Below are 55,980 nucleotides of genomic sequence, written 5' to 3' on the forward strand. Positions count from 1 at the left end.
CCCCGGCGCTGTGGTTCCTGCTCTTCATTATCGTGCAACGCCTGTCCGAACTGGTCATCGCCAAGCGCAATACCGCGCGCCTGCTCGCGCAAGGCGCTGTTGAACATGGCGCGGGGCATTACCCGGTCATGGTGGCCATGCACAGCGCTTGGATCATTGCGCTGGTTGTATTCGGCTGGAACAACCCGGTGTCTTGGCCGTGGCTGGCAGTTTTTGCGCTGTTGCAGGTGTTCCGGGTCTGGATACTTGCCACCTTGGGACCGCGCTGGACCACGCGGATCATCGTGTTGCCGGAACCCTTGGTCGCACGCGGCCCGTTCCGCTTCATGCGCCACCCGAATTACACGCTGGTGGTGGCAGAGATCATCGTCGCGCCCATGGTGCTGGGGCTTGTCTGGGTCGCAGTCGTCTGGACGGTATTGAACGCGGCCATGCTCTATGTCCGCATCCGGGCTGAAAACCGCGCGCTCGCCCCGCTACGCTGAGCCACCAAAACCCAAGGAGGACCACAATGCGCATTCTGTTCACCGGCGGGTCCGGCAAGGCTGGCCGCCACGCAATCGCCCATCTGCTGGCCCAAGGCCACCGTGTGCTGAACGTGGACCTGACCCCCCTGGACATGCCCGGCGTGGACAACCGTATGGCCGATATTGCCGATGCGGGCCAGATGTTCGACGTCATGCACAGCTACGCGGGCTTTGACGAGCTTGACCCCGGCACGGGCGTTCCCCGTTTCGATGCTGTCGTGCATTTCGCCGCCGTGCCGCGCATCTTGCTGAAAAGCGACAACGAATGCTTCCGTGTGAACACGCAGGGCACCTATAACGTGCTGGATGCCGCGCTAAAATTCGGCGTGCGCAAGGTGATTTTCGCGTCCTCGGAAACCACCTATGGCATCTGCTTTGCCGATGGCACGCGCAAACCCGATTACCTGCCGGTGGACGAGGATCACCCCACCATCCCGGAGGACAGCTACGCCATGTCCAAGGTCGTGAACGAGGTCACGGCGCGATCCTTTCAGGCCCGCACGGGTGCCGACATCTACGGGCTGCGCATCAACAACGTGGTCGAACCACATGAATACGCCCGCGACTTTCCGGGCTATGTCGCCAACCCCGACACCCGGCGGCGCAACATCTTCGCCTATATCGACGCGCGCGACTTGGGGCACATGGTCGACTGCTGTCTGCGCGCGGACGGGCTGGGTTATCAGGTGTTCAACGTCGCCAATGACACGCATTCGGTGGGGCCAAGCACCGATGAGCTGATTGCGCGATACTATCCCGATGTTCCCCTGCGCCACGCGCTTGGACCGGATCAAAGCTTCTATTCCAACGCCAAGGCAAAGAAAATGCTGGGGTTTTCACCCCAGCACAATGATTGGCGCAGCCTGTTGAATGGCTAGGGTTCAGCCATCCTTGCGGATCGTCGCGTTCTCGGGGTCATAGGGGCTGTCACAGGTGACGGTCGCATCCCACAGCTCACCCAGCATCCGCACCTTCAGCTTGGTCCCTTCCACCGCCAGATCGGGGCGCACATAGCCCATGCCAATGGATTTGCCGAAAGCCACCGAATACCCGCCAGAGGTCAGACGGCCCACCTTCGTTTCGCCCAGATACAGCGCCTCGCGGCCCCACGGGTCTGCGTCGGCGGGGCCGTCAATCAGCAGTGTGCAGCATTTCGACCGCACCCCCTTGGCTTCCATCGCGGCCTTGCCGTTGAACTCCTTGGACATGTCGATGAAACGCGGCAGATCGGCTTCCAGCGGGGTTGCATCGCGGCCCAGTTCATTGCCGAAGGCGCGATAGGATTTTTCCTGCCGCAGCCAGTTCTGCGCCCGCGCACCGACCAGCTTCAGGCCAACATCCTCGCCCGCGCTCATCAACTGGTCGAACAGGTAATTCTGCATCTCGATAGGGTGGTGCAGCTCCCAGCCAAGCTCGCCCGTATAGGCCACGCGCACGGCGCGCACCGGGCACATGCCCAGCTCGATATTGCGCATCGACAGCCACGGGAAGCGCTTGTTCGACAAGACCGTGGCAGGGTAGGCATCCTTCACCAGCTTGCCCAACAGGTCGCGCGATTTGGGGCCGGCAATCGCGAACACACCCCATTGCGTGGTCACGTCATGGATGTCGATCCAGCCGAAATCGGCCATCTTGTCTTGTGCCGCTTTCAGAAGGAAATCACTGTCATAGGCGGTCCAAGCCCCGGCAGAGATCAGGTAATATTCATCCTCTGCCAGCCGCACGATGGTGTATTCGGTGCGCGTGGTGCCCGCGTCCGTCAGCGCATAGGTCAGGTTGATGCGCCCGACCTTGGGCAGCTTGTTGCAGGTGAACCAATCCAGAAATTGCGTGGCCCCCGGCCCGCGCACAAGGTGCTTGGTGAAGGCCGTGGCGTCGATCATGCCCACGCCTTCGCGGATGGCTTTTGCTTCCTCGACCGCGTATTGCCACCAGCCGCCCCGGCGGAAGCTGCGCGATGCGTGATCGTCGAAGCCTTCGGGCGCGTAGTAATTCGGGCGCTCCCAACCGTTCACGCAGCCAAACTGCGCACCGCGGGCTTTCACACGGTCGTAGCAGGGGGCCGTGCGCAAGGGGCGGCAGGCTTCCCGCTCTTCATCCGGGTGGTGCAGGATGAAAACGTGCTCATAGGCTTCTTCGTTCTTGCGCGCGCCGTACTCAGTGGTCATCCAACCGCCGAAACGCTTGGGGTCGAGCGAGGCCATGTCGATCTCGGCCTCGCCCTCGACCATCATCTGCGCCAGGTAGTGCCCGGTGCCGCCCGCAGCCGTAATGCCAAAGCTGAACCCTTCGGCCAGCCACATGTTGCGTAAGCCCGGCGCGGGGCCAACCAGCGGGTTGCCATCGGGCGTGTAGCAGATCGGACCGTTGAAATCGTCCTTCAGGCCCACGGTTTCCGAGGACGGAATCCGGTGGATCATGGACATGTATTCTTCCTCGATCCGTTCCAGATCGAGCGGGAACAGATCGGCGCGGAAGCTGTCGGGCACGCCATATTCGAAACAGGCAGGCGCGCCGCGTTCATACGGCCCTAGAATCCAGCCGCCGCGTTCTTCGCGGACATACCATTTCGCATCGGCATCGCGCAGAACCGGGTGTTCGGGGTTCGATTTGCGATACTCGACCAACGCGGCGTCGGGTTCGGTGACGATGAACTGGTGCTCGACCGGGATCGCGGGGATCTTGATGCCCAGCATCCGCGCGGTGCGCTGCGCGTGGTTGCCGGTGCAGGTGACAACATGTTCCGCCATGATCTCGAACTGCTCGTCCGAGGCGACCAGATTGCCGCCCTTTTCCACCATCTTGGTGCAGGTCACGACCCATTCGCTGCCGGTCCAGCGGTAGCCATCCACCTGCACCTTGCGCACGATCTCGACACCGCGCTGGCGGGCACCCTTGGCCATGGCCTGCGTCACATCGGCGGGGTTAATGTAGCCATCGGTCGGATGATAGAGCGCGCCGACCAGATCCTCGGTGCGCACCAGGGGCCAGCGGTCCTTGATCTGCGCGGGCGTCATCCATTCGAACGGGATGCCGACGGTTTCGGCGGTGGTGGCGTATAGCTTGTATTCGTCCATCCGCGCTTCGGTCTGCGCCATGCGCAGGTTGCCGACCACGGCGAACCCGGCGTTCAGGCCGGTTTCGGCCTCCAGCGTCTTGTAGAACTTCACGCTATAGTCGTGAATATGGCTGGTCGCATAGCTCATGTTGAACAGCGGCAGCAGGCCAGCAGCGTGCCATGTGCTGCCAGAGGTCAGCTCGTCGCGCTCCAGAAGCGTGGTCTGCCAACCCGCTTTCGCAAGGTGATAGGCGACGGACGCCCCGACGGCCCCACCGCCGACGACAAGGGCTTTGACATGGGTTTGCATGGGCGCGCACTCCGGCAAAGGTAAACTTGCGCCCCTCTTCGCAAATCGGCGCGCGCGCGGGCCATGCCGGCGCGACGCAACGCGGCAGAAAAACGACGCGCCTGTTACGGGCGCGTCGTTTCCGGGTTATTGGCGCCCGAAATCGCCGCCGTCGATGACACCGTCGCCATTGCGGTCGATCATAGGGAACAGGCGCTCGCTGGCAGTGGCGAATTCGGCCGCCGTGACCTGCCCGTCGCCATCGGCGTCGTTAAAGGCCAGCCCCATCGCTTCGTGAATGATCTTGCCGGGGCCGTTTGCGCCATAGGCACCGCCATGACCATGGCCTTTGCCCTGTTCGGCCTCGACCGCCTCTCGGTCGGCGATGGTCTGGGCCATGTTGTCCAGCTCTGCCGCCTCCAGCACGGCGCTGCCGTCCAAGTCGAACATCTCGAATAGGCCCGCGCGACGCTCGATGATGTCGGCGGCGGTCACATTGCCCGTGCCCGACATGTCCCATTCCTGGATGAACCCGGCACCGGGGGTGCCATTGCCTTGGGCCAGAACGGGCAGCGGAAGCAGCAGGGCAGCCGCAAGAAGCGAAATTTTCATAACTTGGTTTCCTTGTTTCAAGACATTCACATAAACGCATCTGTCTTTCTATTCCGTCTTGACAGATTGTCGCAGCTTGGCAGCGGGCGTGGCGCACCGTAAAAGACCTTGGCGAACACCTCGGGGGGACCGAATGGAAATCTGCCGCACCAAGGCCGCGATCCGTGCATGGCGCAAAGGGGCGGGGCATGTCACCCTTGTGCCCACCATGGGCTTTTTGCACGACGGCCACATGTCGCTGGTGCGTCGCGCGCAGGCCGAAGGGGGCCGCGTCGCCGTGTCGATTTTCGTGAACCCCACGCAGTTCGGCCCGACCGAAGACCTGTCCACCTACCCGCGTGACGAGGCCCGCGACCTGGACATGCTGCGCGACGCGGGCGTCGATGCCGTGTTCATCCCCGAGGTGGCAGAGGTCTATGACCCCACCGCCCAGACCATTGTCGAGACGACCGAACTGGCCAAGGTCTTGATCGGCAAGCTGCGCCCCGGCCATTTTCGCGGCGTGGCGACCGTGGTGACGAAACTGTTCAACATCATCCGCCCCGATGCCGCCGTTTTCGGCGAGAAGGACTACCAGCAACTGGCCGTGATCCGCACCATGGTGCGCGATCTGGACATGGATGTGCGCATCATCGGCGGCCCGATCATGCGAGAGGCGGACGGGCTGGCCATGTCCTCGCGCAATGTGCGGCTGACGCCAGAGGATCGCACGGCGGCCCCCATCCTGGCCCGCGCGCTGGAAGAGGCCGCCGCCATGGCCCCCACCGGCACCACCGCGTCGCGCCTGCGCAGCCATGTGCGCGCTACGCTGGAACGCGAACCCCGTGCGCAAGTGCAATCGGTCGATATTCGCGATGCCGAAACCCTCGAAACCCTGTCCGGGCCGCTGACCCGGCCCGCCGTTATCCTGTTGGCGGTCAAGTTCGGTCAGGTCTTTCTGATCGACAACCGCGTCGTTTACCCCAAGGAGCAAGCATGAGCGCCCAAGCCCCCGTCCGCCGCATTACCGCGCCGCAAATCCGTGCCCGCAAAGGGGGCGAGCCGATCGTGTCGCTGACCAGCTACCACGCGCACACCGCTGCGATCGTAGACAAATACGCCGATTTCATCCTTGTGGGCGACAGTCTGGGCATGGTCATGCACGGCATGGACAGCACCGTGGGCGTGCCGCTGGATTTGATGATCATGCACGGCAAGGCGGTGGTGCGCGGAACGCAGCGCGCGCTGATCGTGGTCGATATGCCCTTCGGCACCTACGAGGAAAGCCCGCAGGAAGCGTTCCGCAATGCCGCCAAGATCATGAAAGAAACCGCTTGCGGGGCCGTCAAGCTGGAAGGCGGTGCGCGCATGGCAGAGACGATCCGCTTCCTGTCCGAGCGCGGAATCCCCGTCATGGCGCATATCGGGCTGACGCCGCAATCGGTGAACACGATGGGCGGCTTCAAGGTGCAGGGCCGCGACGAGGCCGCCTGGGCCACGCATATCGACGACGCGGTTGCCGTGGCAGAGGCCGGCGCCTTCGCGCTGGTGGTCGAAGGTGTCGTCGAAGAACTGGCCGACCGCATCACCGCCGCCATCGACATCCCGACCATCGGCATCGGTGCATCCAAGAATTGCGACGGGCAGATCCTGGTGCTGGAAGACATGCTTGGCCTGAACCCGCGCGTGCCGAAATTCGTGAAAATCTACGGCGACCTTGGCCCCGCCATCGAGCGCGCCGTGTCGGCCTATGCCGAAGAGGTCAAGGACCGCAGCTTCCCGACCTCTGACAACGTCTATCGCTAAGGCGGGCTTGCGCGGCGCTTACCGCCGCGCGGCATCTGCCGGGTAGGTGCCAAGGATGTTCAGGTAGGACGTGAAATAGCGCAGCTCATCAAGCGCCAGTTTCACGTTGTCATCCTCTGGGTGGCCCTCGATCTCGGCGAAGAACTGGGTCGCGGTGAACGACCCGTTCACCATGTAGCTTTCCAGCTTGACCATGTTCACGCCATTCGTGGCAAACCCGCCCATCGCTTTATAAAGCGCGGCGGGAATGTTGCGCACGCGGAACAGGAAGCTGGTCATCATGCCGTGATCGCCCCGACGGGTCATGTCGGGTTTGGCCGCCATTATCAGGAACCGCGTGGTGTTGTCCGGCCGGTCCTCTATCTGCGGGGCCAGCACCTCTAGCCCGTAGATTTTGGCCGCCATCTCGCTGGCCAGCGCGGCATGGGTCGGGTCGCCCCGCTCGGCCACCTCGCGGGCGGCACGGGCGTTGTCGGAACTGACCACGCCCCGAATGCCGTGATCGCGCAGGAAGGTGGAACATTGCGGCAGGATCACCGGATGGCCATGCGCCTCTTGCACCTGCTCCAGTTTGGCACCGGGCAGGCCCAGCAGGTTCACATGCACACGCACGAATGCCTCGGCCACGATATGCAGCCCGCTTTCGGGCAGCAGCGAATGCACATCGGCCACGCGCCCATAGATCGAGTTTTCGACCGCGACCATCGCCAGCTCTGCCTGCCCGTCGCGCACCGCCGCCATCGTGTCGTGAAAGGTGGCGCAGGGCAGCGGTTCGTAGTCAGGCCGCGTATCGGCGCAAGCCTGATGCCCGTAAGCGCCCAACTCTCCCTGAAAAGCGATTCTGGCAGTCATGTTTCCGCTCGCACCCTTCAAATTCGGCCGAATTGACGATTTGTGACGGTAAGTATCGCTTGAAACCCGGCATGGGAAGCATGTAGATACCCCAAAATCGCTGAGGTTAGGGACTGCGCTATGTTCGACACGATGGTGATAACGAAAACGGTGGCTTCGCTCTGCGGCGCTCTGCTCATCTTTTTGCTGGGCCTGTGGGCGGCAGATGGGCTGTATGGCGCGCATCACGGCGATGAACCGCAAGCCTATGTCATCGACACGGGCGAGGAAGACACCAGCGCCGAACCCGCCGCCGAAGTGACCTTCGAGGAAGCGTTCCAGATGGCCGATGCCGATGCTGGCTCGCGCGTCTGGGGCCAGTGCCGCGCCTGCCACGCGCTGGAAGCCGGTCGCAACGGTGTCGGCCCCTACCTGCACGGCGTCGTGAACCGTCCCATCGGCGCGAACGAGGGCTTCAACTATTCCGGCGCGCTGAACCAGGTCGGCGATGTCTGGACGCCCGAGAACCTGAACACCTTCATCTCTGGCCCGGCCAATGCAGCGCCCGGCACCTCGATGAACTTTCGCGGGATTGCCGATGTGCAGGACCGTGCGAACCTGATCGCCTATATCCAAAGCCAAAGCTGATTGACCGCTTTGCGCGACGCACTCGCAGGCCGTCCGATCCGCTCGGACGGCCTGTTTGCTTTTTGGCACAAACGATCAAAATCACTTGTGAAGCGCGGTGAATCAGCGCGCGCTTGTCGACAGGCGCGCGGAAACACTAAATACTAGGGATCAGCTCCGCGTCAGACGGGGTGCAGCAGGAGGAGTTGCCAGATGTTCCAACGCTTTACACGCGCCGCGATGCTGTCGGGCCTGACCCTTGCACTGCTGGTCCCGCCACTCGCCGCACAAGACGACACGGTCATCCGTGCGCATGGCTACTCTTTCTATGGCGATCTGAGCTATCCGCCCGATTTCACCCATTTCAATTACGTGAACCCCGACGCGCCCAAGGGCGGCGCGATTTCGCTTTCGGCACAGGGCACGTTCGACAGCATGAACCCGTTCACGCGGCTGGGGCGTGCGGGCGCGCTGTCATCGTCGATGTATGAAAGCCTGCTGGAAACGGCGGAACCGATGGGCGGCGGCATGGTGCCGGCCGATGCCTATGGCGAATATTACGGCCTGCTGGCGCACACGGTCGAATACCCGCCCACCAAGGAATGGGTCATCTTCCACCTGCGCCCCGAAGCGCGGTTCTCTGACGGCACACCGCTGACCGCGCATGACGTGGTGTTCAGCCACAACCTGTTCATCGAACAGGGCTTGCCGTCCTACAGCCAGGCCGTCAGCCAGCGCGTGCTGAGCGCCGAGGCGCTGGACGATCACACCGTGCGCTTCACCTTCGCCGACGGCATTTCGCGCCGCTCGCTGATCGACCAAGTCGGCAGCACGCCGGTGTTTTCCAAGGCGTGGTATGAGGAAACCGGCGCGCGGCTGGATGAATCGCGCATGGAAATCTCGCCCGGCTCTGGCCCCTATGTGCTGGACGAGTTCGAGGTGAACCGCTCGATCACCTATCGCCGCGACCCGAATTATTGGGGCGCCGACCTGCCCAACAATGTAGGCCGCCACAATTTCGATGAGATCCGCATCGAGTATTTCGCCGATGGGGCCGCCGCCTTCGAGGGCTTCAAAAGCGGCATCTACACGTTCCGCGCCGAAAACAACTCGCGCCAATGGGCGACAGGTTATGATTTCCCGGCCATCGAGCGCGGTTTTGTCGTGCGGAACGAATTGCCCTCTGGCCTGCCGCCCACACCCACCGGGTTTGTCTTCAACCTTGGCCGCGAAAAGTTCCAAGACCCCCGCGTGCGCGAGGCGATTTCGCTTGCCTTCAATTTCGAATGGACAAACGAAACCCTGCAATACGGCCTGTTCAAGCCGCGCGCGTCCTATACCCAAGGCACCCGCCTGCAAGCCGATGGCCCGCCCGAAGGGCTGGAACTGGCGCTGCTGGAAAGCCTTGGCGATCTGGTCCCGCCCGCCATGCTGACAGAGCCCGCGCGCGTGCCGCATCTGTCCAGCGCCGAGCGCTTGGCGGACCGGGGCAATATCCGCCGCGCCCGCGCCTTGCTGGAGGAAGCGGGCTGGACCGTGGATGACGCGGGCGCGCTGCGCAACGCGGCAGGCGAGCAGATGGTGATCGAAATCCCCGTCTCTTCCGCCGGATCGGCCACGATGGATTCCATCGTCGAAACCTATACCCAGAACCTTGGCCTGCTCGGCATAGACGCGCAGTTCCAGCGGATCGACGCGGCCCAGCACACTGACCGCCGCCGCAACCGCGATTATGACATGATCTTCGACCAGTATGGCGCGTTCATGGATACCGGCACCGGGCTGAACCAGCGATACGGATCGGAAACCGCCGAATTCAGCCTGTTCAACCCGGCGGGCCTTGCCAGCCCCTTGGTCGATGCGATCATCGAGGCCTCTTTGAACGCCGACAGCCCGGAAACCCGCGACGCGGCCCTGATGGCCTTGGACCGTGCGCTTCGGCAGGAACTGATTATGGTGCCCGCATGGTATAACGATACCGTCTGGGTCGCCTATTGGGACGTGTTCAAACATCCCGAAACCATCCCGCCCTTTTCCACCGGAGAGCTGGATTTCTGGTGGTATGACGCCGAGCGCGCGGCCGAACTGCGCGCCGCGGGCGCGCTGAGGTAATCCATGGGCGCCTATATCGCGCGACGCCTGCTTCTCATCATCCCCACGCTGCTGGGGGTGATGATGATCAACTTCTTCCTGGTGCAATTCGTGCCCGGCGGCCCGATCGAGCAGGTGATCGCCCGCATGGAAGGGCAAGGCAACGTCTTTGGCGCGTTCGACGGCGCAGGCGCGGATGTGAACGCGGGCGCGGTCGAAAACGAACGCTACCTTGGCGCGCGCGGCCTGCCCCCCGAATTCATAGAGGAACTGGAGCGCGAATTCGGCTTCGACAAACCGCCGCTGGAGCGGTTCCTGCACATGATGGGGAATTACATCCGCTTCGATTTCGGCGAAAGCTACTTCCGCTCGATTTCCGTGGTCGATCTGGTGCTGGAAAAGCTGCCGGTGTCGATCACGCTGGGGCTGTGGTCCACGCTGATCGCCTATGCCGTGTCCATTCCCTTGGGCATTCGCAAGGCGGTGCGCGACGGCACGCGGTTCGACACCTTCACATCCGGCCTGATTATCGTGGCCTATGCCATTCCCGGTTTCCTGTTCGCCATCCTTTTGCTGGTGCTGTTCGCAGGTGGGTCATATTACCAGATCTTCCCCGCGCGCGGCCTGACATCGCCACAAGAGGTGTGGGACACGCTTTCCCCCATCGGCAAGGTTCTGGACTACCTGTGGCACATCACGCTGCCGGTCATCGCTTCGACCATCTCGGCCTTTGCCACGCTCACGCTGCTGACGAAGAACAGCTTTCTGGATGAAATCCGCAAGCAATACGTCATGACCGCCCGCGCCAAAGGGCTGATGGAAAACCGCGTGCTGTATGGCCATGTGTTCCGCAATGCCATGCTGATCGTGATCGCGGGCTTTCCGGCGGTGTTCGTGGGCGTGTTCTTTGGCGGGTCGCTGATTATCGAGACGATCTTTTCGCTCGACGGTCTGGGCCGCTTGGGGTTCGAGGCGGTGGTCGCGCGTGACTATCCCGTCATGTTCGGCACGCTCTTCGTGTTCAGCCTGCTGGGCCTGTTGGTCGGGCTGCTGTCGGACCTGATGTATGTTTGGATCGACCCGCGCATCGACTTTGAATCGCGAGAGACCTGAGCCATGGATCAGCGCAACTTCTTGCCGCAAGCCGAGGCACAAAGCCGCTTCACGCTGTCGCCGTTGAACCAGCGCCGCTGGGGGAATTTCAAGGCGAACCGCCGTGCCTTCTGGTCGCTGGTGGTGCTGGGCACGCTGTATGTCTTCTCGCTCTTCGCGGAATTCATCGCCAATGACCGCCCCATCATCATCAACTACCAAGGCGAATATTACTTCCCCATCGGCAATTTCTACGCCGAAACCACCTTCGGCGGCGATTTCCGGACAGAGGCGCAATATACCGACCCCGTGGTGCAATGCCTGATCCGCGCGGGCGGGGCGGAACTTTGCTTCGACGACCCGGAGGAAGCGACCGCACAAGCCGCGACCGGGCTGGTCGAGGGCGAAGAGATCACCCAAGGCTGGATGATCTGGCCGCCCATCCCCTATAGCTACGACACGGTCAACGACATCGGCCGCGCCGCCCCCTCGCCGCCCGATGGCAACCACCTGCTGGGAACGGACGACACCGCGCGCGATGTTCTGGCGCGCATCATTTACGGGTTCCGGCTGTCGATAAGCTTTGCCATCGTGGTCACGGCCCTGACCTCTGTCATCGGCATCGCGGCGGGCGCGGTTCAGGGCTATTTCGGCGGGGTTCTGGACCTCTTGTTCCAGCGCGTGATCGAGCTTTGGAACTCTGTCCCATCCATCTACATCATCATCATCATCTCCAGCATGGTGGCGATGAATTTCTGGCTGCTCGTGTTCCTGATGACGCTCTTCGGCTGGACCGGGCTTGTGGGCGTGGTTCGCGCCGAATTCCTGCGCGCGCGCAATTACGAATACGTCCGCGCCGCCAAAGCCTTGGGCGTGTCGAACGCGCGGATCATGTTCCGCCATGTGCTGCCCAACGCGATGGTTGCCACCCTGACCTTCCTGCCCTTCATCATCACCGGCGTGATCGGATCGCTTGCCGCGCTGGATTTCCTTGGCTTCGGCCTGCCGTCCTCCGCCCCATCGCTTGGGGAGTTGACGCTTCAGGCCAAGAACAACCTGCAAGCGCCGTGGCTGGGCTTTTCGGCCTTTTTCACCTTCGCGATCATGCTGTCGCTTCTGGTCTTCATCTTTGAAGGGGTGCGCGACGCGTTCGACCCCAGAAAGACGTTCAAATGAGCTTGCTGAACGTCAAAGACCTGAACGTCACCTTCATGCAGGATGGCCAGCCCGCGCGTGCCGTGCGCGGCGTGTCGTTCCATGTAGAGCAGGGCGAAACGGTTGCGCTGGTGGGTGAATCCGGGTCGGGAAAATCGGTGAGCGCATTGTCTTGCGTGGGGCTGTTGCCGGATGCGGCGCAGGTAGGCGGATCCGTCACCTTCAAGGGCGAGGAACTGATCGGCGCAAGCGATGCCAAGCTGCGGCAGGTGCGCGGCAATGACATCAGCTTCATCTTCCAAGAGCCGATGACGTCGCTGAACCCGCTGCACACGATTGAAAAGCAGATCGCCGAAAGCCTGTCGCTGCATCAGGGCTTGTCGGGGTCTGCCGCGCGCGCCCGCGTGCTGGACCTGCTGAACAAGGTGGGTATCCGCGATGCGGAATCCCGGCTGTCGGCCTATCCGCACCAGCTATCGGGCGGGCAACGCCAGCGCGTGATGATCGCCATGGCGCTGGCCAATGGCCCAGAATTGCTGGTCGCGGATGAACCGACCACGGCGCTGGATGTGACCATTCAGGCGCAAATCCTCGAACTGCTGGTCGATCTGAAACGTGCCGAGGGGATGAGCCTGTTGTTCATCACCCATGACCTGAACATCGTGCGCCGATTTGCCGACCGTGTCTGTGTCATGCAGCAGGGCCAGATCGTCGAACAGGGCAAGACATCCGAGATTTTCGCCAATCCCCAGCACCCCTATACGCGCAAACTGCTGGCCGCCGAACAGCATGGCGCGCCCGCCCCTGTGCCCGATGGCGCGGCAGAGGTGTTGCGCACCGATGGTTTGCGCATCTGGTTCCCCATTCATCGCGGGTTCCTGCGCCGCACCGTGGGGCATGTGAAGGCCGTCAATGGGGCCAGCCTGACGCTGCGCGCGGGCGAAACACTGGGCATCGTGGGCGAATCCGGGTCGGGCAAGACCACGCTTGCACTGGCCATCCTGCGGTTGATTTCCAGCGAGGGGCCGATCTGGTTCAACGGCACCGACATTCAGGGCCGCAAATCTGCCGAGCTGCGCAGCTTGCGGCGCGACGTGCAGATCGTGTTCCAAGACCCGTTCGGCAGCCTTAGCCCCCGCATGACAGTGGAACAGATCATCGCCGAAGGCTTGGGCGTGCATGGTATCCCCACCGGGCGGTCCGAGCGCGAGCTCGTGGCAGAGATCATGACAGAGGTTGGACTGGACCCCGCCACGATGGAACGCTACCCGCATGAGTTTTCCGGCGGGCAGCGCCAGCGCATCGCGATCGCGCGCGCCATGATCCTGCGGCCCAAGCTGCTGGTGCTGGACGAGCCGACCTCGGCGCTGGACATGACCGTGCAGGTGCAGATCGTGGAACTGCTGCGCGACTTGCAGCGCCGTCACGGGCTGGCCTATCTGTTCATCAGCCACGATTTGCGCGTGGTGCGGGCGCTGTCGCACAAGATCGTGGTCATGAAACAGGGCGATGTGGTGGAAAGCGGCACGGTCGACCAGGTGTTCGATGCCCCGCAAAACCCCTACACCCGTGCCCTTCTGGCCGCCGCGTTCGACATGACCGCCATCGGCGCGGACTAAGGGGGGTAATGGCTTGAAAATTCTGTTCGTGCACCAGAATTTTCCGGCCCAGTTCAAGCATCTGGCCCCTGCCTTGGCCGCGCGCGGGCACGAGGTTGTGGCGCTGACCGCGGAAAGCAACCAGCAACAAAGCCCCGTCCAGATCTATCGCTACCCCATGCCCGACCCGGCCCCCGCGCCGGGACAGGCGCGGCTGGCCACGACCTATATGGCGATGACCGACCGCGCCCACCGCGTGGGTCGCGCCGCCTTTCAATTGCGCGACAAACTATGCTTTGTGCCCGATGTGATCTTTGGCCATACCGGCTGGGGCGAAACCCTGTTCCTGAAAGAGGTGTTCCCCGACGCCCGCTTGCTGGCCTATGCCGAATTTTTCTATGGCACGCGCGGGCTGGATGTGGGGTTTGATCCCGAATTCAGCGCGCAGGACCAGTTCTCGGGCTTTCCGGTAATTGCGCGGCAGGCACATCTGGCGCTGGCCATGGTGCAGGCCGATGCCGGGCTTGCCCCCACCGAATGGCAGGCCGATACCTTTCCGCCAGAGCTGCGCGACAAGATCACAATCACCCATGACGGCGTCGATACCGATGCACTCAGACCTGACCCGCAGGCGCAGATCACGCTGCCGAACGGGCGGCACTTGCGCGCGGGCGACGAGGTGCTGACCTATGTCACCCGCAATATCGAACCCTATCGCGGCTCGCATATCTTCATCCGCAGCCTGCCGCAGGTTCTGGCGGCTCGGCCCGGCGCGCAGGTGGTCATCATCGGCGGCGACGGGGTCAGCTATGGCGCGGCCCCGGCCCAAGGCACATGGAAGGAGCATTTCCTGTCGGAGATCGCGGGCACACCGGGGCTGGAACGGGTGCATTTCGTGGGGCGCGTGCCTTACCGCGATTACGTCACGCTCATGCAGGTCTCACGCGCCCATGCCTACCTGACCATCCCCTTCGTGCTGTCATGGTCGCTGCTGGAATCGATGGCCATGGGCGCGCATGTCGTAGCCTCGCGCACCGCGCCGGTGGAGGAGGTGGTGGTCGATGGCGTGAACGGCCAACTGGTCGATTTCTTCGATATAGACGCATGGTCCGAGGCCTTGACCACCGCCCTCGCCCATCCCGAACGCTTTGCCGCGCGGCGCGTGGCCGCGCGCAAAACGATTGTCGAAAATTACGACCTGAAGCGCATCTGCCTGCCCCGGCTGATCCGCTTTGTCGAAGGCGACTAGCGCCGCGCTTTCGGCGCGCGGCTGAACACCATTTTCTGGTTGGCCAGCTTGTCGGTCGCCCCCATCCACGCATAGGCCAGAAGCGACGGTTCGTGATCGGCCACGGTAATGCGGTGCAACTGCCCCGGCTGGTTGAAGATCAGCGAACCGGGCGCATAGACCCCTTGGTCGTTTTCCGACACCGCGCCCGACAGGCACAGGTAGCTTTCGGTTATCCCGTCATGCGCATGGGCGGGGTAGGTGCAGCTTGGCGCAAACAGCACCAGCCCTAGGATCACTTCGTTGGTCACAACCGGGCCGGTGGGGCCGACCAGTTCGGCATAAGCATATTTCTGCTCCAGCCCGCGCGGCACTTTTTCATACCCGTATTGCCATTGCAGCCGGTCATGGATGGCGTCGATCGTGCGGATGAAGGCCGAGTGCCGCGCCTCGCGCCCTTGGTCCAGCGCGCGGCGGAAATGCTTGGTGACTGGCTTCTCCATGGGCGACAATTCGGCAATCGGCGCATTTGCCTTTATCACCCGCGCCACGCGTTCACGCACCGCGCGCTGATGGGCGCGGATCTTGGCGCTGCCGCCGGCAGGCAGATCGCGGTAAAGTTCGTAGAAATCGCGCAGCAGATAGCCCCATTCGGGGCGGTCCGACAGGCGCGGCTGTAACGCCGAAGCGGGCGCGGGGGTGATTGCGGACTCGGTCATGCCCCGACCCTAGCCGTGGGCCAAAGAAAAACGCCGCCCCAAGCGACAGGGCGGCGTCAAATCCCGACAGACATGGCTGAAATCAGCCCTGACGTGCCTTGAATTTCTTTTGGGTCTTGTTGATGACGTAGACCCGGCCTTTACGGCGCACGATCTGACAATCACGGTGGCGCTGCTTGAGCGACCGGAGCGAATTCTTGACCTTCATCGGTCTTCTCCTTCTCGCGGCGCGCGAGCGCCTGCCTCTGATTCTGTCCTGCGCAAGCAGGGGTGAAATGGTGGGCACGACAAGGTTCGAACTTGTGACCCCTACGATGTCAACGTAGTGCTCTACCACTGAGCTACGCGCCCGACTGGTCTGACATGCGCCCCAAACAAAAGGGACGCGGGCCACGACCGCGTCTGTAAGGCGGGTCTATAAATAGAGTCGCGGGCAGGATCAAGGGCTTTCGCAAGGGGAAATTCGCGCTATAACCCGATATGACAAGGAAATTCGGAATGCAGGCTTATCAGTTCATAGCAGCGGCCCCTGCAACGACGGCGGTTCTCTTCGCCTCGCCCCATAGTGCGCGGGCTTATCCGCCCGAATTTCTGCAAGCGTCGCAGCTGGATGAACTGTCGTTGCGCTCGTCAGAGGACGCCTATGTCGACATGTTCCTGCGGTCCGCGCCAGCGGCCGGGGCGCATGTTCTGCTGGGCGGTGTGCCGCGCGCCTATGTCGATTACAACCGCGCCTCTAGCGAGCTGGACCCAGCGCTGATTTCCGGCATCGCGGTGCGGGCGATGAATGCGCGTATCAGCTCCGGCCTTGGGGTTATCCCGCGCGTGGTCGCCGGGGGGCGCGCGATCTATTCCGGCAAGATCACCCGCGCCCAAGCGCAAGACCGCCTGCGCAGCTATTGGCAGCCCTATCATGACAAGCTTGCCAGCCTTATGGCCGACAATGCCGAAACCTTTGGCCGCGCCATCCTGATCGACATGCATTCCATGCCGCGCGACGCGGTGACAACGCGCAACGCCACCCGCCCCGACGTGGTGCTGGGCGACCGCTTCGGCGCGTCCTGCCATTCCGACATTGTCGATGCGATTGCCGCCATCTTCACAGCCGCCGGGCTGCGGGTTGCCCGCAACGCGCCTTTTGCCGGGGCCTATATCGCCCAGCGCTACGGCCTGCCCTCTGTCGGGCAACATGTGGTGCAGGTCGAAATCGACCGTGGCCTTTACCTGAACGAGGCCCGCGTTACCCCCAGCGCCGATTTCGACTCGTTCCAGACGCTTATGGACAGCGCCGTCACCGCAATGGCCGAAATCGGGCGCGGCGCGGGGAAAATGGTGGCACTGGCCGCCGAATAGGGCCACGCCGCTTTTCATCCGCAAGCTTCTCGCGCTACTCTGGTCGCCATGGATATCATCGCCCTTGTCGGCGCGGTTGCGCTGCTGTTCATCGTGATCGGCGTGTCGGAACCGTTGTCGGAACGGTTGCGCCTGCCGTTCACGGTGATTCTGGCCATCATGGGGGCGCTGATCGGGGCCACCGCGCTGACGCTGGCGACCTCTGGCCTGGGCGACACGCTCAGCCCGATGGTGCGCCGCCTGCTGGACCTGCCCATCCGCTCGAACATCTTCCTGTATGTGCTGCTGCCCACGCTGCTGTTCCAGGTGGCGCTGATGGTCAATGCACGGCGCATGTTGGACGATTGGGTGCCCATCCTTGTCATGGCGGTGGGGGCGGTGCTGGTGTCGACCGTGGTCATCGGCTACGCGCTGACGCCTTTCACCGCGCTGCCGCTGGCGGCTTGCCTGCTGATCGGGGCGGTCGTATCCACCACAGACCCGTCGGCGGTGGTCAGCATCTTTCGCAACATCGCCGCCCCGCAGCGCCTGACCCGCATTGTCGAGGGCGAAAGCCTGCTGAATGACGCCGCCGCCATCGCGCTGTTCGGCTTTTTCCTGTCCTTCGTCATGCTGGGCGTGCCGAACCCAACGCTGCAAGAGGCCGCGCTGACCTTTCCGTGGCTGATCGGGGGTGGCGTGGCCATCGGCTGGATCGTGGCGCGCGTGGCCATTGCACTCATGGCGGTGCTGCCCAGCTACCCGCGCGCGCAAGTGTCGGTCAGCGTGGCGTTGCCCTATTTGACCTACATCGCCGCCGAGCAATACCTGGGGGCGTCGGGCGTGATCGCGGTCGTCGTCTCTGGCCTTGTGTTGAACCTGCAAGGGCCAAGCCGGCTGACACCGCTCAGCTGGGGCTACCTGCGCGAGGTCTGGGATCTGCTGGCCTATTGGGCGGGCGCGTTCATCTTCATTCTGGCCGCGCTTCTGATCCCGCGCCTGATGGGCGATCTGCGCGCAAGCGACCTGTTCCTGATCGGGGTGATCGTGTTTGCCGCCATCGTCGCGCGGGCGGTCATGCTGTTCGGAGTGCTGCCGATCCTTGGGCGGATGAAACTGTCGCCGCAGGTGGATGTCAGCTACCGATCAGCCATTCTATGGGGCGGCTTGCGCGGCGCGGTCACGCTGGCACTAGCGCTGGCGGTCACGGAAAGTGCGCTCGTGCCCCCCGCCATCAAGCGAGAGGTGGGCATTCTGGCAACGGGCTTCACCCTGTTCACGTTGCTGGTGCAGGGCACGACGCTGCGCTGGGTCATTTCGCGGCTGGGGCTGGACCGCCTGCCCGCGCTAGACGAAGCCTTGTCGCGGCAGGTGATTGCCGTCGCCCTTCAGAACGTGCGCGAGGAAATCGCCGAAATCTCGCGCGATTACCGCCTTCCGCAAGAGGTGATCCGGTCAGAGGCCAAGCGCTTCGCCGCGCGGCTGGACGGCGCGGTGTCAGAGGCCGAGAGCGTCGACATTCCCGACCGCGACCGCATCACGCTGGGGCTGGTGGCACTGGCCGGGCGCGAACGCGACCTGATCTTGGAAAATTTCCGTCAACAACTTTTCTCGTCGCGGTTGGTGGAAAGCATGTTGTCGGATGTGGACAGCCTGATCGAACGCACCCGTCTGGGCGGGCGCGACGAATACCGCGCCACCGCGCGCCGCGCGCTTGGGTTCGGCGGGCGCTACCGCATGGCCGTGTGGCTGAACAACCGCCTGCGCTGGTCCGCCCCGCTGGAGGTGATGACCGCCGACCGCTTCGAGCGCTTGCTGAACCAGCAACTTGTGCTGGACGAATTGCACAGTTTCATCGCGGGCAAGATCCGGCGCATTCATGGCCGCCGCGTGGCCGACTTGCTGGCCGAATTGCTGCGTCGCCGCTGCGAGGAAACCGACAACGCCATCGAAGGCCTGCGCCTGCAATATCCGGGCTATGCCGAGGAAATCGAGCGCCGCTTCATCCGCCGCACCTCGCTTCGGCTGGAAGAGCGCGAATATGAAACGCTCTTTGCCGACGGGCTTATCAGCCGCGAAGTGTTCACCACCCTGCGCGACGGGCTGAGCGATGCGCGCAACGCACTCGACAAGCGGCCAAGGCTGGATTTTGCCCTGCAACGCGAAGAGGTGCTGCGCGCTTTCCCGGTCTTTGCCACCATGCCAGAGGAAAGCCGCAAAAGCCTCGCCCGCGCGCTCAAGACGCTTTACGTCGAACCCGGCCGCGTTTTGATTCGCAAAGGCGAAGTGCCGCGTTCGGTCTATTTCATTGCCTCTGGCGCGGTCGAGATGGAACGCCGCGGCCAGAAGCTACGGCTGGGCCGGGGCGAGTTTTTCGGCCATCTGGGTATGCTCAGCGGCCAGCCCCGCCGCGCCATGGTCGCGGCCATCACCCATTGCACGCTTTTCGCGCTGGACGAGGCCAAGTTCCGCAACCTTCTGGCCCGCAACGAAGCCTTGCAGCAAGAGGTCGAGGCCAGTGCCATCGCGCGCGGTGCCAATGTCGAACGCATCATGGCACCGATCCGCAAGCGGGCGTAACTGTCAGGCTGGCTTGTCACGACCGCCCGCGCATGGCACACCATGAAAAACCACACGAGAAAGCGCCGCAATGACCGATCCGAATTTCGACGACCGCAAGCAACGTGCAGCCGCGTGGTTCCGCGAGCTGCGCGATCAAATCGTTGCGGCGTTTGAAGCGGTCGAGGACAGCCACACCACCGGCCCGATGTCGGACCGCGCGCCGGGCCGGTTTGAAGTGACCGACACCAAGCGCCACGCGCCCGACGGGTCCGACGCGGGCGGCGGCTTGATGAGCGTCATGCGCGGCGGGCGCGTGTTCGAGAAGATCGGCGTCAATGTCTCTGCCGTCTATGGCCAGTTGGGCGATCAGGCGCAGCGGTCCCTGACCGCGCGCAAGGAAATTCCGGGGCTGGAAGACGACCCGCGCTTCTGGGCCAGCGGTATCTCTCTGGTGGCGCATATGCAAAACCCCCACGCCCCTGCCGTGCACTTGAACACCCGTATGTTCTGGACCCCCGGCGCGTGGTGGTTCGGCGGCGGCACCGACCTGAACCCCTGCATCGAATACCCAGAGGACACGGCCGATTTCCACGCCACGCTGAAGGCGCATTGCGACCCGCATGGGGCCGATCTGTATCCGCGTTTCAAGGACTGGGCGGATGAGTATTTCTACATCCCCCACCGCAAGCGCGCGCGCGGCGTGGGCGGCATTTTCTACGACGATTATTGCACCGGCGACTGGGAGGCCGATTTCGCCTTTACCCAAGACGTGGGCAAATCCTTTCTGCCCGCGTTTCTGGCGCAGGTCGAACGTCGTCGCGGGATGGCTTGGACCGACGCCGACAAGGAAACCCAGCTTATTCATCGCGGGCTATATGCCGAATACAACCTTGTCTATGACCGGGGCACCAAGTTCGGCCTGCAAACCGGCCACGACCCAGACGCCGTGCTGATGAGCCTGCCGCCCTTTGCGCGCTGGGTGTAGCCTACACATTCATTTCAGGCGCGGAATCAAGGCGCATCGCGCCGCCGCGCCATCGGCGGGCCGTCCCGCGGCCTGCCGATTGGGAGGGTGTCGCGATTGCGTTCAAATCGAGGATGAACATGGCCGCCATAAAGCACTGCTGCTCGAAGGTCGCATCGGCAGTCCCCGGCCCGCCGCTGGCGCGGCATCCCAAAGGTGGTTAGGCCAAAACCCCCACTTTCGCACAGCCAAATTTTCCTGTATGGCACGGGCCATCTGAGACGTGACGCTTCGACCCCGGCGTGATGCACAAGGATTGGGGTCGGCGGCAATGGGGCCGCCATTCACATCAGGAGATCCGGGATACGCCCGGAAGTGCTCCGACGAGGATATGACGTATGTTCAACATCACCAAGAAATCCATCCAGTGGGGCCAGGAAACGCTCACACTGGAAACCGGCAAGATTGCCCGTCAGGCTGACGGTTCGGTCATTGCCACGCTGGGCGAAACCAGCGTCATGGCGAACGTGACCTTCGCGAAAGAAGCCAAGCCCGGGCAAGACTTCTTCCCGCTGACCGTGCATTACCAGGAAAAATACTACGCAGCCGGTAAAGTGCCCGGCGGCTTCCTGAAGCGCGAAGCGCGCCCGTCCGACAAGGAAACCCTGACCTCGCGCCTGATCGACCGCCCGATCCGCCCGCTATTCGTCGAGGGCTTCAAGAACGAAGTTCTGGTCATCTGCACCGTGCTCAGCCACGATCTGGTCAATGAGCCCGACGTGGTGGCCATGATCGCCGCCTCTGCCGCGCTGACCATTTCCGGCGCGCCCTTCATGGGCCCGATCGGCGCCGCGCGCGTGGGTTTTGTCGATGGCGAATATGTCCTGAACCCCGAATGCCAGGACATGGAAAAGCTGCGCGAGAACCCCGAGCAGCGTCTGGACCTTGTCGTCGCGGGCACCAAGGACGCCGTGATGATGGTCGAATCGGAAGCCTATGAGCTGTCCGAGGCCGAAATGCTGGGCGCGGTGAAATTCGCGCATGAAAGCTATCAGCCGGTGATCGACCTGATTATCGAGCTGGCCGAAGAAGCCGCGAAAGAGCCGTTCGACTTCACCCCCCCGGATTATTCCGAGCTGTATGCCGCTGTCAAAGCCGCTGGCGAAAGCCTGATGCGCGCCGCCTTCGCGCTGCGCGACAAGCAAGAACGCGTCGCCGCCATCGCAGCCGCCCGCGACGCGATCAAGGCATCGCTGAGCGAAGAGCAGCTGGCGGACAGCAACCTCGGCTCCGCCATCAAGAAGCTGGAAGCATCCATTCTGCGCGGTGCCGTGGTCAATGGTCAGCCCCGCGTTGACGGGCGCGACACCAAGACCGTGCGCCCCATCGTGGCCGAAACCAGCCTTCTGCCGCGCACCCATGGCTCTGCGCTGTTCACCCGTGGCGAAACCCAGTCGCTGTGTGTGACCACACTGGGCACCGGCGATGATGAGCAATTCATCGACGCGCTGACCGGCACCAGCAAATCGAACTTCCTGCTGCACTACAACTTCCCCCCCTACTCGGTGGGCGAGGTTGGCCGCTTCGGCCCTCCGGGACGTCGTGAAATCGGCCATGGCAAACTGGCATGGCGCGCGTTGCAGGCGGTTCTGCCGGCGGCGACCGACTTCCCCTATACCATCCGTCTGGTGTCCGAGATCACGGAGTCCAACGGGTCGTCCTCCATGGCCACCGTCTGCGGCGGCTCGCTGTCGATGATGGATGCGGGCGTGCCGCTGAAAGCGCCGGTCGCCGGTGTGGCCATGGGCCTGATCCTGGAAGATGACGGCCGCTTCGCCGTTCTGACCGACATCCTTGGCGACGAAGACCACCTTGGCGACATGGATTTCAAAGTGGCCGGGACCGCCGATGGGATCACGTCCTTGCAGATGGACATCAAGGTCGCGGGCATCACGTTTGAAATCATGGAGCAGGCACTGGCCCAAGCCAAGGATGCGCGGATGCACATCATGGGCGAAATGGCCAAGGCACTGACCGCGCCGCAGGGCTTCAGCCAATACGCGCCCAAGATCGAAACCATGCAGGTGCCCACGGATAAAATCCGCGAAGTCATCGGCACGGGCGGCAAGGTCATCCGCGAGATCGTGGAAGTGTCGGGCGCGAAGGTCGACATCAACGATGACGGTGTCATCAAGATCGCCTCGAACGACGCGGAAGCCATCAAGAAGGCCCATGACATGATCTATTCGATCGTGGCAGAGCCGGAAGTCGGCAAAATCTACACCGGTAAGGTCGTGAAATTGGTCGATTTCGGCGCGTTCGTGAACTTCTTCGGCAAGCGCGACGGCCTGGTGCACGTGTCCCAGATCGAGAACCGCCGCCTGAACCATCCGTCGGATGTGCTGAAGGAAGGTCAGGAAGTGAAGGTCAAGCTTCTGGGCTTCGACGATCGCGGCAAGGTCCGTTTGGCCATGAAAATGGTCGATCAGGAAACCGGCGAAGAGATCGTCGCGTCGAAAGACGACTCCGCCGACGCCTGACACCATCGCGCGGGAAGCACATTGGACACGGCTGTGAACAGGGTGACGATCGTCACCGTCGCGTATAACAGCGCCAAGGTGCTTCCCGGTATGCTGGGGTCCCTTCCCGAAGGGGTTCCGGCGATCATTGTCGACAACGCCTCTACCGACACCGGCATGTTGCGTGGTCTTGTCAGGCCGAACGTGTCGCTTCTGGAACAGCCCGAAAACACCGGCTTCGGGCGGGCCTGCAACGCGGGCGCGGCACAGGCCAAGACCGAATTCCTGCTTTTCCTGAACCCCGATGCGCGGCTTGTGCCCGACACGCTGGCGCAGCTTGTCGCCGCCGCCGACCGCTACCCGGATGCCGTGGGCTTTAACCCGCGCTTTACCGACGATGCAGGTGTACCCGCCTTCAAACGCACCTGCCACCTGCTGCCCCGGTCCGACTGGATGCCGCGCGGCCAGCCTGCCGCCGATTGTGACCTGCCGGTGCTGTCCGGGGCCGCGATTTTCGTGCGCCGGGCCGATTTCGAAGCGGTAGGCGGGTTCGATCCCAACATTTTCCTGTTTTTCGAAGATGACGACCTGTCGCTGCGCCTGCGCAAACGTGGCCGGTTGATGTTCATCCGCGACGCGCTTGTGCAGCATACCGGCGGCGGCGCATCGGTGCCTAACCCGCGCGTGGAATGGCTGAAAGCGTGGCATTTTGGCTATTCGCGCATCTATGCCTCGCGCAAGCATGGGCGGCGCTTTGCCTTTGCCAAGACCCTCGTGCGCGCCATTCCCCGCGCGCTGTCGCCGCGTGTCTTGTTTTCGGCGGCGCATCGTGCAGAAAGCTGGGGCTATCTGGGCGGCATCGTCTACGCCCGGCTTGGCCGCCCCAACCCAGGAGATCGGATATGAAATTCATGAAACGGCCGCGGCGCTTGGCCCTTCTCTGGGTGTTGGAACGGTTCGGCATCTCGACCGAGGTGTTTTACCCCTACGGGGTCGAAGTGCATGTGCCCAAGCATTCCGACCTATCCATGCGCTACAACCTTGTGCGCAAGCGCCCATACGAGGTGGGCGAGGCGCGGATGATCCAGAACTTTCTGAAACCCGGCACGCATGTGGTGGAGCTGGGTGGCTGCGTGGGGGTCATCTCAGCGCTGATCCGCCACGTCATCGGCCCCGATGCACAGCATGTGGTGGTCGAGGCTGACCCCGATCTGGCGCAGGTTTGCGGCGCGAATGCCGCGCGCGAAGCACGGCCCGGCGCGATGACCTTGGTCAACGCCGCGGTGGATTATTCAGGCGCGCAGACCGTGCGTTTCGCCGCAGGCCATAACGCGCATGTCGGCCATATTGCCGAGGATGGTGAAGATGGCCGCGACGTGCCGACCACCACCCTTGCCGCGCTTATGCCGCACCTGCCGCAGGACGGCGAAGCGGCCCTTGTCTGCGACATCGAAGGGGCAGAACTGGCACTTTGCGCCACCGATGCCGCGCATCTTGCGCGCTTCGATCTGGTCATTCTGGAAACCCACCCGAACGTGTATCCTGCTGGTGTATCGGATCTGAACCGGATCCGTCAGCAGATGGACACCGCCGGGTTCGAGGTGATCGACGAATACGAGCAAGTCATCGGCTTTCGCCGCCGCGCGGCCTAGACGCATCGTCAGGCGTGCGTATCCAATGCGGGCGGCTGATCTTTCTCGGAATCCATCCGGCTAACGTTTCTGTAGCCCTCGACCTCTGGCGCTGGCAGCGGTGCCTCCGATTCTTCTTGAATTTCCGACAAATCAGGCGGGTCATTGCGCGTTTCGCGCATGTGCTGGAGGACGTTCACCTCGAACGTGGGGGGTGGCCCGACCAGCCGGTCGCGCTTGTCCGGCACCGGCAAGGTATCGCGCTGGCCCGCAAGGTCGGTGCGGCTAGCGGCCTTGGCCTGCTGCACGGCGGCTTGGGTCAATGTGGCGCTGACGGGTGCCGGGCCGCGCGGGCCGGACATGGCCGCCAATGCGACCGGGTCGCGCGGCGGCAAGGCGGAAGAGGACGCGCCGGAAATTGGCGGAATCTGTGACATATGGCCCCCCGATGATACGGAAAACAGCTCAAGTCACTTACGCTATCTGATTCGCCTTAACAGAAGGTTTCGGCGCGCGGCGGGACTCACCACGCGCCGAAAAAGGGTTAACGCAGGATCGACCGGCCCGCGTAAACTGCCGTTTCACCCAGCATTTCTTCGATGCGGATCAACTGGTTATACTTGGCCAGCCGGTCAGAACGCGCCAGCGACCCGGTCTTGATCTGCCCGCAATTCGTGGCCACGGCCAAATCGGCGATAGTTGCATCCTCGGTCTCGCCCGACCGATGCGACATCACGCAGGTCATGCGCGCGCGGTGCGCCATATCCACGGCGGCCAGTGTTTCGGTCAGGGTGCCGATCTGGTTCACCTTCACCAGAAGCGAGTTGCCACAGCCCTTTTCAATCCCTTCGGCCAGACGCGCGGGGTTGGTCACGAACAGATCGTCGCCCACCAGTTGCACCTTGCCGCCCAGACGCTCGGTCAGCAGCTTCCAGCCGTCCCAGTCATCCTCGGCGCAGCCATCTTCAATGCTGATGATCGGGTAGTCATCACAGAGCTTTGCCAGGTAGTCGACATTCTCGGCCGCGCTCAGCGACAGGCCTTCGCCTGCCATTTCATACTTGCCGCCCTTGAAATACTCGGTCGAGGCGCAGTCGAGCGCGAGGTAGATGTCCTGCCCCGGCTTGTAGCCCGCCTTCTCAATCGCCTTCAGGATGAAATCCAGCGCATCGCGGGTGCTGGACAGGTTCGGGGCAAAGCCGCCCTCGTCGCCAATGCCGGTGGACAGCCCCGCCGCCGACAACTCCTTTTTCAGCGTGTGGAACACCTCGGCACCCATGCGGACAGCATCGCGGATATTATCCGCCGCGACCGGCATGATCATGAATTCCTGAATGTCGATCGGGTTATCGGCGTGCTCGCCGCCGTTGATGATGTTCATCATCGGCACCGGCAGCGTCCGGGCAGAGGTGCCGCCGACATAGCGGAACAGCGGCTGGCCGGTATATTCGGCGGCAGCCTTGGCGACGGCCATGGACACGCCCAGAATGGCATTCGCGCCCAGACGGCCCTTGTTGGGCGTGCCGTCCAGTTCCATCATGGCGGCGTCAATGGCGACCTGCTCGGTCGCGTCAAAGCCCACAAGCGCCTCTGCCAATTCACCATTCACGGCAGCGACCGCTTCCAGCACGCCCTTGCCCATGTAGCGGGACTTGTCGCCATCGCGCCGTTCGACCGCCTCATGCGCGCCTGTGGACGCGCCAGAGGGCACGGCGGCGCGGCCCATGGTGCCGTCTTCCAGAATGACATCCACTTCCACCGTCGGGTTGCCCCGGCTGTCGAGGATTTCGCGGCCGATTACGTCGATGATGATGCTCATATGCACTGTCCCTATGCGCTGGCAGGTTGTTGCGCTTGCTATACCTGTCCCACGCGCGCAAGGGAAGGCCGACGCGTCTCGCGCCAGAGCGTGAACAGCCCCGCGGCGACGATGATCGCGGCCCCGAGATAGGTCAGCGCATCGGGACGCTCGCCAAAGACCGTAAGCGCGACAATCAGCGCAAACACCATACGGGTATAGCGAAAGGGCGTGACCACGGCAATTTCGCCCACGCGCATGGCCGCGACCACGGTATAATAGGCGGCAACCCCGATGACGAGCGTGCATAGCAACAGCCCCGCCTGCACGGCGTTGGGCGTCACCGGCGTGCTGCCCATCACCCACATCATCAACGCCCCGGTGGGTGCCATCAGCCCAAAGGCCCATGCCGACATCTGAAAGCCGGAAATGCGCGCGGGGGCGGCGCGGGTGGCCAGATCGCGCGTGGCCAAGCCCAACACTCCGATCACCGCCCAAAGCGAGGCAGGTTCAAACCCCGCCATGCCGGGCCGCACGATCAAGAGCACCCCGAACAGACCCACCAGAATGGCTGACCAGCGCCGCCACCCCACTTGCGCGCCCAAGAAGAGCGCCGCGCCCAACGTCACCACCAGCGGTGTCGCCTGCAAGATGGCAGAGGCGGTGGAGAGGCTTGCCAGCACGAAGCCAAGGACGAAGCCCACGGTGCCCACTACCTCGCCGATATTGCGGATGACCATCGCACGGCTGGCCATATCGGCAGAGAACAGCGCTTGCCCCTTGCGCTTGGCAAGCGTGGCAAAGACCACCGCGCCCCCCGCGCCCAACATGACAAGGATCTGGCCGATCGGCACCGCGCCCGCCAGCAGCTTGATGAACATGTCCTCTAGCGCGAACCCGGCCATGGCCAAGGTCATCAGCAACGCGCCGCGCAGATTGTCGGACATGGGGTAGTCTTTCACAGGTTAACTTTGGCTCAGAGCTACACAAGCCACCGCCCCGTGAAAAGCAAAAAGCGCGCCCGGCGGGGCGCGCTTTGTCTTGCGGTCGCAAAAGCGGTTTACTCTTCTTTCGCGGCGCGTTTGATCGGTGCCCAAAGCTGCTTGTTGGTCAGGTACAGCAGGGCTGCCAAAACCGACAGGAAGATGACACCGACAAAGCCGGCCTGCTTGCGTTCGACCATTTTCGGCTCTGCGGTCCACATCAGGAACGCGGCCACGTCCTGCGCCTGCTGTTCTGCCGTGGCAGGGGTGCCATCGGCATAGACGATGCCGTCATCATACAGCACCGGCGCCATCGACACCCAGCTGGCCGATGCGGTGTTGTAATAGAACATCGAGCCGGCTTCGAACTTTTCTTCGCCGTTAAAGCCGTTGGCGAAGGACGCGATGTATTCCGCGCCGCCCATCCCGTTGATGAGCTGGTTGATGCCAAGGCCGTAGGGGCCGGAGAAGCCGACGCGCGATTTGGCCATCAGGCTCAGGTCGGGCGCGCCTTCGAATTGCGATTCCGGGAAGTGGTCCGGGCCAGCCGCCGTGCGCCAGTCGCGCAGCTCTGGATCCCAGATTTCATAGAATTCCGCATAGGCACGCATCTGGTCTTCGGGCAGCTCGGGGCCGTTCGGGTCGCTCAGATTGCGGAACGCAACCTTTTCCAACCCGTGGCACGACGCGCAAACCTCTGTGTAGACCTGCAAACCGCGCTGAAGCTGGTTGCGGTCATAGGTGCCAAACGGCCCTTCAAACGAGAAATCGTAGTCGATGATCTCGCCCTTTTCCCCGGCAGCAAAGGCCGGGGACATGGACAGAAGGGCTGCCGTGACTGCGGAAGCGGCGAGTTTCTTGAACATTCTATCTCTCCAATTTCCGTCAGTTATTCAGCCGGAACCGGCTCTGGCGAAGGACCATTGCCGCCCGATTTCTTCTTGACCGAGGCTTTGAAGTCTTCCTCGATCGTTGCGGGCTGCGGCAGCGGCTTCTCGATCACGCCCAGAATGGGCAGGATGACCAGGAAATACGCGAACCAGTAGGTCGTCCCGATCAGCGCGATCGTGCTGTAGATGCCTTCGGCCGGCATTGCGCCTGCCCACATCAGCACGAAGAAGTTGACCACGAACAGCCAGAACCACCACTTGAACATGGGGCGGTAGCGGCCCGAGCGCACCGAGGACGTGTCCAGCCACGGCACCAGTGCCATCACGAAGATGGAACCGAACATGGCCAGCACCCCGAAGAACGCCGCGTCGATGATGCCGAAGGACAGCCAGTTCACGGCCATCACGACCCACACGTCAGAGGTAAAGGCGCGCAGGATCGCGTAGAACGGCAGGAAGTACCATTCCGGCACGATATGCGACGGCGTCACCAGCGGGTTCGCTTCGATGTAGTTGTCCGGGTGGCCAAGGAACTGCGGCATGAAGCCCACGAGCGCCCAGAACAGCGCGAAGATCACAACCAGCGCGAACAGATCCTTGATGACGAAATAGGGCCAGAAGGGCAGCGTGTCTTTCGCCGCTTCTTCCTTCGACGTGCGGCGCACATCAACACCCGTGGGGTTGTTGTTGCCGGTGGTGTGGAAGGCCCAGATATGCAGGATCGACAGACCCAGGATCACGAAGGGCAGCAGGTAGTGCAGCGAGAAGAAGCGCGTCAGCGTGGCATTGCCCACGGCCGGCCCGCCCAGAAGCCAGGTTTGCAGCGTCTCGCCAATGCCGGGGATCGCGCCGAACAGGCCGGTAATCACGGTTGCACCCCAGAAGGACATCTGGCCCCAAGGCAGCACATAGCCCATGAACGCGGTCGCCATCATCGCCAGATAGATGAGCATCCCGATGATCCAGGTCACTTCGCGCGGCGATTTGTAGCTGCCGTAATACAGGCCACGGAAAATGTGGATGTAAACGGCGGCAAAGAACAGCATCGCGCCGTTCTGGTGCAGGTAACGCAGCATGAACCCGCCGTTCACGTTGCGCATGATGTGCTCGACGCTGGCGAATGCCAGATCGGCATCGGGGGTGTAGTGCATCACCAGCACAATGCCGGTCACGATTTGCAGCACTAGGCAGGCCATCAGGACGATGCCCCAGATCCACATCCAGTTCAGGTTCTTGGGCGTGGGAATCATGATGGTGTCGTAAATCAGCCCGACGATGGGCAGACGCCGATGCATCCACTTCTCTGCGTTGCTATTCGGCTCGTAATGGTCGTGCGGAATACCAGACATGTATTCTCTCCTTTAACCGAGCTGGATGGTGGTTTCGTCGACGAAGGTCGCGACGGGAATATGCATGTTTTCCGGGGCCGGGCCGCGGCGAATGCGGCCTGCGGTGTCGTAATGCGACCCGTGGCAGGGGCAGAACCAGCCGCCGAAATCGCCCGCGCCATTGCCCAGCGGCACACAGCCCAGATGGGTGCACACGCCGGTCATCACCAGCCATTCGCCCGCGTCATCCATGGTGCGGTTTTCGTCCGACGCATCGGTGCCCGGCTTGTTGGGGTTGCGCGATTCCTGGTCGATCGTCAGCTCGTCCACGGACACGGCGCGTCCGGCCTCGATCTCTTCGGCGGTGCGGCGGCGCAGGAACACCGGCTTGCCAAGGAAGCTGACCGTCAACTGGCTACCCGGTTCCAGACCGCCGACATCGACAAAAATCGACGACAAGGCCTGAACATCGGCGGTCGGGTTCATCTGGTTGACCAGCGGCCAGATAGCGGCCCCTGCGGTCACGGCACCCGCACCTGCGGTTGCGTAATAGATGAAATCCCGACGGGTGCTTTCGTGGTCATCAGCGTGGGACACGAGCGTTCTCCCTTTCTCATGGGTACGAGGGCTGCATTTATGGACAGGCCGCACAGAAATGCGGCCCCTCGCGTGTCGATGTAGCGGGGAAAGGGGGGTGCGTCCAGCTTTGAAAGGGTGGAATCCTGTCGCACTAGCACCGATTTTATCGGTTTTTGCGCAGTTTGCGCTAATTTGGCGGCGCTGTCGCGATCATCGCGTCGCGCGCATCCATCTTGGCCTGCCAAGCGCCAAGCTGCGGCGCCATGTCACGCCAGCCGCGTGCGCCATGACGCAGGTCCAGATAGCCCAGCGCACAGGCCAAGGCGATCTGCCCCATGCAAAGCGGCCCGGCCAGATAGGCCATCCATCGCTCTTCCAGTGTGGCAAGGCTGCGGGCGATTTTCGACCAATGCCCTTCGACGATCTGGGGCATCTGCATGGCATCCGGGCGCAGGCGCGATTCGTAGACCATCAGCAGCGCCGCATCGAGCATTCCGTCGGCAGTTGCCTCTAGCGTCAGGCAATCCCATTGCCGCGCGCCGGTGGGGTAAAAACGGTGGCCCGCCAAGGCATCCAGATAGCGGCAGATCACCCGGCTGTCGTAAAGCGCGCCGCCATCGGGCCGGGTCAGCACCGGCACCTTGCCCAGCGGATTCGCGCCTACGGGCACCGTGCCGGGGTCAAGCGGCGTGCCAGAGGCCGGCACAAGCGCGATGCGGTCCAAAAGCCCCGCCTCATGCGCCAGCACCATCACCTTGCGCACATAGGGAGAGGTTGCACTGTGATAAAGCGTCAGCCCGCTCATACCCGGCGCACCCGGATGCGGCCCAGAAGGCTTGCGTCAATCTCGAAACCGGGGCCGTTTTCGCCCAAGCGCACCACGCGACGCACGCGACCGGCCATGTTCCATTGCTGACGGTCGCGGGCATGGTGGCCGGTCAGCCCCTCGGGCAGCTCATCCATCGCGTCCTCGGCGCGCTGGTCGACGCGCCCGCGTTCCATCTGGCGGGCAATGACATATCCGGCAAGAGCAATCGCGCCGTAGCGCGCGGCGGTGGCGGCAATCGGGGCAAGGGGGACGGGCATGGCTTCCTCCGGTCAGACTACCGGAAATTTATCAGGCATTTCCGCCCTGTCCATTCACGTTTGCGGGCCGATCCGACCCACCGGCCCAAGCGCGCCCGTCTGGCCGCGTTGCAGGAGCACCTGATCCAGCAGCACGCAGGCCATCATCGCCTCGGCCACCGGCACCGCGCGAATACCCACGCAAGGATCATGCCGCCCCTTGGTGACAACGCTGTTCGGGCTGCCATCGCGCAGGATGGAATCGCGCGGCGTGGTGATGGAACTCGTTGGCTTCACGGCGAAACGCACGATCACGTCCTGCCCGGTAGAGATACCGCCCAGAATACCGCCCGCCTTGTTGCTGCGGTAGGCAGGGCCATCCGCGCCCATGTCGATCTCGTCCGCGTTCTCCACGCCGGTCAGGCTGGCGGCATCCATCCCCGCGCCAATCTCAACGCCTTTGACCGCGTTGATCGACATCATCGCGGCGGCAAGGTCTGTATCCAGCTTGGCATAGATCGGCGCGCCAATGCCCGCGGGCAGACCCTTGGCCACGACCTCGATCGTCGCGCCCACGGAATTGCCATCCTTGCGCAGCGCATCCAGCGCGCGGGCCCAATCCTCGGCGGCTTGGGCGTCGGGCACCCAGAACGGGTTGCGTGCGATCTCAGCCTCATCAAACCGGGCGCGGTCAATATGGTGCGGCCCCATCTGCACCATGTAGCCCAAGATTTTCAGATCGGGCAAAAGCTGGCCCAGCGCCGCGCGCGCCACGCCACCCGCTGCCACCCGCGCCGCCGTTTCGCGTGCCGATGACCGCCCGCCGCCGCGCGGGTCACGCAGCCCGTATTTCTGGAAATAGGTTATGTCGGCATGGCCGGGGCGGAACGTGTCGGCAATATTGCCGTAATCCTTGCTGCGCTGATCCACGTTGCGGATCATCAGCTGAATGGGCGTGCCGGTGGTGTGGCCCTCATAGACGCCCGAGAGGATTTCCACCTCGTCCGGTTCGCGCCGCTGCGTGGTGTGCCGGTTCTGCCCCGGTTTGCGCTTGTCCAGCCACTGCTGGATCATCGCCTCGTCCAAGGGCACACCCGGCGGGCACCCATCAACCGTGGCGCCCAGCGCAGGCCCATGGCTTTCGCCCCATGTCGTCACACGAAACAGATGACCGAATGTGTTGAAGCTCATGCGCGTGCTCTCCTTTGGGCAACCCATAGCGGGCGCGCGGGCCATGCTCAAGCCACAGCGCGCCCGAGTGTGTTTAGCCCACCACGTTGAACGCAGGCCCATAGGGGTAGCCCGTGATGTTCTCGTTCCCCGTTTCGGTGATAATCAGGATGTCATGTTCGCGGTAGCCGCCCGCGCCGGGCTGGCCGTGGGGGATGGTCAGCATCGGCTCCATGGAAATCACCATGCCCGGCTCCAGCACCGTGTCGATATCCTCGCGCAGCTCCAGCCCCGCCTCGCGCCCGTAGTAATGCGACAGCACGCCGAAGCTATGGCCATAGCCGAAGGTGCGGTAGTGCAGCAGGTCGCGCTCGGCAAAGAAGGCGTTGATCTGCTCCGTCACTTCCGCGCAGGTCGCACCGGGTTTGAGCAAGCTCATCCCGTATTCATGCGCCGCGACATTGGCCTGCCAGATAGCAAGCGAGGCGTCGTCAACTTGGCCCACGAACATGGTGCGTTCCAAGGCCGTGTAATAGCCCGAAATCATGGGGAAGGTGTTCAGCGACAGAATATCGCCGCACTGCAAGGCCCGCGCCGTTACGGGGTTATGCGCCCCGTCGGTGTTGATACCCGACTGGAACCACACCCAAGTGTCGCGATATTCGGCATCCGGAAAGCGGCGCGCGATTTCCAACTCCATCGCGTCGCGCCCGGCCATGGCCACGTTGATCTCGCGCGCGCCAACACGGATGGCATCGCGGATCGCATAACCGCCAATATCCGCCACCTGCGCACCGTGGCGGATCAGGTCCAGCTCGGCAGGCGATTTGTGCATCCGTTGGCGCATCGTGGCGGGGGCGATGTCGCGCGCGGCGGACGGTTGCAAAAACTCATCCAGCAGCGCCTTTTGCGCCAGCGTCAGATGGTCGCCCTCATACCCAATCGAACGGCCTGTGCCGGTCACAGACCGAATCGCGCGCCAGTAATTGTTCCGCGCCCAATCGGTATAGGTGATGTTGTCGCCATGACAGCGCCGCCACGGCTGGCCCGCATCAATGCCCGCGCTGATGGTCACGCTTTCCGACGCGGTGACAACCAGCGCATAGGGCCGCCCGAACGCGCAATACAAAAACCCCGAATAATAGGCGATGTTGTGCATGGACGTGAACACACAGGCATCAACCCCGGCGGCATCCATCGCGGCACGCAACCCGCCCAGCCGGTCGTCATATTCCTGCGGGGTGAATGGCAAAACGCGGTCGCCTTGGTGAAAACGGTAGAATTCGGGACGGTTCATGAAACCTCTCCTTCCTGTGGCGCGCATCGGGGGCGGTTCACCCTTCCGCGCGCGCGAAACAGCAAAACCCCGGCGTTCAGGATGGATGATCGGGGCGCGCGTGTGTCGCGCTGGCGACGCCATCGCCTGCCCTGCGCCTAGCGTTACGCCACGGGACCAAACCGGGCAAGCAAATCCGCCCCTTGCCGCATCGCCCGCGACCGACTAGGTGTTGTGGCACCTCGGGGTGCCTGTTTCGCAGGCTGAGATGCGCCATCCGCGCGAACCCGTTGAACCTGAACCGGTTAAGACCGGCGGAGGGAAGGGACAGGGTCATGCGCCCGCTTCAATCTCCGCCTGTCGTGAAGAATGGAGATTGAGACATGAAATCCCCCCTTTTCGCGGCGGCATTCCTTGGCTTGGCGGCAAGTGCCCAAGCCCAGACGCTGACCGTGCTGGCCCCCGATTATTTCGGCTCTGACTGGGGCCCCGGCCCCGCCATAAAAGAAGGGTTCGAGGCCCGCTGTGGCACCTGCACGCTGGAATTTCGCACCGGCGACGTGCTGCCCCGCCTGATGCTGGAAGGCGCACGGCTAGAGGCCGATGCCGTGATCGGGCTGAATACCGACATGACGCTGCGCGCCCGCGAAACCGGGCTGTTCGCACCCCATGGGCGGGATCTGGGTGCGCTGACCGTGCCGGTGGCGTGGGAGGATGACACTTTCATCCCCTTCAACTGGTCCTATGCCGCATGGATCTACGACAAAACCCGCGTTGAAAACCCGCCCACCAGTTTTGCCGAACTTGTCACCCGCGATGACCTGTCGCTGATCTGGCAAGATCCGCGCTCTTCTGCCTCTGGCCTTGCGCTCATGCTTTGGGTGGATCAGCTTTATGGCGCAGATGCCGGGCCTGTCTGGGCCGCGCTGTCAGAGCGCACCGTAACCGTGACCGCCGGTTGGTCCGAGGCCTATGGCCTGTTCACAGAGGGCGAGGCGGATATGGTGCTGAGCTACACCACCTCGCCCGCCTATCACATCGTGGCAGAGGAAGACGACAGCAAGGCCGCCGCGATTTTTGACGAAGGCCATTACTTCATGGCCGAGGTCGCGGGCGTCCTGGCAGGGGCGCAAAACCCCGAACTGGCCGCCGATTTCATGGCCTATATCCTGTCGCCCGAATTCCAGAGCATGATCGCCTATGGCAACTGGTCCTACCCATCGGCCCTGCCGCGCGACGCTTGGCCAGAGGTGATGCGCGATCTGCCTTTGCCCGACAACGCGCTGTTTTATGACGAAACCCAGGCCGAAGCGCGCCGCCAGCCTGCGCTTGACCTGTGGCTGGGGGGCATGACGCGGTGACACGCGCCCGCGCCATAACGCTGGCCTTGGCCGGTGTCGTGGCGCTGTGGCTGATCGCGCTGAATTTCGGCGCGCTGGGCGCTGTCGCATGGCACGCCGAAGGGCTGACAGGCCTGCGCGCGGCGGATTGGGCCGCGGTGCGGTTCACGCTGGTGCAAGCGTTGCTGTCGGCCCTCTTCTCGGTCGCGCTGGCCATCCCGGTGGCCCGCGCACTCGCCCGGCGGCGCTTCAGGGGGCGCGGGGTGCTGATAACGCTGATGGGCGCGCCCTTCATCTTGCCCACGCTTGTTGCCGTGCTGGGCCTGCTCGCGGTTTTCGGGCGCGCCGGGCTGGTGAATGACGCGCTGGCCGTGATCGGGCTTGGCCCGGTCAATATCTACGGTCTGCATGGCGTGGTGCTGGCGCATGTCTTTTATAACCTGCCGCTGGCCACGCGGATCATCCTGCAAGGCTGGGCCGCGATCCCCGCCGAGCGCGTGCGGTTGGCGGTATCGCTAGGCTTTTCGCCCGCAGACCGGCTGCGCCATCTGGAACTGCCCATGCTGCGAGAGGTTGCGCCGGGTGCCTTTCTGCTGGTCTTTCTGATCTGCCTGTCCAGCTTCGCCGTGGCGCTGGCATTGGGCGGCGGGCCGCGCGCGACCACGGTGGAACTGGCGATTTACCAAGCCTTTCGCTTCGATTTCGACATGGGCCGCGCGGCGGCGCTGGCACTGGTGCAATTCGCGCTATGCCTGGGCGCGGGCGTCTTTGCGCTGCGGGTGGCGCTGCCATCCGGGTTAGGCGGCGGCTTGGACCGCCCGCTGCCACGGATGGAGTATCGCCCCCGCGCTGCATGGGGCGATGCGACGCTGATCGCCGCGACGGCGGCGTTCCTGCTGGTGCCACTGGCGCTGATCGTGCTGCGCGGTGCGCCGCATCTGGTCGGCCTGCCCGTGGCCGTTTGGCAAGCCACGCTGCGCTCGCTCTGGGTGGCATTGGGGGCAACGGCGCTGACCACCGGCTTTGCACTGGTGCTGGCCCATGCCATTCTGGCCCTGCCCCGGCTTGGGGCGGGCGCGTTGGAGTGGCTGGGGCTGGCGGCACTCGCCGCCTCGCCGCTTGTCATCGGCACGGGCCTGTTCCTGATGGCGCGCCCATGGGCCGACCCGCGCGATCTGGCGCTGGCGGTCACGATGCTGGTGAATGCAGGGCTGGCCCTGCCCTTCGCGCTGCGGCTGATCTTGCCGGCCCTGCGTGATGTGGCACAAACACAAGGGCGACTGGCCGCTTCGCTCGGGGTGCACGGGTTGGCGCGACTGCACCAGATCACGCTGCCGCGCCTGCGCCGCCCCTTGGGCTTTGCCGCCGGGCTGACGGCTGCGCTGTCGATGGGCGATCTGGGCGTGATCCTGCTGTTTGCCGAAGCCGAACGCGCCACGCTGCCGATGCAGCTTTACCGCCTGATGCAGGCCTATCGTCAGGATGAGGCGGCGGGCGCGGCGCTGCTTTTGCTGCTGGTCAGCCTTGCGCTATTCTGGGTATTCGAGCGATGGGGGCGGCGCGATGCTACGGCTTGAGGATGTTCGAATCAGCCAAGGCGATTTTCACTTGCGCGCGGATTTCGGGCTGGAGGCCGGGGCGCGTGTCGCCGTGATCGGCCCTTCGGGCGCAGGCAAATCCACGCTAATGGGCGCGATTGCCGGGTTCGTGCCCCATGCAGGGCGGGTCACGTGGCAGGGGCGCGCCTTGGCACATGACCCCGGCGCGCGGCCCGTGTCGATCCTGTTTCAGGACAACAACCTGTTTCCGCATTTGACCGCGTTTGAAAATGTCGCGCTGGGGCTTAAACCCTCGCTTCGGCTGAGTAAAGAAGAAAGCCTGCGCGTGGCGGATGCTTTGGTGCGGGTCGGGCTGGCCGGGCTGGACAACCGCCGCCCCGCCGAACTGTCGGGCGGGCAGCAAAGCCGCGTGGCGCTGGCGCGCACGCTGATCCGCGCGCGGCCCCTGCTGCTACTGGACGAGCCTTTCGCAGCCCTCGGTCCGGCGCTGAAAGCGGACATGCTGGCCCTTGTGGCTGAGATCGCGACCGAGACGGGTGCGACCATGTTGATGGTCAGCCATGATGTGGCCGATGCACGGGCGATCTGCGGGCAGACGGTGCTGGTGGCCGATGGCGTGGCACGCCCGCCAAAGCCGACCGCGGCGCTGCTGGACAACCCGCCGCCCGAGTTGCGGGCCTATCTGGGTTAGGGGCTTTGCCCCTCTGGTCCCTGCGGGACCATTCACCCCAGGATATTTTTGCAAGGATGAAGGGGATCAATGCGCTTCGCGTGCACCGAAGATCGCAGAGCCCACGCGAACATGGGTTGCGCCATGGGCGATGGCGGTCTCGAAGTCGTCGGACATGCCCATGGACAGCGCCGTCAGGTCATTGCGCGCGGCGATTTCGGCGAGCATCTGGAAGTGATGCGCGGCGTCCTCGTCGACGGGCGGGATGCACATCAGGCCCAGAAGCGGCAGGTTCAGCGCGCGGCATTCCGCGATCATCGCGTCGGCATCGTCGGGCAGGACGCCCGCCTTTTGCGGCTCTGCCCCGGTATTGATTTGAACGAAGATGTCGGGGCAGCGGCCAAGTTCGTCAGACAGCCGTGCGAGGGTGCGGGCGAGTTTGGGGCGGTCCACAGAGTGGATGACGTCGAACAGCTCCATCGCCTGCCGCGCCTTGTTGGTTTGCAGCGGGCCGAGAAGGTGCAGCTCAATCGGGCCGAATTCATAGCGAAACCCCGGCCATTTTCCTGCCGCTTCCTGCACGCGGTTTTCGCCGAAAACGCGGTGGCCGGCCTCGAGCACCGCGCGCACGCGGGCGTCGGGTTGGACCTTGGACACCGCGATCAGTTTGACCGAGCCGGGCGCGCGGCCCGCCTGGTTTTCGGCTTTGGCGATGCGGTTCTGGATTTGTGTCAGCGACATGGCGCGCATTATCCCCCGATGAAGACACGGCGCGCGGCCGGGCGCGCGGTGGTTTTGTCCAGCTCTATCTCTGCGCCATAGGCCAGGCCGCCATCGGTTTCGCCGGAGAATTTCAGCTTCAGCCGCGCACGGGCGTGCAGGCGGGCCTCGGCGCGGTCGGAACCGGGTGCGGCGGCGGGGCGTTCCCAGACAATGCCCATGCGCGCGTCGCCGGATATGGACAGGCCGGGTTGGTCGGCCATGGCGGGCGCTGCGCAGAGCAGAGGGATGAAAACGAACCGGCGCAGCATGGTGTTAGCGCCGCCCAAGGCTGCGCACATCGTCGCTGGCGCCCATGAACACACCGCCGACCCCGTCCAGCGCGGCGGATGTGGTTTCGCACCCGGCCAGAAGGCAGGTTGCGAGCATAACGGCAAGAAATCGCTTCATCGGTTGGTCCGAACCATTCGTCACCTTTGGTCGGAACCTAGAGCAAAGGGCCGTGCGGGAAAAGGCGCGGCGGTTCAAAAAGAAAAGAGCGGGCAAATGCCCGCTCTTCCCATACCGTCCAATCCGGGTGGATTAGAAGGTGAATGCCAGACCGAGGTCAGCAACGGTGGTCGAGTCGGTGGTCACACCCACGTCGAAGGTGTCACGAACGATACCGGCTTTGATCGAAGCGCCGCCGCCCAGGTCGTAGGAAACGCCAACACCTGCGTCGATGTTTTCGTCCACGCCACGGTAAGCGAATGCGGTGACGGTCGTTGCGTCGAACGAACCTTCAGCCGACAGACCGTAGTGGGTGCGCGAGGTGAACGGGGTGGTCAGAGCGGTGCCCAGATCGCCACCAACGCGGCCGACGAAAGCTTTCGCTTTGAACATGTCCATTTCGTACTCGAGCGAAGCAACGACGTGCGACGAGGTCGAGGTGATGTTGTTCGCGACGATAGCCGACGACGAAGCAGCGCGGCTGTATTCGTAGCCGATTGCACCGGTCAGACCTTCCCAGGTGTACTTCGCACCCAGCGAGATCACGTTGTCTTTCAGAGTACCGGTTGCGTCAACAACAACAACACCCAGCGGGTTGATCGAGAAGCCGCGAACGACGTTGTTCTGGCTCAGGCCGATGTAGCCGGTGAAGCCTTCGATCGAGTACTCATACAGAGCAGCGGTGTCGTAGTTCAGGCCGGTAGCCAGACCTGCCAGACCCAGACGGTCCAGGTAGGCAACTTCGTGCAGGTCGCCCAGACCGGTCAGGCCAACGCCGTACAGGTCGCCAGCAGCAGCGCGAGCAGCCGAAGCAACGTCACCGAAGGTCAGTTTGCCGAACTCGCCGGAGATGAACACGGTGCCCTGGGTCATGCGGGTGTTGCCAGCAGCGCCAACAGCGTCGTCAGCGTCGAACGATGCACCGAATGCCAGGCCGCCGTCGGTTTCACCGGACATGGTGAAGGTGACGCGAGCGCGGCTGGTCATCTGCACGTCGTTACCGTCGTAGATGAAACCCATGCGGGCGTTACCCGACAGCGAAACATCTGCAGCTGCGACGCCTGCCGATGCGATCAGCGCGGTCGAAGCAAGAAGAAGCTTTTTCATTTGATTACCCTCGTTATCTTAGGATGTCCTCGCCTCACCAAAGTGGCGAGGTCTGAGCCTGTTTCATCTTTTCGCCCTGTTTTTTCAAGCGCAAGCGCAGGGGGGCGCGGCGATCCGGGCAAAATGGTGCAGATTTGTCACGCAATCGCCACGGGGGCTGTTATATGGCCTGCCCCTCGGGCCTTGTTTGGCACGGTCTTACGGGCTACAGAAGGGCAACACTATATAGGGGCATTGCAATGGGTTGGAACGGCATTGGGCGCGCGGTCGTGCTGGCAGGGACCGCTTTGGTGCTGGCCGGGTGCAGCGGCGGCGGATTCGGATTCGGGAATTTCTTGTCCGGGGGCGAGCGGTCGCGTCAGGTCGTTGCCGAGATGGAAGAGCAGCGGCGAATTTCCGAAGGCACAGCAAACGATTCGACCATCTGGGACCTGTTTTCCAACGCACAGCCGCCCTCGACCACGGTAGAGGTGAACAAGTATCTGTGGAACGCCTCTCTCGAAGTGCTGGATTTCCTGCCCATCCAATCGGTTGACCCGTTCTCTGGCGTGATCGTGACGGGCTTTGGCACGCCGCCGGGCGGTGGCCGCGCCTATCGCGCCGCGATTTTGGTAAATGACCCGGCGCTGGATGCGCGTTCGCTGAACGTGGCGATCATGACGCGCGGCGGCCCTGCCAGCCGTGAAACGATTCGCGCCGTGGAAGATGCCATCCTGACGCGCGCGCGCCAGCTGCGCATTCAGGACCGCAATCTCTGATTCTGGACCTTCGTCCAACGTAGCGCTACAGATGCCGGGCCGGTCGCGCCCGGCATTTTGCGTTCAGCCCCCAAGGAAGTGACATGTCCCAAGCCCAAGACGCGCGTTACCAGCCGCAAGCGATTGAACAGAAATGGCAAACCGCTTGGGAGCAGGCAGAGGTGTTCACCGCCCGCCGCGACCCCGCGAAGCCGAAATATTACGTGCTGGAGATGTTCCCCTACCCGTCGGGGCGCATTCACATGGGGCATGTGCGCAACTACACGATGGGCGACGTGGTCGCGCGCTACAAGGCGGCACAGGGGTTTTCGGTGCTGCACCCGATGGGCTGGGACGCGTTCGGGATGCCTGCGGAAAACGCCGCGATGGAACAGGGCGGCCACCCCAAGGACTGGACCTATGGCAATATCGCGGTCATGCGCGACCAGATGAAGCCCTTGGGCCTGTCGATCGACTGGTCTCGCGAATTCGCGACCTGCGACCCGGAATATTACGGCCAACAGCAGGCCATGTTCATCGACATGCTGCACGCCGGGCTGGTTTACCGCAAGAACGCGGTCGTGAACTGGGATCCGGTCGATATGACCGTTCTGGCCAATGAACAGGTAATCGACGGCAAGGGCTGGCGGTCAGGCGCGGATGTGGAACGGCGCGAGCTGACGCAATGGTTCTTCAAGATTTCCGACTATTCCGCCGAATTGCTGGAGGCATTGGACGGGCTGAAAGATTGGCCCGAAAAGGTGCGGTTGATGCAGCGCAACTGGATCGGCCAATCGCGCGGCTTGCAGTTTGCGTTCGGCGCGGTGAATGCGCCCGAGGGGTTCGACCGCATCGAAGTCTACACCACACGCCCCGACACGCTGATGGGGGCGTCCTTCGTGGGTATTTCCCCGGATCACCCGCTGGCCAAGCATCTGGAACGGCATAATCCTGACGTGGCGGCCTTTGTCGCCGATTGCCGCAAGATCGGGACGACCGAGGAAGCACTTGAAAAGGCAGAGAAAAAGGGCTTCGACACCGGCATCCGCGTGCGCCATCCGTTCGATGATGCTTGGGAATTGCCGGTCTATATCGCCAATTTCATCCTGATGGATTACGGCACCGGCGCGATTTTCGGCTGCCCGGCACATGACCAGCGCGACCTCGATTTCGCCAACAAATACGGCCTGCCGCACCCGGATGTGTTCTTTGCATTGGACAATGACACGCCGGTCGATGCCACCGCTTTCGTGCCGCCCAAGACCGAAAAGGTCCGCTATGTGCGCGGTTTCGCGGGCGAAGAGGTGCAGACCGGCGCCGATGCCGTGGAAGCCGCCATCGCATTTTGCGAAGCGAATGGCGTGGGCCACGGTGTGACGCAATACCGCCTGCGCGACTGGGGGCTGTCGCGCCAGCGCTATTGGGGCTGCCCGATTCCCGTAGTGCATTGCGATGCTTGCGGCGTGGTGCCGGAGAAGAAGGAAAACCTGCCCATCGCGCTGCCCGATGACGTGTCTTTCGACCAGCCCGGCAACCCGCTGGACCGCCACCCGACTTGGCGCGATTGCGTCTGTCCCAGCTGCGGCGCACCTGCCAAGCGCGAAACCGACACGATGGACACATTCGTCGATTCGTCATGGTATTACGCGCGCTTCACGTCGCCCCGCGCCGACACGCCCACCGACAAGGCGGAAACCGATTACTGGATGAACGTGGACCAGTATATCGGCGGGATCGAGCACGCGATCCTGCACCTGCTCTATTCCCGCTTCTTCGCCCGCGCGATGGTGAAGACCGGGCATCTGCCGGATTCCGCGAAAGAACCGTTCAATGCGCTGTTCACCCAAGGCATGGTGACGCATGAGATTTACATGACCCTCGATGACAAGGGCCGGAAGATCTATCACCTGCCCGAAGACATCGAAGATGGCAAACTGAAAGCCACGGGCGAGGCGGTGACTATCATCCCCTCTGCCAAGATGTCGAAATCTAAGAAAAACGTGGTCGACCCGGTCAATATCATCAACGCGTTCGGGGCCGATACCGCGCGTTGGTTCATGCTGTCCGACTCACCCCCCGAGCGTGACGTGGAATGGACAAGCGCGGGGGCAGAGGCGACCTACAAGCACCTTGGCCGCGTCTGGACGCTCTGCGACAAGATCGCCGCCATGGGTGTGGACCAGCCATCGGACGCCGACACGGACCTTTTGCGCGCCATGCACCACGCGATAGACGCCGTCACGAAAGCGGTGGAAAACTTCGCCTTCAACAAGGCGATTGCAGAACTCTACGCCTTCACCAACACGCTGTCGAAATCGCAAGCCTCGGGCACCGCACAAGTGACCGCGATGAAAACGCTCGCGCAATTGATGGCCCCCATGGTCCCGCATCTGGCCGAAGACATCTGGGAACGCCTTGGCGGCGAAGGGCTGGTCGCCCAAGCGCCGTGGCCCAAGGCCGACCCGGCCATGCTGGTGGCCGATACCGTGACCCTGCCCATCCAGATCAACGGCAAACGGCGGTCAGAGATCACCGTCGCCGCCGATGCCAGCAAGGAAGAGGTTGAAAAACTTGCCCTTGCGGATGATGCTGTGGTCAAGGCGCTGGCGGGCAACCCGCCGCGCAAACTGATCGTGGTGCCGGGGCGGATCGTGAATGTGGTTGTCTGACAGACGGGCTTTCCTATTGGGCGCACTGGCGCTGGCGGGTTGCGGGTTCACCCCCGCCTATGCCCCCGGCGGCGCGGGCGCGGCACTGCGTGGTCAGGTGCGCGCCGATGATCCGACCGATTCGCTGGGCTTCGCCTTTGTCGGGGCGCTGGAAGAGCGGCTGGGCCGGCCCCAAACCGCGCGCTATGCGCTCAGCTACAGCATCACCACCTCGGAACGCGGGGCTGCCAGCATTGTCGGCGTGGGCGAAACCCGCATCGCGCTTCTGGGCAGCATCGACTACTCGCTGACCGATACGGCCACGGGCGCGATCGTCACCTCTGCCAGCCTGCGCAACGTCACGAATTACTCGACCACGTCGAACCAGCTTGCCACCCAACGCGCCCGAGAGGACGCGGCAGAGCGGCTGATGCGCATTCTGGCCGATCAGGTCGCCACGCGCCTGCTGGCCGCCTTGGCGGTATGAAGCTAAGCGCCCGTGACCTTGCCCGCCTGATCGCCAAGCCCGACCCCGCGCTGTCAGGCATCCTGATCTACGGGCCGGACGCCATGCGCGTGGCGATGAAACGGCAAGAGTTGATCGCCGCGACAATCGGCCAGCAAGGCGAGGGCGAGATGCGGCTGGAACGCCTGCCCGCCGCCGACCTGAAGCGCGACGCCGCCCAAGTACTGGACGCGGTCAAGGCGCAAGGCTTCTTCCCCGGCCCCCGCGTGGTGCTGCTGGATGGTGTGACCGACCTAGGCACAGAGGCGGTCCAAGCCGCCCTGTCGGAATGGCGACCGGGCGACGCGCAGATCGTGGCGACGGCAGGGCAGCTCAAGGCCAGCTCGAAACTGCGCAAATTGTTCGAAGGCGCGAAATTAGCGGGCGCGGTTGCGATCTATGACGACCCGCCCACCCGCGAAGAGATCGAGGCCGAACTGACCCGCGCGGGCCTGACCCGGATCAGCCCCGACGCCATGCGCGACCTGACCGCGCTGTCGCGCGTGCTGGACCCCGGCGATTTTCGCCAGACGCTTCAGAAAATAGCGCTTTACAAGCATGGCGACACAACGCCCCTGACCCCGCAGGAAGTGGCCGATCTGGCCCCCGCCAGCCACGAGGCCGCGGTTGATGACCTGCTGCACGCCGTGGCAGAGGGGCAAGCCGACCAGATCGGCCCGCTGATGGTGCGGCTGCACGCGCAAGGGGTGGCCGCCGTCACGCTGGCCATCATGGCCATGCGCCATTTCCGCAGCCTGCACGCCATGAATTGCGACCCCGGCGGTCCCTCGGCGGGTATTCAGCGCATGAAGCCACCCATTTTCGGTCCGCGCCGCGACCGGATGCTCAAACAGGCCCAAGGCTGGGGGCTGGCCCGGTCAGAGGCCGCACTCGCAACCCTGACAGAGGCCGATCTGACCTTGCGCTCGTCCTCCAACGCGCCCAGCATGGCAGTCATGGAACGCGCGCTGATCCGGCTGGCGATGATGGCGCGCCGCTAAAGGAGAAGCGATGTATACCGTCATTGGCAAGGCCAACAGCCGCGCAACCCGCGTATTGTGGATGATGGAAGAACTGGGGCTGGCCTATGACCACGTCCCCGCCGCGCCACGTTCGGAAGGGGTGGTCAGCTTCAACCCGGCGGGCAAGGTGCCGGTCCTGATCGAGGATGGCACGCCGATCACCGATTCGACCGCGATCATCCAGTATCTGGCCGACAAACACGGCGCGCTGACCTATCCGGCGGGCACGCTCGACCGCGCGCGCCAGGACAGCCTGACGCAATTCTTGCTCGATGAATTCGACGCAGCACTGTGGATGGCCGCGCGCCATTCCTTCATCCTGCCCGAAGAGCTGCGCCAATCCGCGATCAAGCAATCGCTGATCTGGGAGTTCACCAACAGCCAGAAAACGCTGGTCCACCGCATGGGCGAAGGGCCGTTCCTGATGGGCGCGAAAATGACCGTGCCCGACATCATCCTGACCCATTGCGGCCAATGGGCCCGGATTGCGAAATTCCCCGTGCAGGAAGAGAAGCTGACCACCTACCTCGAACGCATGTTCGCCCGGCCCGCGCTGCAAAAGGTGATGGCGATGCTGGGCTAGCGCGCCACTTCGCCCTGTTCCAGTGCATTGCCCCATTCGGCCAGAAAGGCCCGCCGGTTGAGTGGGTCCAGATAGGTCAGAAGTGCGGGACCAAGCCGGATGGGGGCCAGCCCCGTGGCCTGTTCCGCGTCCGACAGGCCCAAGGGCGGCAGGGGCCAATCGCCGGGCGCGTCGCGCAGCGCCAACCCCGCCAGCATGTCGATCATCGCGCCAGCGGCGGCGCGGTTTTCAGCCCCTTTCAGCATGAAGACGGTGCGCAGCATGGCATTGGCGAAATCCTGCATCCGCAAGATCTGCACCCGCCCGTCGGACCCGCGCGCCAGTTCTTCGGCGGCGTAACTGCCCAGCACGTTATAGGCCAAGGCCAGACGGCCATCGGCCACGTCCTCGATCATCTGGGCGGAACAACAGTAAAGCTTCGGCTCCAGCCTCCCCAGCACCTCGTTCAGGCGCCAGAAGGCGTCGGTCGAGCGGTCCTCTTGCGTGGCGAACAGATACCCCAGCCCACTGTCGCGCACATCATAAGTGCCGATCGCCCCCATGAACCGTTCGGGATGTTCGCGCAGCAGGGTAATCAGCTCTTGCCGTGTTGCGGGCAGGGGCAGGCCCGCGAAACGCGCGCTGTTGATGACCACGACAGCGGGTTCGGTGGTGAAGGCAAAGATCAGGTCACGCCAGCGCGCCCAATCGGGCAAGGCCAGCACCGCATCGGATGTGTAGCGCCCCGCAAAGCCATCATTGACCAGTTGAAACTGCAAATCCATCGCAGAGGACATGACAAGGTCGGCCTGCGCGCCCTCGCGCACCGCCCGGTGCAGCGTGGCAGAGGACATGACGGTGTAATCCACGCCAATCTCGGGGTTCTGGCGCTGGAATTGGCGAATATAGGGCTCGAACACCGACAAATCCGTGGTCGAGAGCACACGCAGAAGCTGCGGGCCAGTGCCGGGAAAGACCCGGTGATCCTCTATCTCTTGGGCCAGAAGCGGCGCGGCGAGCGCCAACATCAGGCCAAGGGCAAGACCAACAAGACGCATGTGCCGCTCCGATCCTCTCTGTTGCGCAAATCCAGCCGCCCGCCATGGGCGCGCAGAACCTCTGCCGCGATGGTCAGGCCAAGACCCGACCCGACGATGCCCCCGGTATTCGCCCCGCGCCGGAACCGTTCGGTCAGCGCATCGGGCGGATCATCGCCAAAGCCCGGCCCCTCGTCACGCACCGACAGAATGGCGTCGCCGTTGCGCTGGCGCACGCCGATGGCGATGACGGTGTCTTCGGGCGAATACTTGATCGCGTTATCCAGCACGTTGCGAATGGCATTGTCCAGCAGCACCGCGTCGCCCCGCACAGGGGCCGATTGCAGGTCAAGCGTGAACTGGATGTCCCGCATCGCGGCGGTGGGCGTGACCGACTCGACACTGCGTCTGGCCAGTTCGGACAGATCCAGCGCATCGCGCGCCAGATCCTCGACCCGGTAGGCAACGGTTGCGTAATCCAGCAATTGCCCGGCAGAACGCGCGCTTTCATCGACCGCGCGGATGATCCGGCGCAACTGTTCCTTCTCGGCCGGGGTGCCACCGCCACGCAGCGCGATCTCGGCCTGTGTGCGCACCGTGGCCAAGGGCGTGCGCACGCGGTGCGCAGCTTCGGCGATGAAATCTTCCGACCGCCGCACCGACAGGCGCAGCCGGTCCATCAGCCGGTTCAGCGCGCTTAGAAGGGGCGCAAGATCGGCGGGCGCGGGGCGCGACAAGGGGCGCAAATCGGCCGGGCCACGGCGAGAGACGGAATCGGCAATCTGGTTCAAGGGCCGCAGCGACATGCGCGCGGCCACCGCCGACAGGCCCACCGCCACGAAGAAGAACGCAATCGCAAGCACCCCTGCCAGCCAAGACAGGTCCGATGCCACGCTTTGCACCCCGTTTCGCGTCTGCGCAACCGTGACGGTCACGGCCACGGGGTCCGCCCCCGCCCCCACCAGCCGCGTGACGGATGCCATGCGCACCGCCTCTCCGCTGAATTGGCCGGTGTCGAACACGATCTGTCCGACCGGGCCGGGGCTGGGAGGCGGCAGGTCGGCGTAACCCGTCAGCTCGCGCCCGCCTGCCGTGACCCGGTAGAACACCCGGTCCTCGCTGATCGCGCCCAGCATGGCGAAGGCCGCATAGGGCAATTCCAGCCGTATTTCGCCCTGCTCGCTGCGCAATGTCTCGGCAATGGTGGTGGTCGAGGCCGCCAGAACATTGTCTTGCGTGCGCGCGGCTGCCTCTGTGGCAAGGCTGCTGACCATGCCCCAACTGAGCAATGAGAGCAGCGCCGCCACCCCGGCCAGAAGCAGGGTCAGCCGTTGCCCAATGGACGCGGTCAGCCGCATGACGCCCTACGCCTCATCGGCTTCCATCCGGTAGCCCAGGCCGCGCACGGTCTCTATCCGCAGGCCCATCCCGTCAATCCGGCGGCGCAGGCGTCCGACATAGACCTCGATGGCGTTCACCGTCACCTCGGCATCGTAGGAAAACAGGTGGTCCATGACCTGCGTTTTCGACAGGATTTGCCCTTGGTGCCGGGCAAAGACCTCTAGCAGGCGAATCTCTCTGTTGCGCAGGTCCAGCGTGACATCGCCATGTTGCAAGGTGCCCGCCAGCGGGTCGAACAGCGCAGCGCCCAGGCTGATCTGGTTACGCGCCGACCCGCCCCTGCGGCGCAGCACGGCGCGGCAGCGGGCTTCCAGCTCGGAAAAGTCGAACGGCTTGGTGATGTAGTCATCCGCGCCCTGATCCAGCGCGCCCACCCGGTCCGACACCTGCGCGCGTGCCGTCAGCACGATAACCGGGGTTTCCAGATGCGCCCGCTTGCGCGCCAGAAACGCGCGCCCGTCGCCATCGGGCAACATGACATCCAGCAGGATCAGGTCGTAGCTGGCGGCGGCAAGGCAATCCTCGGCCTCTGCCAAGGTCGCGGCATGGTCTATCGCATGGCCATCCAGCGCCAGGCGCTTGACCACGGCATCGGCCAGTTCGGCATTATCTTCGACCAGCAGGTAGCGCATCCCCTCCCCCCAAGGTTTTGATATCGCGCGCGTGAGCGGTGTCAGGCTTCTGTCAGCTTCATGTGGTTTGCAACAGACCATGGGCGGTGGAGGACCGCCTGTCAAACGGGAGGAAGACCTATGAACACCTTTGGGTGGACCCGCCGCGCGCTGATCGCTGCGGCAACCGCAACCGTGGCCCTTGGCGGCGCTGTGCAAGCGCAGGCCGAGCAGATGATGGAGTCGGTGCATTTCCTGATCCCCGGCGGCGCAGGCGGCGGCTGGGACGGCACCGCGCGCGGCACGGGCGAGGCGCTGGTGAATGCCGGTCTGGTCGGCAACGCAACCTATGAAAACCTGTCGGGCGGCGGCGGCGGCGTGGCCATCGCGAACCTGATCGAGAACGCGGCCTCCAGCCATGGCACGCTGATGGTGAACTCTACCCCCATCGTGATTCGCGCGCTGACGGGCGAGATTGCCCAAAGCTTCCGCGACCTGACCATGGTGGCCGGGACCGTCGGCGACTACGCGGCGCTTGTCGTGACCGCCGACAGCCCGCTGCAAAGCATGGAAGACGCGCTGGCCAGCTACCGCGAAGCACCGATGGATTTCGCAATCGGCGGCGGGTCGGTTCCCGGCGGCATGGACCACCTTGTGGCCGCCATCGTCATGCAGGGCGCGGGCGAAGACCCGACCGCCTTCAACTATATCGGCTATGACGCGGGCGGCGAGGCCATGGCGGGCCTTCTGTCGGGCGAGATCGACGCGCTCTCGACCGGGTTTTCCGAAGCCATTGCGCTGGCCGAACAGGGCGAAGTGCGCATCCTTGGCGTGACAGCCCCCGAACGCGTGCCCGCCTATGACGCGGCCCCCACCTTTGCCGAGCAGGGGATCGACGCGCAATTCGTCAACTGGCGCGGCTTCTTCGCCGCTCCGGGCCTGCCGGCAGAGCAGCTGACCGCCTATCAGGACATGCTCGCCACCATGATGGAAACTCCGGAATGGGAAGCCGTCCGCGCCCGTATGGGTCTGGTCAACATCTACCGCCCCGGCGACGAGTTCACGGCCTTCCTTGAAGCACAGGAAAAGCAGTTGGGCGACCTGATGCGCGAGCTGGGCTTCCTCTGATCCCGGATCGCACGCAGCGGCTGGCCCGCGCCTGACACCGGGCCAGCCGCACATCCTTTTCAGACCACCGACAAGGGGGGCACCCGATGGCGCTCGATCGCTGGATCGCGCTTGGCTTCATCGCGCTGGTTTGCGTGTATGGCTACGCGGCATTCTTCACCATGGACGACAGCCTGCCGCCGATCCTTCGGCGCAATCCCATCTGGCCGTCGACCTTCCCCAAGATCCTGACCATTCTGGGGTTGATCGTCGGGCTGATCGTGCTGTTCACGCCCAAACCCGCGGCGGACAAGCCCGCCAAGGACGGCGCAATCGACCTGACACGGCTGGGCGATTACCATATCGGGCAAGCGATCGCGCTTCTGGTTCTGATGGTGGTCTATGCCCTGACATTGCGGCCCCTTGGCTTTGTCGGCGCGACCATAGGCTTTCTGGTCATCGGGTCCGTGCTGCTGGGCGAGCGGCGCTTTCACATCCTGCTGCCGGTCGCGGGCATTGCCGTCGGCTCCATCTGGTATCTGGTACAAGAGGTGTTGGGAATCTTCCTGCGCCCTTGGCCCGCCATGTTCATGTAAGGGGCACGCGTCATGCTTGAAGGTTTGCTGATCGGCCTGACTTCTGCCATTTCCCCGTTCAACCTGATGATGGTCGTCGTGGGTTGCCTGATCGGCACCCTGATCGGCATGTTGCCGGGGCTGGGGCCGATGTCCATCATCGCCATCATGATCCCCGTCGCCATCGGCATCGGCGACCCCACGGCGGCGCTGATCCTGCTGTCGGGCGTCTATTACGGCGCGATCTTCGGCGGGTCTACCAGTTCCATCCTGCTGAACGCGCCCGGCGTGGCGGGGACGGTGGCCAGCTCATTTGACGGCTACCCCATGGCGCGCAAGGGACAGGCGGGCAAGGCGCTGACCATCGCCGCCATCGCCAGTTTCGCGGGCGGCACCATCGGCGCGATCCTCTTGATGATCTTCGCACCTGCACTGTCCTCGGTCGCGCTATTGTTCCATTCGGCCGAATATTTCGCACTGATGGTCGTGGGCTTGTCGGCCATCGCGGCCTTCGCGGGCACGGGGCAAGTGGCCAAGGCACTGATGATGACCATTCTGGGCCTGATCCTTGGCACCGTGGGCGAAGGTGCCTTGTCGAACATGCCGCGCTTCACCTTCGGGATGATGGAACTGCAATCGGGCTTTTCCTTCATCACGCTGGCCATGGCCATGTTCGCCCTGCCCGAAGCACTGTTTCTGGTCATGAACCCGTCGCGCGCGGCCACCGGCGACAGCGGCAAGATCGAGAACCTGCGCATCACCCGCGACGAGGCGAAATCCATCGCCCCCGTGATCGGGCGGCAATCGCTGCAAGGCTTCTTCATCGGGGTGCTGCCGGGCGCGGGCGCGACCATCGCCAGTTTCTTGGGCTACGCGGTCGAACGCAACATCGCCAAGGGCAAAGAGCAGGAAGAATTCGGCAAAGGGTCCATCAAGGGGCTGGCCGCGCCAGAGACCGCCAATAACGCGGCCTGCACCGGGTCTTTCGTGCCGCTGCTGACGCTGGGCATTCCCGGATCTGGCACCACCGCCATTCTGCTGGGCGCGCTTCTGGCGCTGAACGTCACGCCGGGGCCACGGCTGATGACCGACACGCCCGACGTGTTCTGGGCGGTCATCATCTCGATGTATATCGGCAACCTTGTTCTGCTGATCCTGAACCTGCCGCTGATCCCTTACATCGCGAAAATCCTGACCATTCCGCGCACCTTCCTGATCCCCTTCATCCTGTTCTTCACGCTGATGGGCAGCTATCTGGGGCAGAACAATTCCACCGAATTGCTGATCCTCGTCGGCTTCGGCGTGGTCGCCACCATCCTGCGCTTTGCCGACTTCCCGCTGGCACCGCTGCTGATCGGGTTCATCCTTGGCACCATGCTGGAAGACAATTTCGCCCGAGCGATGCAGCTTTATCGCGGCTTCGGCTTTATCCTCGAACGCCCGATGACACTGGGTCTGCTGGTGCTGGCGCTGGTTCTGGTGCTTTTGCCCAGCTATCGTGGCTACCGCGCCCGCAAACGCGCCGAAGGGGTGGCCGATGGCGACTGACCCGCTGGCAGGCATCACGGTTCTGGACCTGACGAATGTTCTGGCCGGACCCTTTGCCTGCCACCAGCTTGCCTATCTGGGGGCCGATGTCATCAAGGTCGAAGCCGTGGGGCGCGGCGATCTGGCCCGCAACCTTGGTGCCGACCCGGAGCTTTCAGCGCGCGGCATGGGCATCAGCTTTCTGGCGCAGAACGCGGGCAAACGCTCGCTGACGCTGAACCTGAAAGACCCGCGCGGAAAGGATGCGCTGCGCCGCCTTGTGGCCCGTGCCGATGTGCTGGTCGAGAACTTCCGCCCCGGTGTCATGGACCGGCTGGGGCTGGGGTATGAGGCGCTGAAGGCCGAAAACCCGCAACTGATCTATTGCGCGATCTCGGGCTTTGGCCAGACCGGGCCATGGGCCGCACGGCCCGCCTATGACCAGATCGTGCAAGGCGCGTCGGGCGTCATGTCGGTCACGGGCGACGCGGATGGCAGCCCCACCCGCGTGGGCTATCCGCTGGCTGACACCGTAGGCGGGCTGACCGCCGCCATGGCCATTTGCGCGGCCCTGAACGCGTCACCCCGTGGGGCCTTCATTGACGTGCCCATGGTCGATGCCGTTCTGGCCACCATGGGTTGGGTCGTGTCGAACCACCTGATCGGCGGCGTTGCGCCAGAACGGCAAGGCAACGAGAACCCGACCTCTGCACCCTCTGGCAGCTTTCAATGCGCCGATGGGCTGCTGAACATCGCCGCCAACAAGGACGAGCAATGGCAGTTGCTGGCCCGCCATCTGGGCCGCGACGACCTGCTGACCAATCCCGATTTCGCCACGCGCGAGGACCGCAAACGCAACCGCCTGCGCCTGCGCGCCGAATTGGAAACCGTGCTGACCACCCGCCCCGCCGAGGCATGGGCAGATGAGCTGAACGCCATCGGCGTGCCTGCGGGCGCGGTCATGTCCGTGCCCGATATTCTGGCGCATCCGCAGATCAAAAGCCGCGACCTGCTGGCGCGCTTCAATGGCACTCCCGGCGTGGATCGCCCGATCGACGTCATGCGCATCGGCGCGCTGATCGACGGCGCGCGCCCGTCCGTCGCCACCCCGCCGCCTGCCTTGGGTGCCGATAGCGACGCGATTCTGCGCGATCTGGGCTATAGCAGCGACGACATCGCAACCCTGCGGACAGAGGGCGTGACATGACGGACGGCAAGGACGTAGCCGATTGGTGGCGCACCGCGATCATCGACATGGAACCGGGGCGCATTCACCTGCGCGGCCACCCGGTGCAAGACCTGATCGGCACCACCGGCTTTGCCGAAATGATCTGGCTGATGGTCATGGGCGAGCAGATAACCGGGCCGCGCGCTAGCCTGTTCGAAGCGGCCCTTGTCGCCGCCGTGGACCATGGCCCGCAAGCCCCTTCCATCGCCGCCGCGCGCATGGCCGCGACCTGTGGCGTGGGGCTGCAATCGGCCATGGCCACGGGGCTGAACATGCTGGGCGATGTGCATGGCGGTGCGGGCGAACAGGCAGTCGCGCTTTACCAAGTGGCGCTTGATGCGGGGACAGACAGCCTGCCCCAAACGCTCGACACGTGGCGCACCGCACATGGCCGCTACCTGCCGGGCTTCGGCCACCGCTTTCACAAACCCGTGGACCCGCGCGCGCCGCGCCTTTTGGCGCTGGTCGATGACGCGTCAGGGCAAGGCGCGGTCAGCGGCGATTACGCCCGCATCGCCCGCGCAATCGAGGCCCATCTGGCCCGCGAACGCGGCAAACCCGTGCCGATGAATATCGACGGGGCCACGGCCGTGATCTATGCCGAACTGGGGTGCCCTGCCCCCTTGGCGCGCGGGTTCTTCGGCCTGTCGCGCAGCGTGGGCCTGCTGGCCCATGCGTGGGAGCAGACCCAACAAGGCGGGCGCAACAAGGGGCCAACGCCCCCCGCCTACAGGTGGACCTATGACGCTGGCGAATAACCCCGCGCTGCAAGCCGCGCTGACACTTGCCATCGGGGCGGCGGGCGCGGCGCTGTTCTGGGCCATCGGCTTTCCGGCCTATGTGCTGACCGGCCCCGCCGCTGCCGTCTCTGCCGCCACGCTTGCAGGCCTGCCCACGCATATCCCGACCCTGCTCCGCGACACGGTTTTCGTGGTCATCGGCCTGTCCATCGGCAGCACCGTCACGCCAGAGGTGATTGCGACCGCGCTGGCATGGCCCGTGTCGCTGCTTGTCCTGATGGTCACGCTCGTGGGGATCGTCTTTGCCGCGCGCGCCGTTCTGGTCGCGGTGTTTCACGATAGTCGGACCACGGCCACACTGGCCGCGATGCCGGGCCATCTCAGCTTCGTGCTGGCACTGTCCACCCAGATGCAGGCCGATGTGCCGCGCATCGCGCTTGTCCAGACGGTGCGCGTGCTGCTGCTGACGCTGCTTGTGCCGGTGCTGATCGTGCTGTGGGGGGTCGAGGGCACAAGCCAGCTTGCGCAGTCGGGCCAGATACGGCCCATGTCGCTGCTTGTCCTGTTTCCGCTTGCGATTGGCCTTGGGCTGATCCTGCAACGCCTGCGCATCCCGGCGCATCTGCTGATCGGGGCGATGGTGGTGTCGGCCATCGGACATGGCAGCGGCCTGACACCGGGCATCATGCCGCAAGCGCTGATGATGGTCGCCTTCATCTGCATGGGGTCGCTGATCGGCACACGGTTTCGCGGCTTTGCTCGGCGCGCGCTGCCGGGCGCACTTCTGGCCGGAACGGTCACGACTCTGATCGCCTGCGCCATCGCCGCCATCGGCGCGCTGATCGCCGCACAACTGGTGGACCTGCCAGCCGCCGCGCTGCTGCTGGCCTTCGCACCGGGCGGGGTAGAGATCATGGCGGCGCTGGCGATAGAAACGGGGCTGGAACCCGCCCTCGTGGCCGCGCATCATGTGTTCCGCCTGTTCGCGCTGGGCGCGATCATCCCGTTTCTGGTGCGCTAGAACGGCTAGGCGCATGGTATCGGCCCTTGGCGAAGTCACACCATCGTGACAGCGCGTTTGAAACATATTCCGCGTCTCGCGCGTAAGATGACGTAACACGCAATCAAACCCGGAGGCCAAGACATGCGCCTGACAACGCTTTTCGCCACGCTCTTCGCGGCGTTCTTCACCGCCCTGCCCGCCGTTGCGCAAACCCAGACCGCGCTGGTCGCGGGGGGCTGTTTCTGGTGCGTCGAGGCGGATTTCCGCCGTGTCGAGGGTGTGACCGAAGTGCGCGTTGGCTTTGCCGGCGGCAGCCAGCCGAACCCTGCATATGAGGATGTAGCGCGCGGGCGCACCGACCATCTGGAGGTGACGCAGATCACCTTTGACGCAAGCCGGATAAGCTACCGTCAGGTACTGGACCTGTTCCTGCGTTCGATCGACCCCTATGATGCGGGCGGTCAGTTCTGTGACCGGGGCCACCAGTATTCCACCGCCATCTTCGCCACGCCGGAACAACAGCCCATCGCACAAGCTGCCATCGCGGCGGCAGAGGCGGAACTGGGCAAATCTATTGTCACGCCCGTGCGCGATATGGCCCCGTTCTACGAGGCCGAGGATTACCACCAGAACTATGCCAATAGCGACGAACGCACGCTCACGCGCTTTGGCTGGATCCCGCGCAAGGACGCCTACAAGAACTACCGCGAGGCCTGTGGCCGCGACGCCCAAGTGCGCCGCATCTGGGGCAGCGACGCGCCTTTCGTCGGCGGTTAACCGGCTAAAGCCGCATCAATCTCGGCACGGCTGGGCATGGCCCCCGCCGTGCCCTTGCGCCCCACCTGTAGCCCTGCGGCAGCGGCGGCAAAGCGCATCGCGTCTTGCGGAAGCATCACCTCGTCCAGCGCGGCAGCCAGCGCGCCGGTGAAGCAGTCGCCCGCGCCCGTGGTATCGACGACCTGCGCGGCCATGGCGGGCACATGTATCTCTGGCGTGCCGCGCGCGTGCCAGCTTGCGCCGTCGGCCCCCTTGGTCACGATCACGGTTTCCACAGGCAAATCCTCGAACGGCACGCCAAGGCTGTCTTGCAACTGCTGCGCCTCGACCGCGTTCAGGATCAGCATATTGGTGAAGGGCAGCACGGCGGCGGCAGCCTTGGCATCGAAGGGGGCGGCGGAATAGATCACCTCCATCCCCAGCCCCATCGCGTGTTCGGCCATCTCGGCCACATGGGCGGTTTCGTTCTGGATCAGCAGCAGATCGCCGATCTCTGCCCCGTCAAGCGCGGCCTTGGCCGCGTCCAGATCCAGCGCGCGGTTCGCGCCGGGGTGGATGACGATGCTGTTCTCGCCGCCCGGCTCCAGCAGGATGATGGCGTGGCCCGTGGCCTCTGCCACCACCTGCACACCTGCCACGTCAATGCCGAACGCCGCCAGTTGCGATTGCGCCCCGCCCGCGCCCACGGCCCCGATATGGTGCACCACCGCGCCCGCACGCGCCGCCGCCACGGATTGGTTCGCGCCCTTGCCGCCCAGTTCAACCCGGTAGCTGTCGGCGGCGAGTGTTTCACCCGGCGCAAGGCGATGGGGCAGCGCGTAGATATGATCCTGATTGATGGACCCGTAGCAATAAATGGTCATCGCGCCATCCCTTATGAACAGACTTGCCCTTGTGCCCGCAGCC

55 protein-coding genes, 1 tRNA gene and 1 riboswitch (2 of these 57 running past the window's edge) are annotated in these 55,980 nt (G+C 63.9%); of the genes, 31 read left to right on the forward strand and 25 right to left on the reverse strand.

Features of this window, described 5'->3' with window-relative positions; translation table 11 throughout:
• Positions 1 to 485: the 3' portion of an isoprenylcysteine carboxyl methyltransferase family protein gene (locus tag J1C52_RS04400; RefSeq protein WP_227426716.1), read on the forward strand. The gene continues 4 nt to the left of window position 1, outside the view; only the last 485 of its 489 coding nucleotides appear in the window; the start codon falls outside the window, past its left edge; the stop codon is at positions 483 to 485.
• Positions 486 to 511: 26 nt separating this feature from the next.
• The gene (locus J1C52_RS04405) at positions 512 to 1,405 is read left to right on the forward strand and encodes an NAD-dependent epimerase/dehydratase family protein (RefSeq protein WP_227426717.1); all 894 of its coding nucleotides are present in this window, start codon (positions 512 to 514) and stop codon (positions 1,403 to 1,405) included.
• A 3-nt stretch (positions 1,406 to 1,408) separates the two neighbouring features.
• Here the strand turns inward: J1C52_RS04405 and J1C52_RS04410 are convergent, their stop codons facing one another.
• Complete coding sequence (locus J1C52_RS04410) at positions 1,409 to 3,895, reverse strand: GcvT family protein (protein ID WP_227426718.1); 2,487 nt, start codon at positions 3,893 to 3,895, stop codon at positions 1,409 to 1,411.
• A 126-nt stretch (positions 3,896 to 4,021) separates the two neighbouring features.
• Positions 4,022 to 4,486: an EF-hand domain-containing protein gene (locus J1C52_RS04415; RefSeq protein WP_227426719.1), complete on the reverse strand. Its 465-nt coding sequence runs from the start codon at positions 4,484 to 4,486 to the stop codon at positions 4,022 to 4,024.
• Positions 4,487 to 4,619: 133 nt separating this feature from the next.
• Here J1C52_RS04415 and panC point away from each other — a divergent pair, with 133 nt between their 5' ends.
• Both panC and panB read left to right on the forward strand, forming a co-directional pair.
• On the forward strand, positions 4,620 to 5,465 hold the full coding sequence (gene panC, locus J1C52_RS04420; RefSeq protein ID WP_227426720.1) for a pantoate--beta-alanine ligase: 846 nt from the start codon (positions 4,620 to 4,622) through the stop codon (positions 5,463 to 5,465).
• Entirely contained in the window at positions 5,462 to 6,271 is an 810-nt protein-coding gene (gene panB, locus J1C52_RS04425; RefSeq protein WP_227426721.1) for a 3-methyl-2-oxobutanoate hydroxymethyltransferase, read from the forward strand. The genes panC and panB overlap by 4 nt, the downstream gene beginning before the upstream one ends.
• An 18-nt stretch (positions 6,272 to 6,289) precedes the next feature.
• On the opposite strand, the gene J1C52_RS04430 is transcribed toward panB, so the two are convergent.
• A complete protein-coding gene (locus tag J1C52_RS04430; protein WP_227426722.1) occupies positions 6,290 to 7,123 on the reverse strand; it encodes a prephenate dehydratase in 834 nt (277 codons plus the stop codon).
• A gap of 120 nt (positions 7,124 to 7,243) precedes the next feature.
• On the opposite strand from J1C52_RS04430, the gene J1C52_RS04435 reads away from it, so the two are divergent.
• The 6 genes from J1C52_RS04435 (at position 7,244) to J1C52_RS04460 (ending at position 14,914) form a co-directional block, all read left to right on the forward strand.
• Positions 7,244 to 7,750: a c-type cytochrome gene (locus J1C52_RS04435; protein ID WP_227426723.1), complete on the forward strand. Its 507-nt coding sequence runs from the start codon at positions 7,244 to 7,246 to the stop codon at positions 7,748 to 7,750.
• A 192-nt stretch (positions 7,751 to 7,942) separates the two neighbouring features.
• Positions 7,943 to 9,841 (forward strand): extracellular solute-binding protein, encoded by a 1,899-nt coding sequence (locus tag J1C52_RS04440; RefSeq protein ID WP_370633226.1) that lies wholly within the window; start codon positions 7,943 to 7,945, stop codon positions 9,839 to 9,841.
• A 3-nt stretch (positions 9,842 to 9,844) separates the two neighbouring features.
• Positions 9,845 to 10,933 (forward strand): microcin C ABC transporter permease YejB, encoded by a 1,089-nt coding sequence (locus tag J1C52_RS04445; protein WP_227426724.1) that lies wholly within the window; start codon positions 9,845 to 9,847, stop codon positions 10,931 to 10,933.
• Between the two features lie 3 nt (positions 10,934 to 10,936).
• On the forward strand, positions 10,937 to 12,088 hold the full coding sequence (locus J1C52_RS04450; RefSeq protein WP_227426725.1) for an ABC transporter permease: 1,152 nt from the start codon (positions 10,937 to 10,939) through the stop codon (positions 12,086 to 12,088).
• The gene (locus J1C52_RS04455) at positions 12,085 to 13,686 is read left to right on the forward strand and encodes an ABC transporter ATP-binding protein (protein WP_227426726.1); all 1,602 of its coding nucleotides are present in this window, start codon (positions 12,085 to 12,087) and stop codon (positions 13,684 to 13,686) included. The genes J1C52_RS04450 and J1C52_RS04455 overlap by 4 nt, the downstream gene beginning before the upstream one ends.
• Before the next feature lie 13 nt (positions 13,687 to 13,699).
• Positions 13,700 to 14,914, forward strand: a complete 1,215-nt coding sequence (locus tag J1C52_RS04460) for a glycosyltransferase (protein WP_227426727.1) — start codon at positions 13,700 to 13,702, stop codon at positions 14,912 to 14,914.
• On the opposite strand, the gene J1C52_RS04465 is transcribed toward J1C52_RS04460, so the two are convergent.
• From J1C52_RS04465 to J1C52_RS04475, 3 genes are all read right to left on the reverse strand, one after another.
• Positions 14,911 to 15,612, reverse strand: coding sequence for a dimethylsulfonioproprionate lyase family protein (locus J1C52_RS04465; protein WP_227426728.1), 702 nt, complete (start codon positions 15,610 to 15,612; stop codon positions 14,911 to 14,913). The two genes, J1C52_RS04460 and J1C52_RS04465, sit on opposite strands and share 4 nt — an antisense overlap.
• Before the next feature lie 82 nt (positions 15,613 to 15,694).
• Positions 15,695 to 15,820 (reverse strand): type B 50S ribosomal protein L36, encoded by a 126-nt coding sequence (gene ykgO / locus J1C52_RS04470; protein ID WP_072247233.1) that lies wholly within the window; start codon positions 15,818 to 15,820, stop codon positions 15,695 to 15,697.
• A 68-nt stretch (positions 15,821 to 15,888) separates the two neighbouring features.
• Positions 15,889 to 15,963 (reverse strand) — tRNA-Val (locus tag J1C52_RS04475).
• A gap of 147 nt (positions 15,964 to 16,110) precedes the next feature.
• On the opposite strand from J1C52_RS04475, the gene J1C52_RS04480 reads away from it, so the two are divergent.
• The 6 genes from J1C52_RS04480 (at position 16,111) to J1C52_RS04505 (ending at position 24,641) form a co-directional block, all read left to right on the forward strand.
• The gene (locus J1C52_RS04480) at positions 16,111 to 16,965 is read left to right on the forward strand and encodes an N-formylglutamate amidohydrolase (protein WP_227426729.1); all 855 of its coding nucleotides are present in this window, start codon (positions 16,111 to 16,113) and stop codon (positions 16,963 to 16,965) included.
• A gap of 48 nt (positions 16,966 to 17,013) precedes the next feature.
• Positions 17,014 to 19,524 carry a cation:proton antiporter gene (locus J1C52_RS04485; protein WP_227426730.1) on the forward strand — a complete coding sequence of 837 codons (2,511 nt, stop codon included), beginning with the start codon at positions 17,014 to 17,016 and terminating at the stop codon, positions 19,522 to 19,524.
• 70 nt (positions 19,525 to 19,594) lie between these two features.
• Positions 19,595 to 20,491 (forward strand): oxygen-dependent coproporphyrinogen oxidase, encoded by an 897-nt coding sequence (gene hemF, locus J1C52_RS04490; RefSeq protein ID WP_227426731.1) that lies wholly within the window; start codon positions 19,595 to 19,597, stop codon positions 20,489 to 20,491.
• A gap of 377 nt (positions 20,492 to 20,868) precedes the next feature.
• Positions 20,869 to 23,010: a polyribonucleotide nucleotidyltransferase gene (pnp, locus tag J1C52_RS04495; protein WP_227426732.1), complete on the forward strand. Its 2,142-nt coding sequence runs from the start codon at positions 20,869 to 20,871 to the stop codon at positions 23,008 to 23,010.
• Between the two features lie 33 nt (positions 23,011 to 23,043).
• Positions 23,044 to 23,895, forward strand: a complete 852-nt coding sequence (locus J1C52_RS04500; protein WP_227426733.1) for a glycosyltransferase family 2 protein — start codon at positions 23,044 to 23,046, stop codon at positions 23,893 to 23,895.
• Positions 23,892 to 24,641, forward strand: coding sequence for an FkbM family methyltransferase (locus J1C52_RS04505; protein WP_227426734.1), 750 nt, complete (start codon positions 23,892 to 23,894; stop codon positions 24,639 to 24,641). Before J1C52_RS04500 ends, J1C52_RS04505 begins: the two co-directional genes overlap by 4 nt.
• Positions 24,642 to 24,649: 8 nt before the next feature.
• Here the strand turns inward: J1C52_RS04505 and J1C52_RS04510 are convergent, their stop codons facing one another.
• The 10 genes from J1C52_RS04510 to J1C52_RS04555 form a co-directional block, all read right to left on the reverse strand.
• Positions 24,650 to 25,057, reverse strand: a complete 408-nt coding sequence (locus J1C52_RS04510) for a hypothetical protein (protein WP_227426735.1) — start codon at positions 25,055 to 25,057, stop codon at positions 24,650 to 24,652.
• A 107-nt stretch (positions 25,058 to 25,164) separates the two neighbouring features.
• Positions 25,165 to 26,439: a phosphopyruvate hydratase gene (gene eno, locus J1C52_RS04515; RefSeq protein WP_227426736.1), complete on the reverse strand. Its 1,275-nt coding sequence runs from the start codon at positions 26,437 to 26,439 to the stop codon at positions 25,165 to 25,167.
• A 38-nt stretch (positions 26,440 to 26,477) separates the two neighbouring features.
• Positions 26,478 to 27,365, reverse strand: a complete 888-nt coding sequence (locus J1C52_RS04520; RefSeq protein ID WP_227426737.1) for a DMT family transporter — start codon at positions 27,363 to 27,365, stop codon at positions 26,478 to 26,480.
• Between the two features lie 113 nt (positions 27,366 to 27,478).
• The gene (locus J1C52_RS04525) at positions 27,479 to 28,267 is read right to left on the reverse strand and encodes a cytochrome c1 (protein ID WP_227426738.1); all 789 of its coding nucleotides are present in this window, start codon (positions 28,265 to 28,267) and stop codon (positions 27,479 to 27,481) included.
• 23 nt (positions 28,268 to 28,290) lie between these two features.
• Positions 28,291 to 29,640: a cytochrome b gene (locus J1C52_RS04530; protein ID WP_227426739.1), complete on the reverse strand. Its 1,350-nt coding sequence runs from the start codon at positions 29,638 to 29,640 to the stop codon at positions 28,291 to 28,293.
• Between the two features lie 12 nt (positions 29,641 to 29,652).
• Complete coding sequence (petA, locus tag J1C52_RS04535) at positions 29,653 to 30,216, reverse strand: ubiquinol-cytochrome c reductase iron-sulfur subunit (protein WP_227426740.1); 564 nt, start codon at positions 30,214 to 30,216, stop codon at positions 29,653 to 29,655.
• Between the two features lie 169 nt (positions 30,217 to 30,385).
• Positions 30,386 to 30,994 (reverse strand): glutathione S-transferase, encoded by a 609-nt coding sequence (locus J1C52_RS04540; protein WP_227426981.1) that lies wholly within the window; start codon positions 30,992 to 30,994, stop codon positions 30,386 to 30,388.
• Positions 30,995 to 30,999: 5 nt separating this feature from the next.
• Positions 31,000 to 31,284, reverse strand: coding sequence for a hypothetical protein (locus J1C52_RS04545; protein WP_227426741.1), 285 nt, complete (start codon positions 31,282 to 31,284; stop codon positions 31,000 to 31,002).
• A gap of 54 nt (positions 31,285 to 31,338) precedes the next feature.
• Entirely contained in the window at positions 31,339 to 32,454 is a 1,116-nt protein-coding gene (gene aroC, locus J1C52_RS04550) for a chorismate synthase (RefSeq protein WP_227426742.1), read from the reverse strand.
• Between the two features lie 73 nt (positions 32,455 to 32,527).
• Entirely contained in the window at positions 32,528 to 33,730 is a 1,203-nt protein-coding gene (locus tag J1C52_RS04555) for an aminopeptidase P family protein (RefSeq protein ID WP_227426743.1), read from the reverse strand.
• Positions 33,731 to 33,942: 212 nt separating this feature from the next.
• A riboswitch (TPP riboswitch) is annotated at positions 33,943 to 34,049 on the forward strand.
• A gap of 43 nt (positions 34,050 to 34,092) precedes the next feature.
• On the opposite strand from J1C52_RS04555, the gene J1C52_RS04560 reads away from it, so the two are divergent.
• The 3 genes from J1C52_RS04560 to J1C52_RS04570 are packed head-to-tail and all read left to right on the forward strand — an operon-like array spanning position 34,093 to position 37,299.
• Entirely contained in the window at positions 34,093 to 35,070 is a 978-nt protein-coding gene (locus J1C52_RS04560) for a thiamine ABC transporter substrate-binding protein (RefSeq protein ID WP_227426744.1), read from the forward strand.
• Positions 35,067 to 36,626 carry an ABC transporter permease subunit gene (locus J1C52_RS04565; protein ID WP_227426745.1) on the forward strand — a complete coding sequence of 520 codons (1,560 nt, stop codon included), beginning with the start codon at positions 35,067 to 35,069 and terminating at the stop codon, positions 36,624 to 36,626. Before J1C52_RS04560 ends, J1C52_RS04565 begins: the two co-directional genes overlap by 4 nt.
• Positions 36,613 to 37,299, forward strand: a complete 687-nt coding sequence (locus tag J1C52_RS04570) for an ATP-binding cassette domain-containing protein (RefSeq protein ID WP_227426746.1) — start codon at positions 36,613 to 36,615, stop codon at positions 37,297 to 37,299. The genes J1C52_RS04565 and J1C52_RS04570 overlap by 14 nt, the downstream gene beginning before the upstream one ends.
• A gap of 66 nt (positions 37,300 to 37,365) precedes the next feature.
• On the opposite strand, the gene J1C52_RS04575 is transcribed toward J1C52_RS04570, so the two are convergent.
• The 4 genes from J1C52_RS04575 to J1C52_RS04585 all read right to left on the reverse strand — a co-directional run bounded on the left by J1C52_RS04575 (position 37,366) and on the right by J1C52_RS04585 (position 39,594).
• The gene (locus tag J1C52_RS04575; protein ID WP_227426747.1) at positions 37,366 to 38,019 is read right to left on the reverse strand and encodes a YggS family pyridoxal phosphate-dependent enzyme; all 654 of its coding nucleotides are present in this window, start codon (positions 38,017 to 38,019) and stop codon (positions 37,366 to 37,368) included.
• An 8-nt stretch (positions 38,020 to 38,027) separates the two neighbouring features.
• A complete protein-coding gene (locus tag J1C52_RS04580) occupies positions 38,028 to 38,339 on the reverse strand; it encodes a porin (protein WP_370633227.1) in 312 nt (103 codons plus the stop codon).
• A complete protein-coding gene (locus tag J1C52_RS15090; RefSeq protein ID WP_255618384.1) occupies positions 38,314 to 38,448 on the reverse strand; it encodes a hypothetical protein in 135 nt (44 codons plus the stop codon). Before J1C52_RS15090 ends, J1C52_RS04580 begins: the two co-directional genes overlap by 26 nt.
• A 132-nt stretch (positions 38,449 to 38,580) precedes the next feature.
• Positions 38,581 to 39,594, reverse strand: a complete 1,014-nt coding sequence (locus J1C52_RS04585; protein WP_227426749.1) for a porin — start codon at positions 39,592 to 39,594, stop codon at positions 38,581 to 38,583.
• A gap of 239 nt (positions 39,595 to 39,833) precedes the next feature.
• Between J1C52_RS04585 and J1C52_RS04590 the strand changes: the two genes are divergently transcribed.
• From J1C52_RS04590 to J1C52_RS04610, 5 genes are all read left to right on the forward strand, one after another.
• Positions 39,834 to 40,352 (forward strand): DUF3576 domain-containing protein, encoded by a 519-nt coding sequence (locus J1C52_RS04590; RefSeq protein WP_227426750.1) that lies wholly within the window; start codon positions 39,834 to 39,836, stop codon positions 40,350 to 40,352.
• Positions 40,353 to 40,435: 83 nt separating this feature from the next.
• Entirely contained in the window at positions 40,436 to 43,000 is a 2,565-nt protein-coding gene (gene leuS / locus J1C52_RS04595; RefSeq protein ID WP_227426751.1) for a leucine--tRNA ligase, read from the forward strand.
• A complete protein-coding gene (gene lptE, locus J1C52_RS04600; protein WP_227426752.1) occupies positions 42,987 to 43,466 on the forward strand; it encodes an LPS assembly lipoprotein LptE in 480 nt (159 codons plus the stop codon). Before leuS ends, lptE begins: the two co-directional genes overlap by 14 nt.
• On the forward strand, positions 43,463 to 44,485 hold the full coding sequence (holA, locus tag J1C52_RS04605) for a DNA polymerase III subunit delta (protein ID WP_227426753.1): 1,023 nt from the start codon (positions 43,463 to 43,465) through the stop codon (positions 44,483 to 44,485). The genes lptE and holA overlap by 4 nt, the downstream gene beginning before the upstream one ends.
• A 10-nt stretch (positions 44,486 to 44,495) precedes the next feature.
• Complete coding sequence (locus J1C52_RS04610; RefSeq protein ID WP_227426754.1) at positions 44,496 to 45,089, forward strand: glutathione S-transferase family protein; 594 nt, start codon at positions 44,496 to 44,498, stop codon at positions 45,087 to 45,089.
• Here J1C52_RS04610 and J1C52_RS04615 read toward each other — a convergent pair.
• Genes J1C52_RS04615 through J1C52_RS04625 form a run of 3 tightly spaced genes read right to left on the reverse strand, consistent with a single transcriptional unit; the run spans position 45,086 to position 48,138 of the window.
• On the reverse strand, positions 45,086 to 46,126 hold the full coding sequence (locus J1C52_RS04615; RefSeq protein WP_227426755.1) for an ABC transporter substrate-binding protein: 1,041 nt from the start codon (positions 46,124 to 46,126) through the stop codon (positions 45,086 to 45,088). The genes J1C52_RS04610 and J1C52_RS04615 overlap by 4 nt on opposite strands.
• Positions 46,096 to 47,463 carry a sensor histidine kinase gene (locus J1C52_RS04620; protein ID WP_227426756.1) on the reverse strand — a complete coding sequence of 456 codons (1,368 nt, stop codon included), beginning with the start codon at positions 47,461 to 47,463 and terminating at the stop codon, positions 46,096 to 46,098. The genes J1C52_RS04615 and J1C52_RS04620 overlap by 31 nt, the downstream gene beginning before the upstream one ends.
• A gap of 6 nt (positions 47,464 to 47,469) precedes the next feature.
• The gene (locus J1C52_RS04625) at positions 47,470 to 48,138 is read right to left on the reverse strand and encodes a response regulator transcription factor (protein WP_227426757.1); all 669 of its coding nucleotides are present in this window, start codon (positions 48,136 to 48,138) and stop codon (positions 47,470 to 47,472) included.
• Between the two features lie 120 nt (positions 48,139 to 48,258).
• Here J1C52_RS04625 and J1C52_RS04630 point away from each other — a divergent pair, with 120 nt between their 5' ends.
• The 7 genes from J1C52_RS04630 (at position 48,259) to msrA (ending at position 55,074) form a co-directional block, all read left to right on the forward strand.
• Positions 48,259 to 49,245, forward strand: coding sequence for a tripartite tricarboxylate transporter substrate binding protein (locus J1C52_RS04630; RefSeq protein ID WP_227426758.1), 987 nt, complete (start codon positions 48,259 to 48,261; stop codon positions 49,243 to 49,245).
• An 86-nt stretch (positions 49,246 to 49,331) separates the two neighbouring features.
• On the forward strand, positions 49,332 to 49,820 hold the full coding sequence (locus J1C52_RS04635; RefSeq protein WP_227426759.1) for a tripartite tricarboxylate transporter TctB family protein: 489 nt from the start codon (positions 49,332 to 49,334) through the stop codon (positions 49,818 to 49,820).
• Between the two features lie 12 nt (positions 49,821 to 49,832).
• Positions 49,833 to 51,347, forward strand: coding sequence for a tripartite tricarboxylate transporter permease (locus J1C52_RS04640; RefSeq protein WP_227426760.1), 1,515 nt, complete (start codon positions 49,833 to 49,835; stop codon positions 51,345 to 51,347).
• The gene (locus J1C52_RS04645; protein ID WP_227426761.1) at positions 51,337 to 52,533 is read left to right on the forward strand and encodes a CaiB/BaiF CoA transferase family protein; all 1,197 of its coding nucleotides are present in this window, start codon (positions 51,337 to 51,339) and stop codon (positions 52,531 to 52,533) included. The genes J1C52_RS04640 and J1C52_RS04645 overlap by 11 nt, the downstream gene beginning before the upstream one ends.
• Entirely contained in the window at positions 52,530 to 53,312 is a 783-nt protein-coding gene (locus J1C52_RS04650; RefSeq protein ID WP_227426762.1) for a citryl-CoA lyase, read from the forward strand. The genes J1C52_RS04645 and J1C52_RS04650 overlap by 4 nt, the downstream gene beginning before the upstream one ends.
• Positions 53,296 to 54,315 carry an AbrB family transcriptional regulator gene (locus tag J1C52_RS04655; protein WP_227426763.1) on the forward strand — a complete coding sequence of 340 codons (1,020 nt, stop codon included), beginning with the start codon at positions 53,296 to 53,298 and terminating at the stop codon, positions 54,313 to 54,315. Before J1C52_RS04650 ends, J1C52_RS04655 begins: the two co-directional genes overlap by 17 nt.
• Before the next feature lie 123 nt (positions 54,316 to 54,438).
• Positions 54,439 to 55,074 (forward strand): peptide-methionine (S)-S-oxide reductase MsrA, encoded by a 636-nt coding sequence (msrA, locus tag J1C52_RS04660; protein ID WP_227426764.1) that lies wholly within the window; start codon positions 54,439 to 54,441, stop codon positions 55,072 to 55,074.
• On the opposite strand, the gene J1C52_RS04665 is transcribed toward msrA, so the two are convergent.
• Together J1C52_RS04665 and J1C52_RS04670 are read right to left on the reverse strand one after the other, a co-directional pair.
• Positions 55,071 to 55,937: a PfkB family carbohydrate kinase gene (locus J1C52_RS04665; RefSeq protein ID WP_227426765.1), complete on the reverse strand. Its 867-nt coding sequence runs from the start codon at positions 55,935 to 55,937 to the stop codon at positions 55,071 to 55,073. The genes msrA and J1C52_RS04665 overlap by 4 nt on opposite strands.
• A gap of 11 nt (positions 55,938 to 55,948) precedes the next feature.
• Positions 55,949 to 55,980 carry the final stretch of a hypothetical protein gene (locus J1C52_RS04670; protein ID WP_227426766.1) on the reverse strand. It continues 292 nt past the right edge of the window, so only the last 32 of its 324 coding nucleotides appear in the window; its start codon lies off the right edge, out of view; the stop codon is at positions 55,949 to 55,951.

The organism is Roseibaca sp. Y0-43 (genome assembly GCF_020667835.1).
Taxonomy (GTDB): Bacteria; Pseudomonadota; Alphaproteobacteria; order Rhodobacterales; family Rhodobacteraceae; genus Roseinatronobacter.

Coding starts and splice junctions, on each gene's coding strand:
- J1C52_RS04405 (WP_227426717.1), top strand. CDS start 512: ATGCGCATTCTGTTCACCGGCGGGTCCGGCAAGGCTGGCCGCCACGCA.
- J1C52_RS04410 (WP_227426718.1), bottom strand. CDS start 3,895: ATGCAAACCCATGTCAAAGCCCTTGTCGTCGGCGGTGGGGCCGTCGGG.
- J1C52_RS04415 (WP_227426719.1), bottom strand. CDS start 4,486: ATGAAAATTTCGCTTCTTGCGGCTGCCCTGCTGCTTCCGCTGCCCGTT.
- panC (WP_227426720.1), top strand. CDS start 4,620: ATGGAAATCTGCCGCACCAAGGCCGCGATCCGTGCATGGCGCAAAGGG.
- panB (WP_227426721.1), top strand. CDS start 5,462: ATGAGCGCCCAAGCCCCCGTCCGCCGCATTACCGCGCCGCAAATCCGT.
- J1C52_RS04430 (WP_227426722.1), bottom strand. CDS start 7,123: ATGACTGCCAGAATCGCTTTTCAGGGAGAGTTGGGCGCTTACGGGCAT.
- J1C52_RS04435 (WP_227426723.1), top strand. CDS start 7,244: ATGTTCGACACGATGGTGATAACGAAAACGGTGGCTTCGCTCTGCGGC.
- J1C52_RS04440 (WP_370633226.1), top strand. CDS start 7,943: ATGTTCCAACGCTTTACACGCGCCGCGATGCTGTCGGGCCTGACCCTT.
- J1C52_RS04445 (WP_227426724.1), top strand. CDS start 9,845: ATGGGCGCCTATATCGCGCGACGCCTGCTTCTCATCATCCCCACGCTG.
- J1C52_RS04450 (WP_227426725.1), top strand. CDS start 10,937: ATGGATCAGCGCAACTTCTTGCCGCAAGCCGAGGCACAAAGCCGCTTC.
- J1C52_RS04455 (WP_227426726.1), top strand. CDS start 12,085: ATGAGCTTGCTGAACGTCAAAGACCTGAACGTCACCTTCATGCAGGAT.
- J1C52_RS04465 (WP_227426728.1), bottom strand. CDS start 15,612: ATGACCGAGTCCGCAATCACCCCCGCGCCCGCTTCGGCGTTACAGCCG.
- ykgO (WP_072247233.1), bottom strand. CDS start 15,820: ATGAAGGTCAAGAATTCGCTCCGGTCGCTCAAGCAGCGCCACCGTGAT.
- J1C52_RS04480 (WP_227426729.1), top strand. CDS start 16,111: ATGCAGGCTTATCAGTTCATAGCAGCGGCCCCTGCAACGACGGCGGTT.
- J1C52_RS04485 (WP_227426730.1), top strand. CDS start 17,014: ATGGATATCATCGCCCTTGTCGGCGCGGTTGCGCTGCTGTTCATCGTG.
- hemF (WP_227426731.1), top strand. CDS start 19,595: ATGACCGATCCGAATTTCGACGACCGCAAGCAACGTGCAGCCGCGTGG.
- pnp (WP_227426732.1), top strand. CDS start 20,869: ATGTTCAACATCACCAAGAAATCCATCCAGTGGGGCCAGGAAACGCTC.
- J1C52_RS04505 (WP_227426734.1), top strand. CDS start 23,892: ATGAAATTCATGAAACGGCCGCGGCGCTTGGCCCTTCTCTGGGTGTTG.
- J1C52_RS04510 (WP_227426735.1), bottom strand. CDS start 25,057: ATGTCACAGATTCCGCCAATTTCCGGCGCGTCCTCTTCCGCCTTGCCG.
- eno (WP_227426736.1), bottom strand. CDS start 26,439: ATGAGCATCATCATCGACGTAATCGGCCGCGAAATCCTCGACAGCCGG.
- J1C52_RS04520 (WP_227426737.1), bottom strand. CDS start 27,365: ATGTCCGACAATCTGCGCGGCGCGTTGCTGATGACCTTGGCCATGGCC.
- J1C52_RS04525 (WP_227426738.1), bottom strand. CDS start 28,267: ATGTTCAAGAAACTCGCCGCTTCCGCAGTCACGGCAGCCCTTCTGTCC.
- J1C52_RS04530 (WP_227426739.1), bottom strand. CDS start 29,640: ATGTCTGGTATTCCGCACGACCATTACGAGCCGAATAGCAACGCAGAG.
- J1C52_RS04545 (WP_227426741.1), bottom strand. CDS start 31,284: ATGCCCGTCCCCCTTGCCCCGATTGCCGCCACCGCCGCGCGCTACGGC.
- aroC (WP_227426742.1), bottom strand. CDS start 32,454: ATGAGCTTCAACACATTCGGTCATCTGTTTCGTGTGACGACATGGGGC.
- J1C52_RS04555 (WP_227426743.1), bottom strand. CDS start 33,730: ATGAACCGTCCCGAATTCTACCGTTTTCACCAAGGCGACCGCGTTTTG.
- J1C52_RS04560 (WP_227426744.1), top strand. CDS start 34,093: ATGAAATCCCCCCTTTTCGCGGCGGCATTCCTTGGCTTGGCGGCAAGT.
- J1C52_RS04570 (WP_227426746.1), top strand. CDS start 36,613: ATGCTACGGCTTGAGGATGTTCGAATCAGCCAAGGCGATTTTCACTTG.
- J1C52_RS04575 (WP_227426747.1), bottom strand. CDS start 38,019: ATGTCGCTGACACAAATCCAGAACCGCATCGCCAAAGCCGAAAACCAG.
- J1C52_RS04580 (WP_370633227.1), bottom strand. CDS start 38,339: ATGTGCGCAGCCTTGGGCGGCGCTAACACCATGCTGCGCCGGTTCGTT.
- J1C52_RS15090 (WP_255618384.1), bottom strand. CDS start 38,448: ATGAAGCGATTTCTTGCCGTTATGCTCGCAACCTGCCTTCTGGCCGGG.
- J1C52_RS04585 (WP_227426749.1), bottom strand. CDS start 39,594: ATGAAAAAGCTTCTTCTTGCTTCGACCGCGCTGATCGCATCGGCAGGC.
- J1C52_RS04590 (WP_227426750.1), top strand. CDS start 39,834: ATGGGTTGGAACGGCATTGGGCGCGCGGTCGTGCTGGCAGGGACCGCT.
- leuS (WP_227426751.1), top strand. CDS start 40,436: ATGTCCCAAGCCCAAGACGCGCGTTACCAGCCGCAAGCGATTGAACAG.
- lptE (WP_227426752.1), top strand. CDS start 42,987: ATGTGGTTGTCTGACAGACGGGCTTTCCTATTGGGCGCACTGGCGCTG.
- holA (WP_227426753.1), top strand. CDS start 43,463: ATGAAGCTAAGCGCCCGTGACCTTGCCCGCCTGATCGCCAAGCCCGAC.
- J1C52_RS04610 (WP_227426754.1), top strand. CDS start 44,496: ATGTATACCGTCATTGGCAAGGCCAACAGCCGCGCAACCCGCGTATTG.
- J1C52_RS04615 (WP_227426755.1), bottom strand. CDS start 46,126: ATGCGTCTTGTTGGTCTTGCCCTTGGCCTGATGTTGGCGCTCGCCGCG.
- J1C52_RS04620 (WP_227426756.1), bottom strand. CDS start 47,463: ATGCGGCTGACCGCGTCCATTGGGCAACGGCTGACCCTGCTTCTGGCC.
- J1C52_RS04625 (WP_227426757.1), bottom strand. CDS start 48,138: ATGCGCTACCTGCTGGTCGAAGATAATGCCGAACTGGCCGATGCCGTG.
- J1C52_RS04630 (WP_227426758.1), top strand. CDS start 48,259: ATGAACACCTTTGGGTGGACCCGCCGCGCGCTGATCGCTGCGGCAACC.
- J1C52_RS04635 (WP_227426759.1), top strand. CDS start 49,332: ATGGCGCTCGATCGCTGGATCGCGCTTGGCTTCATCGCGCTGGTTTGC.
- J1C52_RS04640 (WP_227426760.1), top strand. CDS start 49,833: ATGCTTGAAGGTTTGCTGATCGGCCTGACTTCTGCCATTTCCCCGTTC.
- J1C52_RS04645 (WP_227426761.1), top strand. CDS start 51,337: ATGGCGACTGACCCGCTGGCAGGCATCACGGTTCTGGACCTGACGAAT.
- J1C52_RS04650 (WP_227426762.1), top strand. CDS start 52,530: ATGACGGACGGCAAGGACGTAGCCGATTGGTGGCGCACCGCGATCATC.
- J1C52_RS04655 (WP_227426763.1), top strand. CDS start 53,296: ATGACGCTGGCGAATAACCCCGCGCTGCAAGCCGCGCTGACACTTGCC.
- msrA (WP_227426764.1), top strand. CDS start 54,439: ATGCGCCTGACAACGCTTTTCGCCACGCTCTTCGCGGCGTTCTTCACC.
- J1C52_RS04665 (WP_227426765.1), bottom strand. CDS start 55,937: ATGACCATTTATTGCTACGGGTCCATCAATCAGGATCATATCTACGCG.